The following is a 57671-nucleotide window of genomic DNA, read 5'->3' on the forward strand; positions in this document are numbered from 1 at the left end:
AATTATTACGAACTACTATCAGTAATCTGATAGCCAATCGGGAAAGACTGCGCGGCAAACTGGTAGGTGAACAACAAGTAGAAGAAAAAATAACAAAGATAGAAATGAAGTCCAATGATGAGATCTTGATGAGTAAAGTAATGAAAACCATCAATGACCATCTTGCCGACCCTACCCTTAATGTAGAGATGCTGGCAGCCAACGTTGGAATGAGCCGCGTACATATGCACCGCAAATTAAAGGAGTTGACTAATCAGTCAGCACGAGATTTCATTCGTTCTATCAGACTGAAACAAGCTGCCAATCTGCTACGTGAGAAGAATCTAAGCGTTTCGGAAGTTGCATACGCTACAGGCTTCTCCAACCTCTCTCATTTTTCCAATACATTCAGAGACTTTTACGGAATTTCACCGAGTGAATATAAAGAACAACAGATGTAACAAACAGAATTAGACTTGTTACAAACAAGAATCTAAATTAGAAAGAAAGCCGTTATTGATATGACAAATAATGACTAAAGCTACTTATACATAATCAATGCAGACTGTCCGGGAATAATTACTTCCGGTCCGATCTGCGTACCTAATCCACGCACATCTATCACACCATCTTTGCATACCACTGTATATTTACCAACAGGCACTTCCAAACGCGCAGGAGTCATACGGGAATTAAAAGCCACGATAATATCTTCCCAACTATCTCCGTTCGCATGATCCTTCAGGCGGAATGCAATCAGGTTTTGTCCTTCCACCGGAAGAAACTCCAGATGCTTCCGAACCTTTTCCGCATCTCCCATACGGAAAGCGGGATGGGACTTACGCAGATCTATGAGTCGCTTATAATACATGAAAACATCTCCGTTCGTCGTTTTACGTCGCCAATCGATAGCATTGACTGCATCCGGACTCTTATAACTATTATCCACCCCTTGTTTATCGCGCATCACTTCTTCTCCCGCATAGATAAAAGGAATACCTTGCGAAGTGAAGACTACCGTCTGCGCAAGCTTATCAAGCCGGACCAGTTGCTCGGGAGTAACGCCCGGCATACTTGCTTTCAAGCGATCAACAAGGCACAAACCGTCATGGCAGGAAACGTAGCTAATCATCTGGGTAGGCTGCTCCGCCCACGGTTTCTGACTATAATTAACAGAATCACACCGTACTTGCGGATGCTCAATAGCACCCACAATTCCGAATTTAACACTCATTTCTGCTCCCGGAACTCCGGCGAGGAAAGCCCCTTTCTCCTTTTTCCACACAGGTCCGCAAAGCCCATCACGCAATTCATCCGAGAATACGGCAATTCCCGGCATGTGGGAAACATTCCCTTTCATTGCCAACGAATCTGCCGGATATTGGGGAGTGTCGGCTGCCCAACCTTCTCCATAAATACAAATGGTAGGATCAACCTTGTTCACCGCTTTCCGGATCTCATTCATGGTTTCAATATCATGCACTCCCATCAAGTCAAAACGGAAACCGTCAATATGATATTCTTTTATCCAATAAAGAACGGACTCTATCATAAACTTGCGCATCATAGGGCGTTCACTTGCCGTCTCATTACCGCATCCGGAACCATTTGCCAATGTCCCGTCTTCTTTCTGACGATAAAAATAACCGGGAACAGTACGTTCAAAATTACTTTCAACGGTATTAAAAGTATGATTATAAACCATATCCATTATCACACGGATACCAGCTCTATGCAGTGCTTGTACCATTTGTTTGAACTCTTTCACACGAGTGGCAGGTTGATAAGGGTCAGTTGAATAAGAGCCATCCGGCACATTATAATTCGCCGGATCATATCCCCAGTTATAGTGGTTTTCTTCCAGTTTTGTTTCGTCGATAGAAGCATAATCAGAAGAAGGAAGAAGATGTACATGTGTCACTCCCAGTTCTATCAAGTGATCGATACCGGTCAATAACTTATCTGAATTCATGGTCCCGTGTTCAGTCAATGCGAGGTATTTACCTTTATTCTTAATTCCCGAAGTAGAATCAACCGAGAAGTCACGATGATGCATTTCATAGATAATCATATCAGCAGGAGATTTCAGAGAAGGACGTCTGTCACTCTCCCATCCCTCGGGATTTGTAGTCTTCCAGTCAATAATGGCAGCACGTTTCCCATTCACTCCGACAGCATGGGCATTGATTCCCGGCGTGTCTCCCTGCCATTTATCATTGATTTTTACATTGAAGGCATAGAATTTGCCAAGCAGGTTCTCATCTACTGAAGTTGTCCAGGTTCCATCTTCTGTGGGCTCCATCTTTACTGTTTCATAAGCATGTCCGCCTTCACCGGCATCATATAGCATCAGGCGTACTTCTTCTGCAGTTGGTGACCAAAGATAAAATTTGGTTGCCAACGGCGTATATTCCATTTCCGTAAGACTTCCCGTACGAACCGGATACAGCTCAAAAGAAGCATATTCCTTTTTCGCAGGGGAGCAGCTCATTACTGTTGTCACTGTAGTCACCCCTAATATTGCTAAATAATTACTTCCCATCTTCATTTAAACCTCCCCTAGATATTTCCTTTATATCTATCCCTATAATCAGTCGCTTTACTTCACCTTATCCGGATTCTTCGCTATAAAATCCTTCCAGCTATTATAACCTTTTTCCATGGTCGGCCGCCCCATTTGCAGGAAATGACAATAGGCTGCTGCCAATCCGTCTGTTGCATCCATAAAAGTAGGCATATCCTCTTTGGGAAAGCGCAACATCCGCTGCAACATATCCGCTACCTGTTCTTTGGATGCCTGCCCGTTTCCGGTGATAGCCATCTTTATCTTCAAAGGAGCATATTCCGTAATCGGAATGTCCCGGCTCAACGCCACTGCCATCGCTACCCCCTGTGCACGGCCCAACTTCAACATCGATTGTACATTTTTACCGAAGAAAGGCGCTTCAATAGCCAGCTCATCAGGCAGATAACTTTCAATAATACTCAATACCCGTTCATGGATATGGCGAAGTTTCAGATAGTGGTTGGCAAATTTACGCAAGTCGATAATCCCCATCGCAATCATTTCGGGCTTGGTTCCTTTCACTCTTAGAACACCGTATCCCATGATTGTCGTACCGGGGTCAATCCCCAGGATTATCTTTTCTTTTACCGGTTGAATCACTCTATCACCTCCATCAGGGTCGGAAACCCGATCACTTTATCTTTAAATATTTTTGCCAGTTCGTCATTTAGCCGCACTCCCTGTTCCAGATGCCAGCGATGTAGTAATCCACTGCTTTCCACCTCCCATTGCAAAGAATACGCACTTCCTTCTTCCCGATGACTTAATATCCGGCAAATGCGGGGTGCCTTCAACGCACCGTGTTTCTGTACTTCAGGAATATAACTCTCTTTTATCCAAATCATGAAATTGTCGTGAACGTCATCGTCCACTTGAAAAGTTGTATTATAAATCAGCATATCTTAATTTCATACTATTATTTACCGCAAACATAGCAATTATTTCAGAATAATGCATTATATTTGCGGCAACAAAAAAGATTCGTTTACAAACGTTATCATATAAGATAGAAAAGGGGCGTTAGCTCATCTGGCTAGAGCGCGACACTGGCAGTGTCGAGGTGATCGGTTCGAGTCCGATACGCTCCACTTTTTAAAAGAGCAATTTCCAAAAGAGTTGCTCTTTTTTGATAGCCTTCTTGAAGTAATTATATTGTACGAATCAGAACCAAGTTATTTGATAATTATGGAGCGCAAACTTATCATTCGTAATTTTGGAGCTATCGCTTCAGCAGATATTGCATTGAAAGACTTCAATATCTTCATAGGTGAACAAGGAGCCGGAAAGAGCACAGTGGCCAAACTAATTACTATCTTCGAGAATAGTAGGGATAAAGTTTTGAAGGTTGATTCCGACTATTTAATGACTAAGTTCTCCGAGTACAATATTATTTCGTATTTTAATCCGGACAGCTATATTAGTTATTCTTCAGAACAAGGAGATATCACCTACGAAGATGGTTCCTTCAATTTCACTTTTTCGTACCATTCGACAAGCCATAATTTATACATTCCGGCAGAACGCTTCTTCATTAGTACATTCTCCCGCTCCATAGCTACTTTGGTGTTGTCCAAAGCACCTATACCAGTCACATTGTTGGAATTTGCCTCTTTCTATGAAAAAGCAAAGAACCTATTCGTAAATTATCAAGTTCCTATTTTCAATATAATATTCCAAGTCCGTGAGGCTAGTGAGAATCTAGTTTTAAGCAATTATGATAAAATCATTCCATTCAAAGACGCATCGTCGGGTATTCAATCCGTCGTACCCTTACTCATGGTTATTGATTACATCACCAAGGAGCAATCGGACACTCACTTCGTAATAGAAGAACCGGAACTTAATCTCTTTCCTGAAACTCAAATTGCTTTGCTCCAACACATAGTAAAAGAATGTCATCAGCTGACAATAACAACTCATAGCCCATATCTACTGTCGGCTTTAAACAATATGCTAGAAGCCGGTAACGTATCTAAGTTACACCCGGAAAAAGAAGAAGAGATTGCAGCACTCATGCCTAAAAGCAGTTGGGTTGACTTTAATAAAATTACTGCCTATAAGATAGAAAAAGGACATATCATTTCTATCTTAGATAAAGAATATAACATCATTGTCGCCGACCAAATAGACTCTACTTCAGATGAACAGGGAAGGATTTTTTCTTCATTATTAGATTTAGAATAATATGGCAATATTCAAACAAGCCTGCACATGGGAAGTAACAGATAAGTTGCTGGTAGTAAAAGAAAATAAATGCAAATGCGTTTTCTCAAATCCCAATCAGCATCTACTCACAAAAATAAAGGTTGATGGTTGCCAAATTACTGATGGCATCAGATGTGACTACCTGATACTCGACCATTGTCACAACGAATATTTTGTTGAATTAAAGGGGAAAGATCTGCCTCATGCTGTTGAACAACTGGAAGCCAGTATCCAGCAATTATCAGCCCCCAACCATACAATTAAAAAAAAGGCTATTATTGTATCAAGCCGTAATCCCTCCAATGACACTTCGGTACAAAGAGCTAAAGCTATGTTCAAGAAAAAATATGGAGTAGAGCTTATACCCAAGAATATACAAATAGAAATTACAATCAAATAATATCCCGACAAATCAGACTTCCTTTTTTTTGCATAAATAGCAAAAAAAGGACCTTTATTCAAGGTCCTTTTTAATCACTTCGTCCATTTCTTTTATACGTTTCTCACGATCTTTAATGGGACCGTCTTTCTTGTCATTCTTAAATGCGTCATCGGCACGGTCGGCAACCTCGCCGCTCCATTCCTCAAACTGGTCCTTAGCCGGACGACCATTCGGCTCGATATTTTCCTCGGCTATCGAATCATGCCTGTTAATCATATCATCCATAAGTTTTCGTTTTAAAAGTTTATGGCTATAAGACAATACAAACGAAGAAAAGTTTTCTATTTTAATGATTTTTGAAGAAATCAGCCATGTTATTATACTATCAAAGAAACACTCCAGCCCAATCTGTGTCATTCATCCAGATACCTATATAAATTGCAGTTGCCGGCAACGTCCAGTACATTCAGCTCTTTCAAGCGTTTTTCCACTTTCTTTTGTGAAACCAGCCCGAAATTCCGTAACATATCACGCAACTTCCTAAACCCATATTGAGAAGTGATTTGTAGCAGTTCCCGAAGTGTTTTTATATCAGCTTCAGAAATGATCCGCTGCGACCGAATATCGAATTTCAATTCTGTGATAGGAGTATCGAGCAAAGCCTTTACCGCTTTTATATCTTCGGGAATAAAAATTTCCGGATTCTTTTCTTCTGCCTCTCTCATGAGCATATCATTATCAAAGCCATTTTGGCGAGATTTCATTTCATACGCCCGTACTGTTGCTCTAAGGCGGATATTTTCTTCCTTATAAGTCCTAAGGAATCCCGCTTGAGATTTTATTTCCTGTACAAGTCCCTCAAATGCCTTCTGCGCTTGACGATATTTCATGCGTTTCCGAACACTAAAATCCTTAATATTTCCTTGTAAAACGGTATAAAGAAATAGTTGCCGTCTTTCATCATTCCTTATCATTCCGGCAAGCTCCTTTATTATTAACCGGATCAATGGGGTCAACTCTTTCAGTGATTGAAGTAGAAAAAATTCCTCTTCATTTTCCTTCATCTTCTCATCCATCCGGCGTTTGTGTTCTTCTTCGGAAAGACTGAACCGGATATTTCGTTCAAGACAATCCGTCAGACTGTTTTCATCAAGCATTAGATAATCGCCGACTTCTGAATAAATAATCTCTTGCCTTTTACACCAAGTAATAATACGTCTGGTAGATACCTGATACTTGGTTGCCGCTTCTTCAATACCAATCCATTGTTTTGTTGCCATAACTCGTTTGTTTTTAGATGTATACGTCGCAACCGGATATAAAAAAGGTGCGAACGATACATATATTTCCCAACAGCGGTACTAGCAAAACCGACAGATGAAAATACAGTATGCCCGCACCAGAACTTATATATCGATAGGGATATAAGCTTGGCACGGACATTTGATTTATCATCTGTTTGAAAATTGCTAGTTTCCTGTTAGATAAATTAAATGTCCTATAAATACAAGTCCGGCTGTCAAAGGTCCGGTCCTTGATTGCAAATATACTTCTTTTTTCTGAAAAGAAAGATAATAAATGACAAGCTTTTTAGTTACAATAGAAATTTTATATAAGACAAATAAGTAAACAACTACACGGGAGAATAGTTTCATCGGTGAGAAACTAAAGTTCCATCAGTGTGAAACTATAGTTTCATCAGTAAGAAACTAATAGTTCCAAGCAAGAGAAACTAAAGTTTCAAGGCGATGAAACTGTAGTTTCGAACCACAAAACCAATAGTTTCAAGGCTTGAAACTATCGGTTACAAGGCAGGTCCCGCCCCGTAAGTACAGGGGTAATAAATAAAATAGCTTATCTGCCTGTGGTTAATACTATTCAGGCAATGAAACTTCATCTGTGATTTTTACTTGATTTGGGTATGCATCTCTACCATACCGTCTTTGCAGTGCGTTTATCTCTTCTTAGCTTTGCAGTGACAGCATTATTGCCGTCACAGTGCTGTCACCATACTGCTGTCACGCCATTAACTTTTCATAATCAAACAGTTAAGTTACAATCTGTGACAGATGACAGCAAATTTATTTTTTTTATTTATTGGAGAGAGTATAAGTTCAACTTATAAATGCAATATTTCTTTTTTATTAATCGGACTTTAGATGCAAAGTTGCTTATTTATTCCGATAGAGTTGCGGACGGAAAGGAACATAAAGAGTGTAATTACTATCCGCCGGCTTTCCTCCCACCAATGCAGGTGACCATTTCGGCATTCCTTTGACAATGCGGAGAGCCTCCTCTGCAAATTCCGGATGAGTGGAACGTAGAATATGAGGACGAAGGATAACCCCTTCTTTATCAATAGTAAACTCACATAAAGCATAACCCGAAACATTCTTCTCCAAAAGCCCTGACGGATAAACCATTTCACTGGCAATATATTCTTCCGGAGTCATCGCAGAGAAATGAGCAGGTTCCTCCACCTGTCTTCCGGAAAGTGTCTTTGAACGGGGACCCACCGGATAAATTCCGATATACATCGGCCGCTTATAAGCATCCGGCTCTTCCTTGGTGCGCTGTTGCAATGCTTTTAATAAAGCAGCAGCCTCCACTGCCAACGTCTGTTCAGAAATATTTTCCCCTCGGGATAACATATAAGCCGACTGACAAACCAACACGAGACGTTCCATCAACGTTCCCTTTTCCGGCGACCATTTACGTCCCATCTGCTCTTTACCTTTAGCATCCGTAGAAGAGAAAAAATAAACAATTCCATCCAAACCAGCCGTAGAACCGTCCAAATCCTGTACCTGCTCTGTCACCAAACGAAAGATAGCCCCTAAAGACTGATATAGGGAAGCACTAATGACAACCGATTTAGTATCCACCGTCACCGTCCCCTTCTCTGCCTGCCAATAAGTACGCGATAATGTGTTCGAAACCAGGGTATAACGTCCATTCCTCTTCTCTACCGACATTGCATACTCCGGCGAAAAGGAAGGGATAGCTGCAAAACGCGCATAAGGCTGTTTCTGGAAGCCCGTATTAAGTAAAGAAAACACACTACGATAATATTCGCCTAACTCGCCTGTATAAGTGGAAAAAGGTTTCACCGGCTCCAAATAGTCAATCTGGGCCGCAAGGCGAAAAGAAAAGGTTAAAAGCAGAAGACAGAAAACAATCTTTTTCATAAGTTGCCGGATTTTCGGTACATATCGGCAACAAAGATACAAATTATTTCGATGGTTCGTGATAAAATTATATCTTTGCACGGTTTTTACTAAGAAACTGAATAACAATACATCAAAAATATGATAGCTAAGATTGAACAACTTCTGAAAGAGGTGGAAGCCTTACACGCCTCCAATGCCGAAGAACTCGAAGCTCTCCGCATCAAATACCTAAGTAAGAAGGGAGCCATTAACGACTTAATGGCAGATTTCCGTAATGTAGCTGCCGAACAGAAAAAAGAAGTCGGCATGAGACTGAATGAACTGAAAACAAAAGCGCAGGACAAAATCAACGCGCTGAAAGAAATGTTTGAAAGTCAGGACAACGATTGTGACGGACTGGATTTGACGCGTTCGGCTTATCCTGTGGAACTCGGTACACGCCACCCGCTCACCATTGTAAAGAACGAAATCATTGATATCTTTGCCCGTCTGGGATTCAGCATTGCCGAAGGTCCGGAAATTGAAGATGACTGGCACGTGTTCTCGGCACTGAACTTTGCCGAAGACCATCCGGCACGCGATATGCAGGATACTTTCTTTATCGAAGCTCACCCGGACGTAGTATTGCGTACACATACTTCTTCTGTACAGACTCGTGTGATGGAAACTTCACAGCCTCCTATCCGCATCATCTGTCCGGGACGTGTATATCGTAACGAAGCTATCAGCTATCGCGCACACTGTTTCTTCCATCAGGTAGAAGCGCTGTATGTAGATAAAAACGTATCATTCACCGACTTGAAGCAGGTATTGCTGCTCTTCGCCAAAGAAATGTTCGGTGCTGATACAAAGATCCGTCTGCGTCCGTCTTACTTCCCGTTTACCGAACCAAGTGCGGAAATGGATATCAGCTGTAATATCTGCGGCGGTAAAGGATGTCCGTTCTGTAAACACACCGGCTGGGTAGAAATCCTCGGTTGCGGTATGGTAGACCCGAACGTACTTGAATCAAATGGTATAGACAGCAAAATATACAGCGGTTATGCCCTCGGTATGGGTATCGAGCGTATCACAAACCTGAAATATCAGGTGAAAGACCTCCGTATGTTCTCTGAAAACGATACACGCTTCCTAAAAGAATTCGAAGCGGCATATTAATAATGTGCTAAATTTACCAGTATGCCAATGTTCCCAATGAAACCGTCGGACGGTGATCGGGACATTGGCATATTCATCAACAGACCAATCAGGCCAACGGCGTTGGTTTCCAATCAACGCGAATCGGTCGATTGAACGATCATTCATTATGGCAAAGGATAGACTCATTACTCCCAGTTATTGTTTCATCTTGGCAGCCAACTTCCTGCTATACTTCGGTTTCTGGTTGCTGATTCCTGTTTTGCCGTTCTATTTATCCGAATTCTTCCAGGCTGGAAATTCCACTATCGGCATTGTCCTCTCCTGCTACACGGTGGCAGCTCTCTGTATCCGTCCATTTTCCGGTTATCTGCTCGACACGTTTGCCCGAAAACCTCTTTATCTGTTTGCTTACTTCATCTTTATGATGATGTTCGGCGGATATTTAATTGCCGGTTCCCTTACCTTATTTATTATATTCCGAATCATTCATGGCGTCTCTTTCGGAATGGTCACAGTAGGCGGAAACACGGTAGTAATAGACATTATGCCCTCTTCCCGGCGAGGGGAAGGCTTAGGTTATTACGGGCTTACCAACAACACAGCCATGTCCATCGGACCGATGTTCGGACTGTTTCTGCATGATGCGGGAGTTTCTTTTGCTACGATATTCTGCTATGCATTCGGTTCCTGTATTTTAGGTTTTCTATGCGCAAGTCTGGTTAAAACGCCCTACAAGCCTCCTGTGAAACGGGAACCGATCTCGCTCGACCGCTTTATCCTGATGAAAGGACTGCCTGCCGGACTTAGTCTGCTGTTACTTTCCATCCCTTACGGAATGACTACCAACTATGTCGCCATGTACGCCCGCCAAATAGGATTGAACACACAAACCGGATTCTTCTTCACCTTTATGGCAATCGGTATGGCCATCTCGCGTATCTTTTCAGGAAAACTGGTGGATCGCGGAAAAATAACGCAAGTAATAGCTGCCGGATTATACCTGGTTGTTTTCAGCTTCTTCCTGCTTTCAACTTGTGTATATGTGATTCAATGGAATGATACAGCCTGTACCTTGCTATTTTTTGGCATCGCATTATTAATGGGTGTCGGGTTTGGAATTATGTTTCCGGCATTTAACACGCTGTTTGTCAACCTCGCCCCCAACAGTCAGCGGGGAACAGCGACTTCCACCTACCTCACTTCCTGGGATGTAGGAATCGGTATCGGTATGCTGACGGGAGGATATATCGCAGAAATAAGTACATTTGATAAGGCCTATCTTTTCGGAGCCTGCCTGACGGTAGTTTCCGCCCTCTATTTCAAACTAAAAGTGACGCCTCATTACCATAAAAACAAGCTACGATGAGAAAGAAAGAACGTTATGAGAAAGTAATCGCCTGGTTTCAGGACAACATACCTGTGGCCGAAACCGAACTGCATTACAACAATCCGTATGAGTTGCTGATCGCTGTTATTCTTTCTGCACAATGTACGGACAAACGGGTGAATATCATCACTCCTCCTTTGTATAAAGATTTTCCGACTCCGGAAGCATTGGCTGCCACTACGCCGGAAGTGATTTTCGAATATATACGAAGCGTGTCTTATCCCAACAACAAAGCCAAACATCTGGTCGGTATGGCAAAGATGCTGGTGAATGACTTCAATAGCGAGGTGCCGGATAATCTGGAAGATCTGATAAAGTTGCCCGGTGTAGGAAGAAAGACTGCCAATGTGATCCAGTCGGTTGTATTCAAAAAAGCGGCAATGGCGGTAGATACACACGTGTTCCGTGTCAGCCACCGTATCGGACTGGTGCCCGACAGTTGCACCACCCCGTTCAGCGTGGAAAAAGAACTGGTGAAGAATATTCCGGAAAAGCTCATACCGATTGCCCATCACTGGCTCATCCTTCACGGCCGTTACGTTTGTCAGGCACGTACTCCCAAATGTGACACCTGTGGTTTGCAAATGATGTGCAAATATTTCTGTAACACCTATAAAGTTACAAAAGAGGAACCAAAAGCCAAGAATAAATAACGATTTAATAGCAAGGAACCGAAATAAATAGTAACTTTGCGGTCGTTCTAAAAGAAGAATTTTAAAAACACTTTTAAATAAAAATAGAGTATTATGCAGACAATTGACAAATTCAATTTTGCCGGTAAAAAGGCATTTGTTCGCGTGGACTTCAATGTACCCCTGGACGAAAACTTCAACATTACAGATGACACTCGTATGCGTGCAGCTCTTCCTACTTTGAAGAAGATTCTGGCAGACGACGGAAGCATCATCATTGGCTCTCACCTGGGCCGTCCGAAAGGCGTTGCCGATAAATTCTCTTTGAAACATATCATCAAGCATCTGTCTGAATTGCTGGGCGTTGAGGTTCAGTTCGCTAACGACTGCATGGGCGAAGAAGCTGCTGTAAAAGCTGCTGCTCTGCAACCGGGAGAAGTGCTGTTGCTCGAAAACCTTCGTTTCTACGCTGAAGAAGAAGGCAAACCAAGAGGTTTGGCAGAAGATGCAACTGACGAAGAAAAAGCTGCTGCTAAGAAAGCAGTAAAAGAAAGCCAGAAAGAATTTACCAAGAAATTGGCTTCTTACGCTGACTGCTACGTAAACGACGCATTCGGTACTGCTCACCGTGCACACGCTTCTACAGCATTGATCGCTAAATATTTCGATGTAAACAACAAGATGTTCGGTTACTTGATGGAAAAAGAAGTGAAAGCTGTTGATAAAGTATTGAACGATATCAAACGTCCGTTCACTGCTATCATGGGTGGTTCTAAAGTTTCTTCTAAAATCGAAATCATCGAAAACCTGTTGAGCAAGGTGGACAACCTGATCATCGCCGGTGGTATGACTTATACATTTACTAAAGCAATGGGTGGTAAAATCGGTATCTCTATCTGTGAGGACGACAAACTTGACCTGGCTTTGGATTTGATGAAAAAAGCAAAAGAAAAAGGTGTAAACCTGGTATTGGCTGTTGACGCTAAGATTGCTGACGCATTCTCTAACGATGCAAATACTAAATTCTGTGCTGTTGACGAAATTCCTGACGGATGGGAAGGTCTTGATATCGGTCCTAAGACTGAAGAAATCTTCGCTAACGTTATCAAAGAATCTAAGACTATTCTTTGGAACGGTCCTACAGGCGTATTCGAATTTGACAACTTCACTCACGGCTCACGTGCAGTAGGTGAAGCAATCGTTGAAGCAACTAAGAACGGCGCATTCTCACTTGTTGGTGGTGGCGACTCTGTAGCTTGTGTTAACAAGTTTGGTTTGGCTAGCGGTGTATCTTATGTTTCAACTGGTGGTGGCGCATTGCTCGAAGCAATCGAAGGAAAAGTTCTTCCGGGTATCGCTGCTATTCAAGAATAAGATAATTGTTAAAATCACATAGTTAATTATTAGAAGGGCAGTTCTTTGTGAAAAGAGTTGCCCTTATTTATAAAAACAGAATTCCTCTTATTTATAAAAACGAGGTATGAAAAGACCGATACTATTCTTTTGGTTCATCCTTTTCTTCCTTTACTCTTGTCAGAGTAAGAAAGGAGACAGCTCTTTTTTACCTCTAACCGAACTGCAACCACTTACCCTGGGCATGATGCCTACACTGGACGGACTTCCTTTTCATATAGCCAAAACGCAAGGCATTTACGACTCATTAGGACTGGATTTGACCATTCTTTCATTCAACTCTGCCAACGACCGGGACGCTGCTTTCCAAACCCGGAAAATAGATGGCATGATTACTGACTATCCCAGTGCGGTAGCATTACAAGCTATTCATCATACTGATTTAGGATTCATCCTGAAGAATGATGGTTATTTCTGCTTCATTGTCTCCAAAGAAAGTAACATCAACCAACTGGAACAGCTCAAGGAAAAGAATATCGCCGTGTCGCGCAACACAGTTATCGAATATGCCACCGACCAGCTATTAAGCAAAGCCGGAATCAAGCATGCGGAAATAAACATGCCGGAAATCGGCCAGCTTCCTCTCCGTCTGCAAATGTTGCAGTACAATCAAATTGATGCCTCTTTCCTACCCGACCCTGCCGCATCCATCGCCATGAACAGTAAACATCGTTCATTGGTAAGTACGCAAGAGTTGGGTATCGATTTCACCGCTACCGCTTTTTCACGAAAAGCGCTCAACGAGAAGAGAGAAGAAATCGAGCTACTCATCACAGGATATAACCTGGGAGTAGATTACATAAAAATGCACCCGCAGAAAGAATGGGAGCAAGTATTGATAGAAATAGGTGTGCCCGAAAATCTGACAGGACTCGTCGCCCTCCCCAATTATCAAAAAGCAAAACGCCCCTCCGCTGAAGCGATAGACAAGGCTATACACTGGTTGAAAGAAAATCACCGAATACCCCAAACCTACTCTGAAAAGAATCTGATTGACACTACATTTATTCCCACAGTATCAACCATAATACAGTATCAACCATAATCAAAATCAAATAACAACTAACTCATGCGAAAAACACTACTCCAACTCTTAACCTTTGTATTATGCATTACAAGTATGCAAAATCCTCTCCTGGCACAGGAGCAGACACCATTAAATCAAGTTGTCAACACACTGAAAGAACGGATTAGTCTCTCCGGATATGCCCAACTGGGATACACTTATGACGATGCAGCGAATCCGGATAACACATTCGACATCAAACGAATCATTTTCATGGCACACGGAAAGATCACCAAACGGTGGACTTGTGATTTTATGTACGACTTCTACAACGGGGGCATGTTACTCGAAGTGTATACCGATTATCAGTTTCTCCCCGGACTTACGGCACGTATCGGTGAATTCAAGGTTCCTTATACCATAGAAAACGAATTGTCTCCTACTACAGTAGAACTTATCAATTGCTATTCACAATCTGTCTGCTATCTGGCAGGAGTAAGCGGCAGCGATAAATGTTACGGAATGACTTCCGGACGGGATATAGGTATGATGCTTCACGGGAAATTATTTCGTGACTTCCTACAATATAAAGTAGCTGTAATGAACGGACAGGGACTGAACACCAAAGACAAAAACAGTCAAAAAGATGTGGTCGGTAATCTGATGGTTAATCCGCTGAAATGGTTGTCCGTAGGTGGTTCGTTTATCCGCGGAACAGGACACGCCATAGCTGACTCTGAATATACCGGAATCAAAGTAGGAGAAAATTACGCTAAGAGACGCTGGAGTGCAGGAGGGGTTGTCACCACTTCCACTTTTAATCTGCGTACGGAATATCTTGCCGGAAAAGACAGGAATGTGAAAAGTGAAGGTTTCTATGCAACAGGAAGCGTGCGTTTTGCCCGGAATTTCGATTTCATCGCTTCGTTCGATTATTTCAACCCGAACAAAGCTGCAGATTTCAAACAAAATAACTATATTGCAGGCGTACAATACTGGTTTTATCCCAGATGCCGGTTACAGGCACAATACACTTTTTGTAATAAGAAAGGAGACGGACAAAAAGATTCCAACCTGATACAGGCACAGGTACAAGTGAGGTTTTAAATTCAAGGACTAAATTTAAGTATTAGGTATCAAGTATTAGAGCCGAAGCATCAGGGTTAAGTTCCAAGAGTAAAGTATCAAGGCTATAGTAAGTAGTACCTTAACAATAGGATTAAAGCAGTAGAGTTGAAGCAAGCCGAATCAAATAATTATAAAATATAAACCTTATTAATAACAGAACAAAAATCATGGAACACAAAATCGCCGAAACCAACGCCCGAATAGACGTGGCCGACGTATTAAGAGGATTGGCAGTAATGGGGATCATCCTCTTGCACAGCATCGAACACTTTAATTTCTATTCTTTCCCGGAAGAAGTCCCTTTTGAATGGATGAAATTTACCGATCAGGCTATCTGGAGAGGATTATTCTTCACATTCAGTAATAAAGCATACGCTGTATTTGCTTTGCTCTTCGGTTTCAGTTTCTATATTCAGGACAATAACCAACAACGGAGAGGGAAAGATTTCCGCCTGCGTTTTTTATGGAGATTATTCATCCTATTCATTATAGGACAATTCAATGCCGCTTTCTTTACCGGCGAAATATTAACCATGTATGCGATTTTAGGAATTATCCTGCCGATATTCTGCCGGATGAGTGACCGTACAGTTGCCATCTTTGCTACTTTATTAATCCTTCAACCTATCGACTGGGCAAAACTGATCTATGCCTTGTGCAATCCTGACTATGTGGCAGGTAAAAGTTTGGCAGGTTATTATTTCAGCATCGCTTTCGACGTACAAAAACATGGCAACTTCCTTGAAACAGTCCGCATGAATATGTGGGAAGGACAAATGGCTAACATGACCTGGGCTTTGGAACATGGACGTATCTTACAAACACCGGGATTATTCCTATTCGGAATGCTGGTTGGCCGCCGCAAATATTTCCTGTATAGCGAACAGAACGAACGCTTGTGGTTAAAAGCATTAGCAATTTCGCTTCTCTGCTTCTTCCCCATCTACGGATTGAACAATATGTTGCCGGAATTCATCGAACGGAGTGCCGTCCTTGTTCCTCTACAGTTGATATTAAGTTCATTCAGCAGCCTTAGTTTCATGGTATTACTGGTGACAGGATTACTGTTGACTTTCTACCGTGTGAAAGACCGTAGTTTCTTTATGCGTTTCACATCTTATGGTAAAATGAGTTTAACGAACTATCTCGGGCAATCCATTTTCGGTTCTCTTTTGTTCTATCATTGGGGATTCGAATTGGGACGATATTTAGGAATCACCTATAGCTTCCTTTTTGGCATCCTTTTTGTTCTATTACAAATGGTATTCTGTTCGTGGTGGCTCCGACACCATAAACATGGTCCTTTTGAGGGTCTCTGGAAACGTTTGACCTGGATTGGAAAAAATAAATAATTAAATAATGATGAACGAAAAAACGATTAATGAACAATACGCATATATACGTACCTTACTTGAAGAGAAAAGGCTCAAGGAAGCTCTGATGCAGTTGGAATCTCTGCTGTGGCAGTGTCCTGACTGGGATCTACGCACTCGCCTGGAACAATTGCAGACTTCCTACAAATATATGCTGGAATACATGAAACAGGGAGCAAATGACCCTGAACGATGGAATCTGTATCAGAAAATGGTATCAGACACGTGGGGAATTGCCGACCAATCACGTTTGCTCATATTGGATAACGCTTCATCAAGATACTATCATGAAGTACGACGTACTCCCAAATCGCCAGATTTGTCAAACTATGGTCTTAAAACTATATTACACATACTGGAGTCTTTTAATGACGACTTGGCAGTCAGTGGATTACTGTCTGACGAAAAGATGGATGAAGTATTAAAGCGGCATGAGGACACGCTCAAGTTTATGTTTATCAGAACATGGACGAACAGTGCCTGGACTCCCGAAGACGAGGAAGATGCAAAAGCCATGCTTGCCTCGGAATTACTTCCGGGAGACGACTTATGCTTATTTGTCAGTGCCCTCACATTGAGCTTGATGGAATGTTTCGACTTACGAAAAATAATGTGGTTGCTTGATGCTTACGAGCATCCCAACGTCAACGTCAGCCAACGGGCATTGGTTGGTGCGATGATTATTTTCCACATTTACAGAAGCCGACTTACTTTCTATCCGGAACTGATAAAAAGAGTGGATCTCATGGAAGAAATTCCTTCATTCAGAGAAGATGTCGCTCGCATTTACCGCCAAATGCTATTATGTCAGGAAACGGAAAAGATTGACAAAAAGATGAGGGAGGAGATTATTCCCGAAATGCTGAAGAATGTTTCCTCCATGAAAAATATGCGGTTCGGCTTTGAAGAAAGCGATGAAGAGAACAACGACATGAATCCGGATTGGGAAGATGCATTCGAGAAATCCGGACTGGGGGATAAATTGCGTGAAATGAACGAATTGCAGTTGGAGGGTGCAGATGTATATATGAGTACTTTTGCGGCTTTGAAAAACTATCCGTTCTTCCGCGAGGTGCATAACTGGTTTTATCCATTCAGCAAGCAACAGTCTAATGTGCTCAAGGCAATGAAGCAGGCAGGAAATCAGGGAGGCAGTCTACTGGATTTAATTCTTCAATCGGGATTTTTCAGTAACAGTGATAAGTACTCTCTCTTTTTCACGATCCATCAATTGCCACAGTCACAACAGGATATGATGTTGAGCCAACTGAATGAACAACAGGTTGCAGAATTGGCGGAGAAATCGAATGTTGAGACGATGAAGAAATTCAATGAACGTCCGGGAACGGTCAGCAACCAGTACCTGCACGATTTGTATCGTTTCTTCAAACTTAGTGTGCGCAAGAGTGAATTCAGAGATATTTTTAAAGAGAAGCTCGATCTTCATCATGTCCCTGCACTCGACAATATATTGCACTGGGAAGATGTATTATTCCCCATTGCCGATTTCTACCTGTCAAAGGAACGTTGGGACGAGGCTATTGAAATTTATGAAGAGTTGGAAACGATTGGCGGATTCGAAGGAGAGAGTGCTGAATATTACCAGAAGTTTGGCTATGCATTGCAGAAAAGAAAGAAATATGCAGAAGCTATCCAGGCTTACCTGAAAGCAGACACGTTGAAACCGGATAATATCTGGAACAATCGCCATCTGGCTATTTGTTATCGGTTGAACAGAAATTACCAGGTAGCAATCACCTATTATAAGAAGGTAGAAGAAGCTGCTCCGGAAGATACCAATGTGACTTTCCATATCGGTAGCTGTCTGGCCGAATTGGGGCAATATGAAGAAGCACTGAATTATTTCTTCAAACTGGATTTCATCGAGAACAACTGTATTAAGGCATGGCGTGGTATCGGATGGTGTTCATTTATCAGCCAGAAACATGAACAGGCGATGAAGTATTATGAAAAAATAATAGAACAAAAGCCTCTGGCTATTGACTATATGAATGCAGGACATGTTGCCTGGGTGATGGGAGATATTCAGAAAGCGTCCGTTTTCTATGGAAAAGCCATTACGGCTAGTGGAAACCGGGAACGATTCCTGGAAATGTTCCATAAAGATGAAGAAGCTCTTCTCACACAAGGAATTCGGGAAGAAGATATTCCTCTGATGTTGGATTTATTATAGTCTTCCACATCTTTCAGTTTGGGATATTCAGTAAATGTTCCTGCTTAAAAATACAGAAAAAGGCTGCCTCATTTTCTATTTTGAGGTAGCCTTTGTGCATTATTGGACTAAGTATATCTTATGTATTTCATGTAATCAATAAGTTTATTACACTGATATATTCAGATATATTCAAGATACTTACTACAGCTTTTTCAACTCTCCGTACAGTTTCTGTATGGGAAGCCCCATAATATTATAGAAACTACCGGAAATTGATTTAACCCCGATATACCCGATCCACTCCTGAACGCCATAAGCTCCTGCCTTATCCATTGGCTGATAACGATCTACGTAATACAGGATTTCATCTTCCGACAAGACATCAAACAGCACTTCGGAGGAAGCGGTAAAGCTTTTTTGCCACTCAGTAGTAGTCAGGCAAACCCCTGTGAAAACCTGATGAGATTTTCCCGAGAGAGCGCGAAGCATTTCAATGGCTCCTTCCCTACCCTCCGGTTTCCCAAGTACTTTCCCATCTAACCAGACTATGGTATCTGCCGTAATCAATAATTCTCCCGGCTTCATCATGGTACGGTAGGCATCCGCCTTTTCACGGGCAATATATTCAGGTATTTCAGCACCTACCAATGTATCCGGGTATGACTCGTCTACATCCGGCAATGTTCTGACTACATAGTCTACTCCTAGTCCCGACATCAGTTCTTTCCGACGGGGAGAATTGGAAGCTAATATAATCTGATATTTATTTAAGTTATCAAGCATGGTTTTATTCGTTATTAAACAACGATTATTTATGATTAAGTTACCAACCGAAGGCGTCTTCCACCATCCATAGACCGTGAGCTTTCAGCACCTGCTCCACTACATCACGTCCGCATCCACGACCACCGTCTGCATAAGAAATATACTTTGCAACGGATTTCACTTCCGGCACGGCATCTTTCGGGCAGCATGGCAGTCCGCACTCACACATCACTTCAATATCCGGTACGTCATCACCCATATATAGAATTTCATCATCGGTCAATCCGTACTTATCACGAAAAGCACGATAATCATGTATCTTCACAGCAGAACCCATGTATAAATCCTTCACTCCCAGTCCCTCAAAACGGATACGTACCGCTTCTGTCCGGCCACCGGTGATGATAGCTATGTGAAGTCCTTTTTTCACAGCCAACTGGATGGCGTACCCATCTTTGATATTCACCGTGCGCATCGGTTCTCCGGAAGGATGCAAAGGTACGGTTGTCGAACTCAATACTCCGTCTACATCAAAAGCTAAAGCCTTGATACGGGATAAATCATAATTGATGGTGCTCATGGATACTTTTGCTCATTAGTTTATATATTTCCTGCAATGCCGGAGAATCTACCAACATGGCAAGATGATTACTCATCACATTCTCATCGTAACGAACAGCGGGTCCGGTCTGTGCATCACGTGGCGCCAATTCGTGGACTTTACGTGCTGTTTCATCTATCAGCGGAAGCATGACATCGAAAGGCAAGTTGTATTTTTCAAGCAAATCAGCTGCTAATGCATACATGTGATTGGTGAAGTTACAGATAAAAACAGCAGCCAAATGAAGGCTCTTACGTTGCTCGGAAGAAGCCTCGTAGACCTTTTCCGAAAGTGTGGCGGCAACAGCCTTCAACAATTCCACGTCTTCCGGCCTTTTCGCTTCAACAAAGAAAGGCACTTCCTGAAATTTAACTTCACGTTGTTTGCTGAATGTCTGCATCGGATAAAATACTCCGTAACGTTCTGCATGCCCTTCCCAAACGCTCATCGGAATGCTTCCTGCCGTATGCACCAACAAAGACGCTTGCTTTCCTTCTGTTATCTGCGGTAACAAATCTACTAAAGCATCATCTTTCAACGATACGATATACAATTTTGCATCTTTGGAGACTGCCTGTAAATCTGTTGTATATTCAGCTTCTACTTTCTCGGCTAAGGTACGGGCAGATTCCATAGTCCGGCTATATACCTGTACAATGCGGAAACCTTTACGATAAAGAGCTTTCGCCAGATTAGTAGCCAAGTTACCTGCACCGATAAACACGATCGGTGTATCTTCTATACTTCTTTTCATTATTCTCTTATCGTTTTGCAAACCAGAATAAAACGATTCCGATGATGAGCAGTGTCAATGGCAACAGATATCCGGATAACGAACCCAATAAGGACATGACCAAACCGATATTCATCACTAGCCAAAGCCCAAGCAACACAAAACCAATTGATTTATCGCGTTTGAAAATAAGGAAACAGATCGAGGCGTACAATAGCATATTGTCCTTATTCATCACCCAAGGCAGTCCAATGGAAGAGAAATGAATCAGTTTATCAATCAGATAAAGTGCTCCGATAACGATAAAGGTAACAGCAGTAGCCAGATAGGTATCTTTACTATTATTCGCTTTAGCAGCTCCCATACTTATTTTCCTCCGAACTTGTTAATATGAATTTTCTCCCATTGAAGATGTTCTTCATTGAAAGGTTTACGTTCCATCCCTTTATGTCCGATAGCAATGACAGAAAGAATCTGAAGTTGCAAGGGAATATCCAAAATTCCATGGACAAATTCATCGGAAGGCATTCCGGTGGCAGTGAAACGTTCGCGAACCTGCACCCAACAACTTCCCAAGCCAAGATCTTCAGCCTGCAACTGTATCATGATGGAAGCAATGGAAGCGTCTTCAATCCAAACATCGCTGGCCAACGGATCGGCCATTACAACAATCGCCAAAGCTGCATCGGCAATGAACGAAGAAGCCTGTTCCTTGCAATGAGACAATTCTTTCAATACCTCTTTATCATCAACCACTACAAACTGCCAACTATTACTACGTTTGGAAGAAGGGGACATCAAAGCTGCTTTCATCAACGCAACTACCTGATCTTGTGTCAATTCTTCATCGGTGAACTTCCGCATACTACGACGGTTCTTTATTAATTCACTGAAATTTTCCATATTATTTCCGGTTTCATTTGATTAATGTATGCAAAGATAATGCAAACCGAGCGTAATAGGAAATAAAAGTTTATACTAAATGAAGAATATATTGTATCTTTGCACAGAGAAATAATTTCATTATGAAAAAGCGAATTACACAAGACGATTACATTAAAGCGAATCGTAAAGCTAGCCGTGAGGCAGAAATAGAGATGTACGGGCACCCTATTTGTCACCAACGAGTGCACCAGTCAAAGAAAGTATATAACCGCAGAAAGATAAAGGCAGCCGATAAAAAGCTGCCTTATTTTTTTGTCATCAAGATAGCGTCACTATATTTAGAGGAATTAAAAAGATAGTTTATTATACAATCCGTGTTAATTCTCCAGTTGTAGAATCGATAATAAATCCGTAAACTGTCACATCTGAAGGAATCAAAGGATGACGCACGATAAAATCGACTGTTCCCCTCACGGACTTTTCCGTATCTTCGAAGCCATTCAGCCAGACATGAAAATCAACTCCGCAGAAGCGCATCATGTCAATATAATCCGGATTTATCCCCCGCGCCGTCATCTTTTCAAGCATCGTTTCACTATGCATGTGACAAGCTCCACAATCAGAATGAGCAATCACCATTATCTCCTCCACACCCAGTTCAAAGATAGCTACGAGTAAACTCCGGATCACGCTACCAAAAGGATGGGAAATAACGCCACCTGCATTCTTTATCATTTTTACATCGCCATTCTTAATTCCTAATGCGGCTGGAAGCAAAGCTGTCAGTCGGGTGTCCATACAGGAAAGAATAGCTATTTTCTTATCGGGATATTTATTGGTAATATACGATTCGTATCCCTTGTTCTCAACAAATTGCTTGTTGTAAGCTAAAATTTCTTCTATCATAGTTCCGCTTAAATTATAAAGCTCTGTTTGATGATACAAAGATATAGAAAAAAGGGACATATCATCACGACATATCCCCTCTTTAATCTAAATTTAATCTGTAAGAGTACTAATACCCATTGTTTCCATATTCTTCTGCATTATCAATCTGACTCAAGAAGTTAAAAGAAATCGGACGCAAATAATGCTTGTTTTCATCAAAATTTTCAGCTGCACGAGGATTACCAACAGCAAGACGTTGTTTAAAAGAATCTTTGTGACGCTTCATCAATACCCAACGTTGATATTCTCCACATAATTCACGAGCATATTCGTCCATAACATCATTCTGTGTAGCATTACTCAATTTCATAGCATTGTAAGATGCATCATTGCGAGCGGCACGCTTTTTCAGTACATTTAAATATTCAGCAGCTTTTCCGCCATTTCCTAATTGTTGGTTAGCTTCAGCTGCAATCAGATATACTTCAGCCATACGCATAATGAACACATCACCTGTCTTACGTTGCAAATTGCTACTATATGAATCTTCCGACAACCAATTGTATTTGTTGAAACCAGGGTACATATTTTTGTCATTAGTAACTTTTATATCTGTTTTACGATATTGTCCGTTATCAAACAAATCATCAATATTGATTACATAATATCTACGTTTCGCTTTCTCCGCATCCGAAAGTCTTTCCTTTGATAAGTAGAAACAGATTCTATCATCATCTTCAGCTACAGGGTAAGGTATCACATAGGGGTTCTTCACTTCCTGCAATTTGGAAGGATCACCGCTATTTTCACCTTTCGGCCAAACCTTGGCTATCATTTTGGGCGCCCAAGTTCCATCATAATATGTATAATTCAAATCACCATAAGGATAAATATACTCATTATGGAATTTTGCATCCAATCCATAAGTATCGATTATATTTTGAGTAAGAATTGTAAATGAACTAATATTATCATTTACGCCATGTTTTGTTCCAATTTTTGGTTTTGTACCATCATCCAATGTCTGCTTCTTATTAGTAAATAAATAACTACCTCCTGACTGTACGGCAGAAAACTGTACAAAAGCCGTAGTAAAGGTTACTTCCCACCGCTTATCATAATCAGCATCAAAACAATCCAGCAAATATTTGGAAGGTGCCAACGTATTATTATTAGTACGTCCATACCAATAATTTTGATTATCCGGAGTAGGATAAATAGTGAGAGTATTTGGCTTTGGATACATATAAGTAAAGTTGTTATTACATTGTGTTCCAGCATTCCAGTTCTCCAAATTCGTAGCATCCGGACCGGCAGCAATAAATAAAGCTTCTTTATTATTTCGATTATTTGCCGGAGCCCAAACATCTTCCACATCATCATACAGACAGTCACCATACGCTAAAATCATGTCCTCTGCCACTTCTTTAGCACGTTGCCAATAAGATACTCCCTCTTCTGTCAGCCCATATTCGCCACCACCTTGAGCATAAACGCGAGCCAAAAGTCCTAACGCGGTTTTCTTAGTCACACGCGCACGATTATTATCATAAGGAGTATCTTCAAGATTATTGGCCGCAAATTTCAAATCATCAATTATCTGCGTATATAGTTCTTCAATAGAGTTACGCTGCGGAGTCAAAATAGGATCTTGAGACGATTCTTCCAATGTTAACGTTACATTTCCATACGTATTCACCAATATGGAATAATAAAACGCACGAAGACAGCGGGCTTCAGCCACTAACGTCGTTATATCTTTTTCATTGCCATCCGTTAGTAATTCAGCCCTGTTTACTACTGCATTACAATTACCGATCATAGAATAAGCCTGACCGAATAATTTATTTGTAGCATTCGTATTCGTAGCTAAACCATCATAATAAATCACCTGCTTGGCATAATCCGGATTACCGGCAGGAGTTATCCAGCAGTCCGTACCACCTTCAGCCACAGACAAGAAATCATAGACACTGAATAACTGCCCGTAAAGTGATGAATAACAATAAGACTGTAATCCTTTAAGCCCATCGAACGTTGCAAGAATTTCATCTCCTGTTTTTTGGCTTGGATTATACTCATCAAGCGAGCAGGCAGACATTGAAGCCACAGCGAATGTAAGCGCTGCTATTTTATAGATTGTACTTTTCATTTCAATACTTTTTTTAGTGAAAAACTAGAATGTAACATTTACACCAAATACAAATTGTTTGGTCAATGGGTACTTCAGAGAACCATTCATTTCGGGATCATAGTCTTTCAGCAAATGGCTTTTCGCAAATACAAACGGATTTGTAATGGTAGCATAGAAACGACACTTCTCTATACCGGCTGATTTTAAGATAGATTTCGGCAGACTATATCCCAATGTAATGTTCTTAATCTTTATAAACGAACCGTCTACATAGCGTAATGCGTAATATCCCGTATATTGTTCGAGACCTTTATTAGCATTGGCGGCAGGAAAATCATTTGAAGGGTTGTTTTCAGTCCAATAATTAAAATAGGTCGGGAAGTTACGTATACCCTTCGGGTCATAAGACGTCAACATATCATAAGCAAACATCTGTCCGTAACGTGCATAAACAAACACACTTAAATCAAAATCCTTCCAGGTAAAATTATTCTGGAATCCTAAAGACCAATCCGGAGAGTTGTGACCCAGAATTTGATAATCTGCATCACTTGGAGTATATTTATTATCAGAAGTGTAATAAATAACATTACCATTTTCATCTACAGCAGCACTACCCGTTTCTTCATCTATTTTATAGAATCTACCATCAGATTCTTTTACTAAATTAGGTATATTGATTTTCAAATCACCAGGTGCAGCACCAAATACCGCCGCATCAGTTTCCTCACCTTTTTGCCATACACCATCCAACTTATAATGATAATAAGAGTTAATAGCTTCTCCCAATGCCAATGCATAACCGGTGTCACCATTATTAAGCACATCTGAATCTCCACCGGACAATTTGGTTATTTTCTCTTTATTATGATTGAAAGTTACACTTGAACTCCAGGTAAAGTTCTTTGTTATAATATTACGTGTATTAAGAGCCAACTCAAAACCTTTATTGCTAGTCTCACACATATTTAAATTAGTAGTATAATTCGCTTTAGGTCCGCCATCCGGGGAGAATGCTCCATTAATAACAGGAAGTGCCTTGTTCCATATAACATCTTTTGTTTTTGTATTATAATATTCCATACTGACATCAATGCGATTATTTAAGAATGCAGCGTCAATACCAATATTCGTGTTATACGACTTTTCCCATGTAAGCAAATAGTTCGGAATATTCTGTGAGAATTTATAAATCGGCGTCAGAACACCTCCTAATATCATATTTACAGCAGTAGCATCCAATGATGCAGCAGACGAATACGGATCAATACCCGCTGTACTACCCGTAACACCATATCCGAAGCGAATTTTCAGATTACTCAACCAGTTAGTCGTACTCTCCATAAATTTTTCATCAGAGATTCTCCATCCCAAAGAAAAAGCCGGGAAAGTATCCCATTTATTACCTTCTGCCAGTCTGGAAGAGCCGTCATGGCGGACAGATGCAGCGAATAAATACCTACCCATATATGAATAGTTTAAACGGCCGACATATCCCATCCCCTTAGACATACTATAAGAAGTACTTCCCGAAGTTGAGGAATTACCATCAAGAATATTATGCCATAAGAATTTATTATCAGAAACACCTTTTTGATACAAAGTAGTGACATCACTACGATTGTGGTTCCAAGATGTAACTGCAGTAAGAGTTATATCATGCACTTTCTTAATCTGGAAATTGTAAGTAAGTATATTTTCCCACTTATAATTATACGAACGGTTGTCCTTAACTTGCGCCTTAATGCCATCTGCCGTTTGATTTGCCTTATACCATTGAACAGACCCCTCTCCTGTGAAAGTGTTACTACGTGAATATCCCAAACTAGCACCAGCACGAGTAATAAAAGTCAGCCCTTTAAGAGGAGTGATTTCCAAGTAAGGATTAAAATAGACCTTAAGGTTTTGAGCCTGATTGCGGTACAAACTTTTATCCTCATTTAAAAGATAATTATATACTGTAGATGAAGGATCGGCAACAGGTTGCGGATTGATGCTTCCATCTTCATTATACAAGGATCCAAGAGGATTTGACGCCATCAAAGTCTGTAAATCAGAATCAGCTTTATTTTGATGTACATAAGACAGTTGAGCATCAATGCCCACCTTCATCCACTTTTTAATCTTATGATCTACCCGGATTTTAGATGAATAAAGTTTATAGCTATCTTGTGCAAACTGCCCATCCTCATTAGAGAAGTTCAGAGAAAAATATGCCTTTGTCTTTTCCGTTCCACCAGCCACAGAAACAGAATAATTCTGTGTTACACTGGTTTTCAACAAAGCATCCACCCAATCTATATATTGGCCATTTTGATGTGCATTCCATTCAGCATCAGTAGTAAACAGATTTTTATCATCAGCAACCGAGCTCCAACGTCCATCGCCAGCACCAACAGATGCATCTCTCAAGGTTTGTATATAACTTTCTCCACTACGCATCTCCGGAGTCCTTGACCAGCCGTTTACACCTACGTATGCATTAAAATTAACAATTGCTTTGCCTTCCTTACCACCTTTAGTAGTAATTAAAATAACACCGTTCGCACCACTTGAACCATAAATAGCTGTCGAAGAAGCATCTTTTAAAACTTCAATGCTTTCAATATCATTCGGATTCAATGTAGAATAATCCCCCGGCATACCATCAATTATAAATAAAGGATTTCCGGAATCCTTCTGGAATGACCGGTTACCACGCAACTGCATCTTTACTCCCGAACCGGCCTGTCCCGATTCACGCGTAATATCCAATCCTGCCACCTTACCTTGTAAAGCCTGCATCGGATTTGAACTTGGATTCATCACTACATCTTCACTTTTTACAGAAGTGATAGCTCCTGTCAAATCGCGTTTTTTCATCGTACCGTAACCCACAACAACTACTTCATCCAATGCCTGTGTGTCCGAAACCATTTTCACATTGACCGGTCCGTTGCCCGTCACAGTCACCGTTTGTTCTTTGTAACCGATATAAGAAATGACCAGTTCTTTTCTTCCCGCCGGAAGATCGATAGAGAAGTTACCGTTAAAATCGGTAATCGTACCTGTACTTGTTCCTTTCACAACGATAGAAACTCCAATCAGCGGCTCCCCGCTTTCATCGATGATAGTTCCTTTCACAGTTTTCGTTTGTGTGACAACTTGCACCATAGTATTAGAAACTCCATCTTCTGCATAAACAGCGTATGACAGAGGGGCAGCCAATAAAGACAACCCTAAAATCATGGAAGCGCGTCTATGATGATTCTTCCATGCTTCAACAAATGCATTACATCTCATTCGTTCTAATTTAAAGTTAATATTAATTCTCGTTGTTTTGCAAAAACTATTCGATTATAATCTTAATTAAAGACGAATCTAATTTTAATACGTACTCACTTTTCATACCATATTTCTTCTATAAAATATATTTTCTCCATTAAATACGCAACTATATATTATACTTTACTTCAAGCAGCTCCAACAAATTCTTTGTTTTGTTGTTGAATAAAGAATAAAAAGTGTAAATTTGTACCTAGATGCCACTGAAACTAACAACATATTATCATGGGAAGGATATTCCTGAATTGCCGGGAAAAAATACCTTCCATTCCAAAGAGTTATTTCTGATTTATGAAGCAACTCCTGGGTATACTCCTTTATTAATAGTGGCAACAGAAGACGGCAGACCGGTGGCACGCCTGCTTGCTGCCATCCGCAAAGCAAAGAAGTGGCTCCCTTCTTCTTTAGTGAAACATTGTGTAGTATATAGTGAAGGCGAATTTCTGGACGAGTCTCTTTCGACCAACAAAGAAAAGGCAGAAGAAGTCTTCGGCGATATGCTCGAACATCTCACACAAGAAGCATCGCGCAGCTGTGTCCTGATCGAATTCCGGAACCTGAACAATTCGATGTTCGGTTACCGGGTTTTCCGTGCCAATGATTATTTCCCTGTCAACTGGCTGCGGGTACGCAATTCGCTGCACAGTATGAAAAAGACGGAAGACCGGTTCAGCCCGTCGCGCATCCGTCAGATAAAAAAAGGACTCAAGAATGGAGCCAAAGTAGAGGAGGCACATACCGTGGAAGAAATACACGATTTCTCACGGATGCTGCACAAGGTTTATTCCTCCCGCATACGCAGATATTTCCCTGCCAACGACTTTTTCCGCCACATGAACAATATGTTAATCAAAGGACAACAGGCAAAAATATTCGTTGTGAAATACAAAGAGAAAATCATTGGCGGTTCTGTCTGTATCTATTCGGGAGACGACGCATACCTTTGGTTTTCCGGAGGAATGAGAAAGACATACGCACTTCAATATCCGGGTGTGCTAGCCGTTTGGAAAGCATTGGAAGACGCACACCAACGGGGATTCCGCCACATGGAATTTATGGATGTAGGACTTCCGTTCCGTAAACACGGTTATCGTGATTTCGTTCTTCGCTTCGGAGGAAAACAAAGCAGTACCCGCCGTTGGTTCCGCATCAATTGGAGTTGGCTGAACAAACTCTTAGTCAAGTTTTATGTCTAAATGTAATCTCAAGATTACAAAACAATGTTTTATGCTCCTTTCCCACCATTTTTTCTGTTTAATAATCCAATAATTAAATGCAGAAATATTTCTTTATTAGATAAGAAATGTCTTTCTTTGTGCTGTTTTATGCCTTATAAGCACAGATTTAAAACCAAATAAAAAAAGTATAGTTATGAAGATTTCACACATTGAACATCTGGGCATTGCTGTAAAAAGCATCGAAGAAGCCCTTCCTTACTACGAAAATGTATTAGGTCTGAAGTGTTACAACATTGAAACAGTGGAAGATCAGAAAGTAAGAACTGCTTTTTTAAAAGTGGGCGAAACAAAAATTGAACTGTTGGAGCCTACTTGCCCGGAGAGTACTATTGCCAAATTCATTGAAAACAAAGGTGCAGGCGTTCACCACGTCGCATTTGCTGTAGAAGATGGCGTAGCCAATGCGCTGGCAGAGGCAGAAGGCAAAGAAATCCGCCTTATCGACAAAGCTCCCCGCAAAGGTGCTGAAGGTTTGAATATCGCTTTCCTTCACCCGAAATCAACTTTGGGTGTGTTAACAGAACTCTGCGAACATTAATCATAAACTCTAAAACCAACAAGAACTCATGAGTAATCAACTTGAAAAAATTAAAGAGCTTATTGAACGCCGTGCCGTAGCACGTATCGGAGGCGGTGAAAAAGCAATTGCGAAGCAACACGAAAAAGGGAAATACACAGCACGCGAGCGTCTGGCTATGCTGCTTGACGAGGGTAGCTTCGAAGAAATGGACATGTTCGTTGAGCACAGATGCACGAACTTCGGCATGGAGAAAAAACATTACCCGGGAGACGGTGTAGTAACCGGCTGCGGTACGATCGAAGGACGTCTGGTATATGTGTTCGCACAAGACTTCACTGTTTCTGCCGGTTCACTGTCAGAAACGATGTCATTGAAAATTTGTAAAATCATGGATCAAGCCATGAAGATGGGCGCTCCCTGTATCGGTATCAACGACTCGGGTGGTGCACGTATTCAGGAAGGTATCAACGCTTTGGCAGGTTATGCAGAAATCTTCCAACGCAATATCCTTGCTTCCGGTGTTATCCCACAGATTTCAGGTATCTTCGGTCCTTGTGCCGGCGGTGCTGTTTATTCTCCGGCTCTGACCGACTTCACGCTAATGATGGAAGGTACTTCTTATATGTTCCTTACCGGACCAAAAGTTGTGAAGACCGTAACAGGTGAAGACGTTAGCCAGGAAAACCTCGGTGGCGCAAGCGTTCACTCCACTAAATCAGGTGTGACTCATTTCACCGCTAAAACAGAAGAAGAAGGTTTCGAGCTGATTCGTAAACTGTTGAGTTATATTCCTCAAAACAACCTCGAAGAAGCTCCTTATGTAGATTGCACAGACCCAATCGACCGTCTGGAAGATTCTTTGAACGATATTATCCCCGACAGCCCTACTAAACCGTATGACATGTACGAAGTGATCGGCGCTATTGTGGACAACGGTGAATTCCTTGAAATCCAGAAAGATTATGCAAAGAATATCATCATCGGTTTCGCCCGTTTCAACGGACAATCGGTAGGTATCGTTGCTAATCAGCCTAAGTATCTGGCTGGTGTGCTCGATAGCAACGCATCTCGTAAGGGTGCACGTTTCGTTCGTTTCTGCGATGCATTCAATATTCCTATCGTATCGTTGGTAGACGTACCGGGATTCCTTCCGGGAACAGGTCAGGAATACAATGGCGTTATCCTTCATGGTGCTAAACTGTTGTATGCTTACGGTGAAGCTACTGTGCCTAAGGTTACGATTACATTGCGTAAATCCTACGGTGGTTCTCACATCGTAATGAGCTGTAAGCAACTTCGCGGTGACATGAACTACGCATGGCCGACTGCTGAAATCGCAGTAATGGGTGGAGCAGGAGCAGTAGAAGTATTGTACGCACGCGAAGCCAAAGATCAGGAAAACCCTGCTCAATTCCTTGCAGAGAAAGAAGCAGAATACACGAAATTGTTCGCCAATCCTTACAATGCAGCTAAATATGGCTACATCGACGATGTGATTGAACCGCGCAACACACGTTTCCGTGTGATCCGTGCTTTGCAGCAGTTGCAGACTAAGAAATTGAGCAATCCGGCTAAGAAGCATGGTAATATTCCGTTGTAATCCTACTTTTCACATTAAAACAAGAACGATTATGAACAAAACCAAAATCGGAATATTCCTTTCTTTGCTGTTGCTGATTGGTCTGACTTCTTGTGGAGAGCAAAAGTCGAACAATAAGCTGGTGCTAAACGAAATCCTGATAGACAATCAGAGTAATTTTCAGGACGATTACGGATTGCACAGCGCATGGATTGAAATATTCAATAAATCATTCGGTAGCGCCGACCTGGCAGCTTGCTTGCTGAAAGTAAGCAGCCAACCGGGCGATACAGTTACTTATTTTATCCCGAAAGGTGATATACTTACCTTAGTGAAACCCCGCCAACATGCACTATTCTGGGCAGATGGCGAACCTAACCGTGGTACTTTCCATACCAGCTTCAAGCTGAATCCGGAAACAGCTAATTGGGTTGGTCTGTTCGACTCCGGCAAGAAGTTGCTCGACCAGATTGTAGTGCCCGCAGGCACTCTCGGTCCCAATCAATCATACGCTCGTGTAAGCGACGGGGCAGCTGAATGGGAAGTAAAAAGTGGAAGCGGTGACAAATACGTGACTCCGAGCACCAACAACAAGACTCTTGACAGCAATTCCAAGATGGAAAAGTTTGAAGAACACGATGCTGATGGCGTTGGAATGTCCATTTCTGCCATGAGCGTAGTATTCTGCGGATTGATTCTTCTCTTTATTGCTTTTAAGATTGTAGGAAAAGTAGCTGTTAATTTGAGCAAGCGCAACGCTATGAAATCTAAAGGCATTGACAAGCATGAAGCTAAGGAACTGTCACAGGCTCCGGGCGAAGTATACGCTGCTATTTCTATGGCATTGCACGAAATGCAGGATGAAGTGCACGACGTAGAAGAAACGGTACTGACCATCACTCGCGTAAAACGCAGTTACTCACCATGGAGTTCGAAGATTTACACTTTGCGTGAAACTCCTCCCAGAAAGTAAGTCACCTTTTAAAAAGTTAAAACGATGAAAGAATATAAATATAAAATCAACGGTAACTCATATAAAGTAACCATCGGAGATATTGAAGATAATATCGCTCATGTAGAAGTGAACGGTACACACTATAAAGTAGAAATGGAGAAACAGCCGAAGCCTGTTGCGAAACCCGTGACAGTACGCCCGATGCCTAATGCTCCTGCTGCTCCTACTCAAGTAGTGAAACCGACCGCTCCGTCTACCGGAAAATCAGGAGTAAAATCTCCGCTGCCGGGTGTGATCCTCGACATCAAAGTGAATGTAGGCGATACTGTAAAGAAAGGACAGACCATTATCATATTGGAAGCCATGAAGATGGAAAACAATATCAATGCGGATAAGGACGGTAAGATTACTGCCATCAACGTCAACAAGGGAGACTCTGTTCTTGAAGGTAATGACCTCGTAATTATTGAATAATATGGGAGACTTTATAAACTTTTTAGGAAATAACCTGGCCGACTTCTGGACATACACAGGCTTTGCCAATGCTACGGTAGGGCATGTAGTCATGATTCTCGTTGGCTTGGTATTCATCTATTTGGCAATAGCCAAAGAGTTCGAACCAATGCTGCTGATTCCTATCGGTTTTGGTATATTGATTGGTAATATACCTTTTAATATGGATGCCGGGCTGAAAGTCGGTATTTATGAAGAAGGTTCTGTATTGAATATATTGTATCAAGGAGTGACCTCCGGCTGGTATCCGCCACTCATCTTTTTGGGTATCGGTGCCATGACGGACTTCTCGGCACTTATCTCTAATCCAAAATTGATGCTGATTGGTGCAGCTGCACAGTTCGGTATCTTCGGTGCATATATGATCGCATTGGAAATGGGTTTCGACCCAATGCAAGCCGGTGCTATCGGTATCATTGGTGGAGCAGACGGCCCGACGGCCATCTTCCTTTCTTCCAAGCTAGCACCTAACCTGATGGGAGCCATTGCGGTGTCCGCCTACTCCTATATGGCGTTGGTTCCGGTGATACAGCCGCCTATCATGCGTCTGCTCACCACCAAGAACGAACGTGTCATCCGCATGAAACCGCCGCGTGCCGTTTCTCACACGGAGAAGGTGATTTTCCCGATCATCGGTTTGTTGCTGACTTGTTTCCTGGTTCCTTCCGGTCTGCCTTTGCTGGGTATGCTGTTCTTCGGTAACCTGTTGAAAGAAAGTGGTGTAACCCGCCGTTTGGCTAATACTGCCAGTGGTCCGTTGATTGATACAATCACTATCCTGTTGGGTCTGACAGTAGGTGCTTCTACACAAGCATCCGAATTCCTGACGCTTGACTCTATCAAGATCTTTGCCCTCGGTGCATTGTCATTTGTTATTGCAACGGCATCTGGTGTCATCTTCGTTAAGATCTTCAATATCTTCCTGAAGAAGGGTAATAAGATCAATCCGTTGATCGGTAATGCAGGTGTTTCTGCTGTTCCCGACTCTGCACGTATCTCACAAGTGATTGGTTTGGAATATGATTCGACCAACTATTTGCTGATGCACGCTATGGGTCCGAACGTTGCCGGAGTGATCGGTTCAGCTGTTGCTGCCGGTATTCTGCTTGGATTCTTGATGTAAGAAACATTATATAATAGATAAGAACACCCGTGTTACATTCAGTTGTGACACGGGTGTTCTTTATTACAGCCATAGTGTTATCTTCTCTCCGTTCTGAAACGATTAAACGTCATAAAAAAGGCTGCTACCAGTGTTCAAACCGGAGCAGCCTCTTTCTTTTATTTATGGAATAATCCGGAGATTATTACTGTGCCAATTTGTTGTCAGAACCGAGCACGTTGATGATTTTGTGCTTGTACAGTTTTTCCATGTTGTCACGAGCCGGGCCAAGATACTTACGTGGGTCGAATTCAGCCGGTTTTTCAGCGAAAGTCTTACGGATAGCAGCAGTCATAGCCAGACGTGAGTCAGAGTCGATGTTGATTTTGCAAACAGCAGACTTAGCAGCTTTACGCAATTCTTCTTCCGGAATGCCGATAGCAGCTTTCAGTGCACCACCATATTTGTTGATAGTTTCCACTTCTTCTTCCGGAACTGAAGATGATCCGTGAAGAACGATAGGGAATCCCGGAAGTTTTTCCATTACAGCGTCCAATACTTCGAAAGCCAATGGAGGAGGAACCATACGGCCAGTCTTCGGGTCGATGTGGCATTGTTCCGGAGTAAATTTGTAAGCACCGTGAGAAGTACCGATTGAGATAGCCAAAGAGTCGCAACCAGTGCGAGTAGCGAAGTCGATTACTTCTTCAGGGTCAGTATATGTGTGATGGTCGGAAGAAACTTCATCTTCTACACCAGCCAATACGCCAAGTTCACCTTCTACAGTTACGTCAAACTGGTGAGCGTATTCAACAACTTTCTTAGTCAATGCTACGTTTTCTTCGTAAGGAAGATGAGAACCGTCAATCATCACTGAAGAGAAACCTGAATCGATACAAGATTTGCAAGTTTCGAATGTATCTCCGTGGTCAAGATGAAGAACGATTTCCGGATGTGCGCAGCCTAATTCTTTAGCATATTCTACAGCACCCTGTGCCATGTAACGCAACAAAGTAGCGTTAGCATACTGACGAGCACCTTTAGAAACCTGAAGAATCACAGGAGATTTAGTTTCAACAGCAGCCTTGATGATAGCCTGCATTTGTTCCATATTGTTGAAGTTGAATGCTGGGATAGCATATCCACCTTTGATAGCCTTAGCAAACATTTCTCTTGTGTTTACCAATCCTAAATCTTTGTAATTTACCATTTTGTTTAAAGTTTATTGTTAGTGAATAAAAATTCTACGCAAAAGTAAGCATTATCCATCGAATAACGAACATCGGAAAGAAAAATATAGTAGAAAAAGGTTTAAATCAGACACCATTTTTCTGCAGGAATATGAGTGTGACATTAGATTGTAATGTCTACCTTGCAAACTTTGGGATTTATGATTTCTGAATTCTGATTGATGCCTTCGGATTTATATCTCCTTATTTATACCTTATTTATACCTCATTTTTCATTCATTTAATCACCAAAATCTGCATAGCCAATCAGAAATCATAAATTAGAAATCAGAAATTTTAGAAAACCTTTTTCTATTTCACAGAAAAGCATTATCTTTGCGCTCTGAAAATGACCATTACACTATTTCTTACCAAAATAGTAACAGAATATAAATTAAAAAAACAGATACTGAAATGAAAAAAGGCCTTCATCCAGAATCATACCGTCCGGTAGTATTTAAAGATATGTCAAATGGTGACATGTTTTTGTCTAGATCAACTGTAGCAACTAAAGAAACCATCGAATTCGAAGGTGAAACTTATCCGTTGCTGAAGATTGAAATCTCAAACACTTCTCACCCGTTCTATACAGGTAAATCTACATTGGTAGATACTGCAGGTCGTGTTGACAAGTTCATGAGCCGTTACGGTGACCGTAAGAAGAAATAATTCGATCTTTCGTGAAAGATGAAAAAAGAGGAGATTCTCGCAGAGAATTTCCTCTTTTTCGTTTTCTATATTCCTTAACGTCAAGCATCATCCAACAAGAAATCGGCTATATGACGATGCCTGACACCCTCCACATTATCCTGCCACAAGCTGTCCATGCTAACTACATATTTAGGATAATGGTCGTTAATGGCGAGCAAAGGAGCAAACTCCCTCTCAACAGTGGCCTGTGAAGCTAACTGATACGTTACTTGCACATAAATCTTTTCTTCCCGACGGATGGCTACAAAATCCACTTCTTTATCATCCTGTTTGCCTACATACACTTCATAACCCCTTCTTTTCAACTCCAGACAGACCAGATTCTCCAACATACCTGCAATCAACCGGTCACGATAGCCCATCACGGAATAAATCAAAGAAAGGTCACTTACAAAATACTTTTCATTCGTCTGCAGAATTTCCTTTCCTTTAATATCATACCGGGGAATACGTTGAATGATAAAAGCACTTTCCAATGCATTCAGATAATTATAGATGGTATTCATATCCACCTTCCGTTGCTGACTTTTGAAGTAATCAGCTATATTTTTAGCGTTCAGCTTATTGCCTATATTATCAAAAACAAACTTCACTACCCGTTCGAGCAATTCCACATTCCGGATATTGTGACGCTGCACCGTGTCACGAAGAATGACAGAAGAATAGATGTCGTAGACAATTTTATAGATAGCCTCATATCCATAATCGGCAGTATGTATGGCCGGAAATCCTCCCATACGGAGATATTTCTGAAATTCCTCCTTCCGGTTGAGTGTCGGATCATTGGCCTGCAAGTCATGGAAAGTCAGATATTCTCTAAAAGACAAGGTCATGACATGGAAAGCGACATACCGTCCCGTTAAATAAGTTGCCAGTTCGGACGATAACATACGTGAGTTGGAGCCGGTCACATAAATATCCGTATCCAAATCTACCAGAAGTGAGTTGACCACTTTTTCCCAACCGTCCACTTCCTGAATTTCATCCAAGAGAATATAATATTTACCCGCATCTCCCGCCTGTCCCCGAATATAAGCATACAAAGCCTTCGCCTCTTTCAGATCTATCCACTGAAAACTTTCAAAATTCAGATAGATGATACGTTCTTCACGAACTCCTCTCCTCAACAGTTCGTCACGAATCAGACGCAGCACTACCGACTTTCCACTGCGACGAATACCCGTTATCACTTTTACAAACGGCTTATCTATAAAAGGAACGATTTGTTCCATATACTGTTCACGATTAATCATATTCAAAAGTTTTTAGGGTTATAAGCACAAAGATATACTATTTTCGGAAAGTTTTTAGGGTTATAACCCTAAATAAATCCATAAATTCAGATTCTTTTAGGGTTACAAGCCGAAAAATAAATAAAAGAAATATGACTAAATCCGATTTATTACCAAATAAAGAAAGTACCTTTACCCGACTAATTAATAAAAAAATGGAAATAACCGATTTAAAACAAATGACAAAGGAAGAAGTTTTTAATTTCATCAGACAACGCCTTTCTTTCAGTAAAGAGCTGCAAGAACAATTCAGACATGTGAATAAAGACGATCTCGCAAAAGAACATCGCAGATTCGAAATGTCCGGAAATGAATCAAAGACAGGCCAATGCACGATTTTCAACACAGCGATTCTGAACGAGTTTGCCGATCTTGGCATCTATGATTATACTTCTTATCTTTTTCTCGACTTCCACAATGGCACTCCAACCGTTTATCTCAAATACTTCTCCGAAAATGAAAATTTAGAATATTCATTTACCGGATATACCACAACGGAAATCATCTTTGCAATTCTTGAACTGACTATCTTCTCCGGAAAGCCCAAAAGAAATCGCAGCTAAAAAAAGAATTGCACGGAAAGACAATACGAGGTCAAAAGACTTTTATGGCTTTCATTTAGGCACGGATTACACGGGTTTCACGGTTCCATTAGACTAAAACCGCGAAATCCGTGTAATCCGTACCTAAATAATATCAATCTAATAGATGGTTTTACTTTTGGCTCCCTCCTTTTTATCATCACATTATATTTGCCACCCGTATAGCATATTTACCATCTTTATACCATACTCTCTATTCTCATACCATATTTCCTGCATTTATTTCCTCTTTTCCATCCTATTCCGAAAAAAACATATATCTTTGTCACACGCTTTCTGCCCATCAGCGTGATGAAACAGGCAAAAGCGTTTTTTTATTCCTTAATGGAGTAAATAACGTATTGTCTCTCAAACTTAAAAATTAGCAGTTTTTTCACACCGAGAGATGATACAACAGATACTCCACGTAGATAGTCGTATATCAACATATCGATTAGAGATTTGTTATATATAAACGTTTGGCGTGGGTGTCTGTTGTTTATCATTATCTGGTGAAGGGTGTTGCTAAGCCTTAAGTTTAGATAATGGTACAACAGCACTCACGCTTTTATTGTATCCGGTCGGTTTCAACAATCCTTATACCCCAACCAATTCCCCAGCCGACCGAAATCATAAAAATCGTGGGTGTTCGTTGCACCTCTCCGGACAATACGTTATTTACTCTTTTTTTTATAACACATTAAAACAAAAGCAATATGCCAAAATGGATTAGTGTAGAAAAAGCAGTGATTAAGTATCACATCGAAAAAGAAGCAATCCTGCTTTGGGTGGAAATGGGACAATTCCCTATGTTATACATAGACAATGTTCCGAACGTTGACGAAGAATGTATTCTGGAACTCTTTCGCCGAAGTAAAGCCGGCATTACAGCAGAATATATTGATACGCTGGAACAACTGTGCATAGACAAAACAATGGTCTGCGAGAAATACGCCCACATTATTCAATTGAAAGAAAAGGAAATTCAGCTGCAGAAGGAAATAAAGACGTTGATAAACGAAATACAGGCAGCAATGAAGAGACAAAATGAACGGATCCGGGATTTGAAAAAAGCGATTGGAGAGAATAACAACGTTATACGTAGTGACAGTTGGATAAAAAGGCTGCGCAAAAGGTTTCAATGGTGAATAATTATCAGTGTACCAATTACCATGTGGGACATTATTGCACGGTTTTCACCACAGAGGATAAGGAGCGCCGTCCTTTGCCCTTTGCAGCCTATTCCCATTCCCTCCACAGCTTTCTTTAAACTCCTCCATAAGCTCTTTAAAGCCTATATTCAGACAATGAAAAATGCAAAATATTTTATTACATTTATTTAACTAATCATCCTTTATATAAGCAATCTTATCCTTTGTAAAGTCAAGTAAATTCACTACATTTACATCACTAACAAGAACTGAAATGTGAGCATTTCAGCACAAAGAAATCTGTATGAAAAAAACGATGAAGAATGACAGTTGCCTGACGGTTTCCCGTCGGGCAGCTATTATCCGCCAAGATGCGGAAGAGAATTACGGCACACTGTTGACACTGGGAGAATCTATGCGCCGTGCATACCAAGTAGAAGAACTGATAGACCGGATGAGATGGGACAACGCCGATTTCTGCCTGCAACGAACAGACGGAACCTGCCTTTCCATTACAGGGACACTGACAGAATATGAACACTATTTCGGCCGCCCCTACTACGAAAACCCCTCCAACAGGTTTCTCCCATACTATGACGTGCATTGTAGAAAATGGCTTACGTGTCGAGTGGCAGGGATTGTATTCGGCTCTTCTGTGAAAAAAAATTAATTTTATGGATTAAATAAGGAAAGTTGTAGGACATATACGAAATAAAGTAGTTACTTTGCAACCGCAAGTAAGAGAAAAAATCATGTCAATGCTGCTTCCTTGTTTTTTGACAGAAGCAGTTATCTGTTTTTCCAGCATTGCTTTTTCAGAACTTCGGAATTAAATCTCCCCTGCTCCGAAAATTCCCTATATTACAGATTACATACACGAAGAGAATACTCCGAATCCATCATGAAGAATGAGTACGATATTTGCTGCTTTCCAAAGAAGTGGCCGGATTCTTCGTATCTGTATTTTCAGAAAAATAGAATTTAAAACAGAAACTAATATATTTTATTATGACAACATCTAATTCAGCAAATACCAAACAATCGAACAACGCATCACAAAAGAGAAAACCGATTCATAACGGTTACTTCAATCATCCCACTTCTTCTTCCAGCAATATACCCATGAGTATTTTGATACGGGAACAAGGACTGGAAATATACGGACTATACTGGGTGATGCTCGAAGAAGCTCATGCACAGCTTAAATGCTGCGTCAATATCCAGACAATGGAAATCATCGCCAATATATTCCATGCCCAACCCGAACATCTTGAGCTCCTCTACCACCATTATTTCCGGCGTCCCGGCAAAGGATACAACTCGCATATACTCTATGCCGACTTTTGCGAAGAATCTGCCATCAGAAGTTATTTCCCGCACCCCCTACTGGCATACACCGACAACGAACTGCTGCGGATGATTATGCAAGACGGACTGAAAGCCTACGGACTATATTGGCTTGTGATGGAAAAGCTCTATCAACAGCCACAACATTTTCTGGCACCGCAAACTGCTTCCTTCATCCAGAACCTTTATGATGTGAGCGACGAACTGATGGAAAGCGTATTATACAATTACGGACTCTTTTATCTGGATGAGAAAATGAACCTCCATTCTAAAGCAATAGACGACTATAGGGAAGCACTTGACAACATGGAAGATGAAAAAAAGCGCAACACGAAACCGCACGTCAATAACTCTCTGAAAGCCAACGGAAATGAAGAGGATTTTAACACTCGGGAAATAAAAAAAACGTCAAATATACAGAAAAATCCATCCCCCATTATAAATAAAGAAATAAACAAAAAAAATTCTTCTTCTGAAGAAAACGGAAAAGAAAAAGAAGAAGAAAAAGGTTTGAAGGTGACGGACTTGAACGCTGTGACACCCGATATGCGCCCCAACGCATGGGAAGAAAATCTACAGGAGGCAATGAACGACACGTCCTGGTATGAAGTCGTAGCCATTCAGTCGGGCATCCCCCGGCTGATGATGGAAGAAAAAGAATGGTTCTTCAACTATTTACGGGAGCAAATCATCTTACGGGGAAATGAAAGCTCGATGAACAGCCTGCACGAAGTAAAAAACTATTTCGCCAATCTCACCCGGCAGGGAAGCCATGTGTCATCCACAACGCAGGTGGCACTGAAGAGGTTTCTCAAAAACCGGCAAGAGCAACAGCAATGTTCGCCCTACGAAACCATCACCAACGGAATACGTACCTACGACGGGCATCCCATCCCCGCTTATGCCAAGCCGCGACCTTCGGCGGCACATATCTGGAATCCGGTGACGAACGAATGGACACGATAGCATATTATCTCTCAATCATTTACTAAATATGGATAGATTCAAAGAACTGGGTATTGATACCCACGGTCGCACAAGCGGCAAAATGAAAACAAAATGTCCCTGGTGTCATGCCCAACGGACGGATAAGCGTGATAAATCACTAAGTGTCAACCTCGATACCAAACTGTATTTGTGCCACTACTGCGGCGCACACGGTTCGGCAGCCATATATGCCGGAAAAGGCAGAAAGCTGGGTGATCCGTTGGTCAAATTTCCAACGGCAACAGGTAGCAACTCCAGTTGTCCGCCCACTGAAAAGCCGCACGGCGACCCAGAGCAAGGGGCACTCACACAGAAGCAAATTGAATGGTGTCGTGACGTCCGCCACATTCCGCCGGAAGTATTGGTGGAAGCTGGCGTGGCTTTCGCCTCCATCTCGATGCCTATATCCGGAAAGGAGAAAGGTTGGGAAAAGAGGGACTGTCTCTGCTTCAACTTTTTCGAAAACGGGGAATTGGTGAACACAAAGTTCCGCGACTCACAAAAGCACTTCAAATTGCTGCAAGGAGCGCGCACCATCCCTTACAACATCGACGCCATCCGCGACACGCCGGAGTGCATCCTCGTGGAAGGGGAATTTGATGCCCTCTCCTACATGGCTGTCGGCCGGACGGATGTCATTTCCGTACCGAACGGTGCCAACAGTCAACTGGACTGGCTGGACGAATTGTCGGAATCTCATTTCGAGCAGAAACAAGTGATTTATCTGTCGGTGGACACCGACCGCAAGGGACGGGAACTGTGCCGGGAACTCTCCCGACGGCTGGGGGTAGACCGCTGCCGTATTGTCACCTACGGCGAAGCATACAAGGACGCCAACGAACTGCTCGTGGCGGAAGGCCCGGACGCACTACTGAAGGCACTGGAAGACGCACCCATCCCCCGCCTGGAAGGTACGTTCACGGCAGAAGACTTACGGGAGGGGTTACACCAACTGTTTGAAGAGGGGTATACTTCGGGCGTGGAATTGGGAATACCGAATCTGGACGAAATCATGAGGCTGGAAACGGGGCGGGTGCTCACCGTCACCGGTATTCCCGGACATGGCAAATCGGACTTTGTAGATGAGATAGTGCTCCGGCTCTGCACCCGCCAAGATTGGCGAGCGGGATATTTCAGTCCGGAGAACACGCCAATCGAGTATCATCATGCCAAACTGGCGGAGAAACTGCTGGGACACCGTTTCCGCAAAGATTTCTCTACGGAGGAGGAATTCGCCCGCGTAGTGGATTATCTTTCGCAACGCGTCTGGCACATTCTTCCGGACGGGGATTTCACACTGGGCAACGTCTTGTCGAAGGCACGCGAACTGGTACACCGTCACGGCATCCGTGTGTTTGTTATCGACCCGTACAATTACATCAACCATCAGATCCCGGCAGGCATGACGGAGACGGGGTATATCGGTTCATTCATGAATAGTCTGGCACGTTTTGCCCGGCTCAACTCCTGCCTCGTCATTCTGGTGGCGCATCCGAGAAAGATGAACAAGCAATACGGCACGCAGAAAACGGAAGTTCCCACCATGTATGACATCAACGGCTCGGCCAACTTTTTCAACATGACGGACTACGGAATAGTGGTAGACCGTCAGGATGAAATGGGGATCGTGTATATACATGTCGAGAAAACCCGTTTCCGTAATTTCGGAACAAAGGGAAACGCAGCGTTCTGCTACGATGTGACCAACGGAAGATATTCCCCTTGTACGCCGCCACCCGAACCGGGTATGCAGGTGCAACCGTGGAAGGGAGCCAAAGACTTATTCTCGTCAGAGGGATGGATTTAGGGATTAAGGCTCTCCCAAATACTTCTCAATCAGCTCCACCTGCAACGGTGTGAGCCAATGTATCCAAAACGCCCAGCCGGTAGCTTCGAGAGCCTCCAGCAACTCCCGGTTTCGGCGGATGCATTTATTTAAATGTCTTCTTGCCACATCGGCACTTGCATACGGCATATAGAGTAATGCCAATTCCGTTTTCTTCATAGATTTTCTTCTTTTAATTTATTATTTACGTCATGTAAAGATACTGTTTTTTGCGTAGAAATGCAAGCAAATACACAGATATTCAAGCGTTTGCCTTCACTTACCGGCAGATACCGTTTCATGTTTCCTCCCCTGCCGGTTGGGGTATCTTTGCTACTGTAAAAGAGACAGAAAACGTTCGTTTACTGACTCAATAAAATCTTATTTATTCACTTAAAAAGGAGGAAATCAGTATGTTGATTTACAAAGCGGTTCAGTCCAATATCGCATCGAAGGACAAAAAGAAGAAATGGCATCCCTGTCTGATTAAAATGGGAAACGTAGTGGATACGCAAATGATTGGCGAAACGATTGCCGAACGGTCATCACTGACGGCCGGTGACGTGCACAACGTGATCCGAAACCTGATGGCAGTGATGCGCGAGCAGTTGCTCAACAGCAGGACAGTGAAGCTCGAAGGATTGGGAACATTTACCATGGTGTGCCAGTCACGCTGCAAGGGGGTGGATGCGGAAGCCGATGTTAGTCCGGCACAAATCACGGGATTGCGTTGCCAGTTTACCCCGGAATATACGCGGGATGCCGGTGGAAATATCACCCGTGCGCTGATTCAGGGAGCGTCATATATCCACGTCAACCAGTTGACGAAAGCACTGGGAGCGGGAGGCGGTGGCAACACCGGAGGTTCGGGTGATGACAAACCGGGTGGCGGTGGTCAGGAAGCGCCCGATCCGGCAGCGTGATAGAATAGGTGATAGAGGATAGTGTGGTATGGAAAGGAGGTGTTGAATTATGAAGAAATCCATTTGGAATACGATTTTAAAAGTCGTCATTGCGGTTGCTACTGCTATTGCAGGCGTCATTGGAGGTCAGAACCTGATGATGTAAAATGACACAAAAGAGTTGGACGGGAATTTTACCTTAGAAACGGTAAAGTTCCCGTTTTTTTGTGTTCCATATAAAGGTTAAGAGGCAGGATATGAAAAGACAGGAATGTTGAACATAAATAAACAGGAGTTGTTTTAGTATATTATTCGCTATTTATCAACGCAAAACCTCTAAACATCAACGTGGTATATGAAAAAGGAATTTGGATTCGTCCTGGCGGCTGCAATCTTGCTGGCTGGCTGCGGACAGAAAAAAGAAACGACAACGACAACTGCACGTCCTGTAAAGACTACGATTGTCGAGTCAAGATCGATTATCAGAAAAGATTTCTCGGGAATCGTGGAAGCGGTGGAATATGTGAAGCTGGCTTTCCGGGTCAACGGACAAATCATCCAGCTTCCTGTCATCGAAGGACAGAAAGTGAAAAAAGGACAGCTCATCGCGGCTATCGACCCCAGAGACATCGCGTTGCAATATGCCGCCACGAAATCGGCATACGAAACGGCTTCGGCACAAGTGGAACGTAACAAACGGCTCCTCTCCCGGCAAGCGATCTCCGTGCAGGAATATGAAATCAGCCTCGCCAACTTCCAGAAGGCGAAGTCTGAATACGAACTGTCTGCCAACAATATGCGCGACACCAAGCTGACAGCTCCTTTCGACGGTTCTATCGAAAAACGACTGGTGGAAAACTATCAGCGTGTCAACTCCGGTGAGGGTATCGTGCAGCTTGTCAATACACACAATCTGCGTATCAAATTCACCATTCCGGATGCGTATCTTTATTTGTTGCGCGCCAAAGACCCGCGTTTCCTTGTAGAGTTCGACACATTTAAAGGACACGTGTTTCAAGCGAAACTGGAAGAATATCTTGATATTTCTACGGATGGCACAGGAATTCCGGTCAGCATCACGATTGACGATCCGTCATTCGACCGCGATCTGTATGCTGTTAAACCCGGTTTCACGTGCAGCATCCGTTTCACGGCAGATGTAGGGCCGTTGGTGCAGGATAGCTGGACGATCGTACCGCTTAGTGCCGTATTCGGCGAAAGCGAAGGGAATAAAATGTATGTCTGGGTGGTAGAAGACAACAAAGTCCACAAACGGGAAGTGACCGTCAACGCCCCGACCGGAGAAGCACAGGCGCTCATCTCGGAAGGTTTGAAACCCGGTGAAAAAATCGTCATAGCAGGCGTATACCAACTAGTAGAAGGAGAATCTATCACAACTGTTGACAGGTGATAGTTGATAAATGATTATGTATCATTTATCCGCTGTCATTCATCAATTATCAACGATCATTTATTATGAGTTTAGCCAAATATTCATTAGATAATACGAAAATCATCTATTTCTTTCTTGCTGTATTGCTGATTGGGGGAATCACTTCCTTCGGCAAGCTGGGTAAGAAAGAGGATGCTCCTTTCGTCATAAAGTCGGCGGTTATTATGACCCGCTATCCGGGTGCCGAACCGGCAGAAGTGGAGCGGTTGATTACCGAGCCTATCTCTCGTGAAATTCAAAGTATGAGCGGTGTGTACAAGATAAAATCAGAATCGATGTACGGGCTCTCAAAAATCACATTCGAGTTGCAACCTTCCTTGTCGGCAAGCTCCATTCCGCAGAAGTGGGATGAGTTGCGACGGAAGGTGCTTAATATACAGCCACAATTGCCGAGCGGTGCTTCCGCACCGACGGTTTCCGATGATTTCGGCGACGTGTTCGGTATCTATTACGGTCTGACGGCAGACGACGGTTACACATACGAAGAGATGCGCAACTGGGCGGAACGGATCAAGACGCAGGTAGTGACGGCGGACGGGGTGATGAAAGTCGCCCTATTCGGGACGCAGACGGAGGTAGTCAATATTTTTATTTCCACCAATAAGCTCGTAGGTATGGGCATCGACCCGAAACAGCTTGCCAGTCTGTTGCAATCGCAGAACCAGATTATTAATACCGGAGAAATCCGTACCGGCGAACAACAGCTCCGGGTGACTGCCAACGGTATGTATACCACCGTAGACGATATCCGTAACCAGGTGATTACCACCCAAGCCGGACAGGTGAAACTGGGCGATATCGCCGTCATCGAAAAAGGGTACATGGACCCTCCATCCAACATCATGCACGTGAACGGCAAACGTGCCATCGGCATCGGCGTCTCCACCGACCCGCAACGGGACGTGGTGCAGACGGGCAAGAACGTGAAAGCCAAACTGGACGAATTGTTGCCACTGATGCCTGTGGGACTGGAACTGCAAAGCCTGTATCTAGAGAACGAAATTGCCAACGAAGCCAACAACGGATTTATCATCAATCTGATCGAATCGATTCTGATTGTTATTGTGATTATCATGTTGGTGATGGGTTTGCGCGCAGGTATGCTGATCGGCTCGTCACTGATTTTCTCTATTGGCGGCACATTGCTTATCATGTCTTTCTTCGGTGTCGGGCTGAACCGTACTTCGTTGGCGGGATTTATCATCGCCATGGGGATGCTGGTGGATAACGCCATCGTGGTGACAGACAATGCACAGATTGCCATCGCCCGCGGAGTAGACCGGCGGAAAGCGCTGATAGACGGAGCAACCGGTCCGCAATGGGGATTGCTTGGAGCTACGTTCATCGCTATCTGTTCGTTCCTCCCGCTCTACCTTGCTCCTTCTGCCGTGGCGGAAATCGTGAAACCGCTTTTTGTGGTGCTTGCCATCTCGCTGGGATTGAGCTGGGTGCTCGCGCTGACGCAGACCACCGTTTTCGGTAATTTCATTCTGAAAGCGAAGGCAAAGGACGGCACGAAAGACCCGTATGACAAACCGTTCTATCACAAATTCGCCTCCATCCTCCGCACGCTGATTCGCAGAAAAACATTGACACTGGGTTCGATGGTAGTGCTCTTTGTTGCTTCGCTGGTTATCATGGGAATGATGCCGCAAAACTTCTTCCCTTCTCTCGATAAGCCTTATTTCCGGGCGGACGTGTTTTATCCCGACGGGTATAGCATCAATGATGTAGTGAAAGAGATGAAATCCGTGGAAGAGCATCTGGCAAAGCAGCCGGAAGTGAAGAAAGTATCGATCACCTTCGGCAGCACGCCGTTAAGGTATTATCTGGCTTCTACTTCGGTGGGGCCGAAACCGAATTTTGCCAATGTATTGGTTGAATTGACGGACAGTAAATATACAAAAGAGTATGAAGAAGATTTCGACGCGTACATGAAGGCGAATTATCCGAATGCGATTACCCGCACCAGTCTGTTTAAACTGTCGCCTGCGGTGGATGCCGCTATCGAAATCGGGTTTATCGGTCCGAATGTGGACACGCTTGTGGCGCTCACCAACCAGGCTTTAGAGATTATGCACCGGAATCCGGATTTAATCAATGTGCGCAATTCGTGGGGAAATAAAGTTCCTGTATGGAAGCCTGTATATAGTCCCGAACGGGCGCAACCGTTAGGGGTATCGCGTCAGGGAATGGCACAAAGTATCCAGATCGGAACCACAGGTATGACGCTTGGAGAGTACCGGCAGGGCGATCAGGTGCTTCCTATCTTATTGAAGGATAACACGGTGGATTCGTTCCGCATCAATGACCTGCGCACGTTGCCCGTGTTCGGCACGGGGAATGAAACGACCAGTCTGGAACAGGTGGTATCGGAATTTGATTTCCAATATCGTTTCTCGAATGTGAAGGATTACAACCGGCAAATGGTGATGATGGCGCAATGCGATCCGCGTCGCGGAGTGAATGCGATTGCTGCTTTCAATGAGGTTTGGCCGCTGGTGCAGAAAGAGATTAAAGTGCCGGAGGGGTATACGATGAAGTATTTCGGGGAACAGGAAAGTCAGGTGGAGTCTAACGAGGCGTTGGCCAAGAATTTACCGTTGACGTTCTTCCTGATGTTCGTCACGCTGTTGTTCCTGTTCAGGACGTATCGTAAGCCGACAGTGATCTTGTTGATGTTACCGCTTATTTTTATCGGTATCGTTTTGGGATTGGTGTTGCTAGGCAAGTCGTTCGACTTCTTCTCCATCCTTGGTTTGCTCGGACTAATTGGGATGAATATCAAAAATGCGATTGTACTGGTGGAACAGATTGATCTAGAGGCTAAAACGGGCAAAAAGCCGTTGGATGCTGTTGTCAGTGCTACAACGAGTCGTATTGTCCCCGTAGCAATGGCGTCCGGCACTACCATTCTGGGTATGTTGCCATTGTTGTTCGACGCGATGTTCGGCGGTATGGCGGCTACGATTATGGGAGGTCTGTTGGTGGCTTCGGCTCTGACATTGTTTGTTCTTCCGGTAGCTTATTGTGCCATTCAGAGAATCAAAGGCTAATTGCCTTCTCTTATATGAAACTTGAATTTATTGTATAGATTGAATAAAATGAAAACTCAACTTATAACTCTGTCTCTGCTGTTCCTCGGTCTCACTGCCGGGGCACAGCAGCCCTATCTTAGCCGGGAAGCTTACCGGGATAAAGTGGAAGCTTACAGTCAAATTCTGAAGCAACAGAAACTAAAGACGATGGCAAGTACGGAAGCACGGAAGATTGCTCACACGGGATTCTTGCCCAAAATTGATATCAATGCGGACGGGACCCTCAACATGAGCGACCTTAGCGCATGGAACGAACCGGTAGGCGAATACCGCAACCATACCTATCAAGGTGTATTTATCGTCTCGCAACCGTTGTACACGGGCGGAGCACTCAACGCCCAACACAAGATTGCCAAAGCGGATGAAAGGCTGAATCAACTAAATGAGGAGCTTACCATCGACCAGATTCATTATCAGAGCGATGCGGTTTACTGGAATGCTTCTGCTTCACAGGCTATGTTGCAGGCGGCGGACAAGTATCAAAGTATTGTGAAGCAACAGTATGACATCATTCAGGATCGTTTTAACGACGGTATGATTAGTCGCACGGACTTATTAATGATTTCCACCCGGTTGAAAGAAGCGGAATTGCAATATATCAAGGCGCGTCAGAACTATACGCTGGCGCTGCAAAAGCTGAATATCCTGATGGGAGAAGATCCGAACAATCCCGTAGACAGTCTGTACACGATTGACACGGCTTCCGCTCCGGTGCAGATCCTTTCTCTGGAGAATGTACTGCAACGTCGCGCGGATTATGAAAGTACGGAGGTGAATATCATGAAAAGTCAGGCGCAACGCAAAGCGGCTCTTAGCCAGTTCAACCCGCAATTGAATATGTATTTCAGCGGCGGATGGGCTACAGCAACACCTAACCTCGGTTATGATGTTTCTTTCAATCCCATCGTCGGCATTAACCTGAATATACCGATCTTCCGTTGGGGAGCCCGGTTCAAAACAAACCGTCAGCAGAAAGCGTATATCGGCATACAGAAACTGCAACAAAGTTATGTGACGGATAATATCAACGAGGAACTTTCTGCCGCCCTGACCAAACTGACGGAAACGGAATATCAAGTGAAAACCGCCAAAGAGACTATGAGTCTGGCTAATGAAAATCTTGATTTGGTTTCTTTCTCGTATAATGAGGGAAAGGCAAATATGGTGGATGTGCTCTCCGCGCAATTGTCATGGACACAGGCGCACACTAATCTGATTAATGCGTATCTGTCGGAAAAGATGGCGGTAGCGGAATACAGAAAGGTTATCAGTGAATAAATTTAGAAACAAAAGAAACTTGTTCACAAAGTCTTAGTCTTATAAAAGAAATCGTCCTGTTATCACGTAACCGTGAAACAGGACGATTTCTTTTTATATCATAAGGACTACAAAATACCGTTTTGCTTCAGGATATCTTCTATTTCCTTATCTGTGATATTTGCACGTTCTGACTTATCATAAATAGTGAGCAATTTTATCTCTGTATCTATTTCTGTCCAGATTATCGTATAGGTTATCACCCGTGCACCTCCACTTTTACCTTTATTTTTCGAAGTTATCGCTATACGTATTTTACGAAGATTATTGCCCAAACTGACTCCTTGTTCAGGATTTAATAACAAATCATTTCCAAAATTCCTAAGATCTTCTTTCAACGATTTATACCGTTTTGACAAATGCTTCATTTCCCTTAAAAATTCGAGGGTAACGCTTATTCTATATTTCATTAAGGGCATCATCTAATGACTTAAACTCCAACTTACCCTCCAGATTCAGTTTCAGTTCCTTACACGCCTGATCTAAGCTTGCCAGAATCTCCGCCTTTGTCTGGTAGGGAGCTGCTTCCTCTGCGACAACATTCGTTTGCTCTTCTTCACAACTCAACATCGATTTCACTCTCCGCAGAATAGCGACATCATCCACATCCAGAATCCGCCGAATCAGTTCGTTCTTTTCGGCTTCCAATGACATTGCACTCATACGCTTGCTATTTTTACTGTTATACATTCACACAAAGATAACGCTATCAAACGAATCTTCCAAGTGTGAATGTATAAAAAGTCTTTTTCAGGCAGGAATTATCTTACGCAAGGAAGGAGATCAACACACCCGCAGCTACGGCAGAACCGATTACTCCAGAGATGTTGCTTGCCATGCAATACTGCAATACGTGATTCTTCGGATCGTATTTCAAAGCAATCTCATTGGCTACACGGCTCGCCATCGGAACGGCACTCAAACCAGTGGCGCCGATAAGCGGATTGATTTTTTTCTTCGAGAAGAGATTTACCAGCTTCACAAAGAAAATACCACCGGTTATAGAAAGTGCAAATGCAAGGAATCCACCGATCACAATACCGATTGTTGTCCAGTTGAGGAATGCTTCGGCTGTCATCGTTGCTCCTACGGACAGTCCGAGGAAGATGGTGGCAGCATTCATGATACTATTGGAAGCGGCATCGAACAAGCGGAATGTGTTGGTTCCGATTTCTTTCACCAGATTACCAAACATCAACATACCCACCAAAGGCACTGCACTTGGCACGAAGAGGGCAACAATAGTAGTTACCACGATCGGGAAGATAATCTTCAACACACGCAGGTTCTTGATTTCAGTCTTCGAAGGGTACTTCTTTTCCTGTTCTTTCATGTTGATGCTCAACTCTTTCTTCGTACAGAACAGTTTCACTACCAGCGGAATAATCACCGGAACGAGCGCCATATACGAATAAGCGGCAATGGCAATCGGGCCCAGCAAATGCGGCGCCAGTTTGATGGTGGTAAAGATAGCTGTCGGACCATCCGCGCCACCGATAATGCCCAGAGAAGCGGCTTCCTGTGGGGTGAATCCCATCAGGATGGCTACCAGCAATACGGTAAAGATACCCAACTGTGCAGCTGCACCGAATATAGAAAGATGCAGGTTACGCAACATCGGCCCGAAGTCCGTCAGCGCACCGACACCCATAAAGATGATCGGAGGCAGGAAACCAGTTTTAATCAACATATAGTAGATGAAGTTCATGATTCCCAGTTCGTGGGCAATGTCATGCAAAGGCATTTCCCAGATGTTCTTCAACACTCCGTTTACCATCACCATACCATTTTCGTCGGCCTGAATCACGCCCATATCTCCTCCGGGGAAGTTGGCTAGCAACACACCGAAAGCGATGGGGACAAGCAGCAACGGCTCGTACTGTTTCTTAATACCCAAATAGAGCAGAACGAACGCGATGGCATACATTATCAGGAACTGCGGTTCGGCAATGATATTGCTGAACGCAGTCATGTCATATAAGTTCTCAAATATTTCGTTCATTATCCTATCTTCATTAATACGTCATCTTCTGAAACAGCATCTCCCGGGTTGACACAGATAGCAGTCACTGTACCGCCAAACTCTGCACGGATGGCATTGTAGGTCTTCATCGCTTCTACATAGCAGATTACATCACCTTCTTTCACAGTGTCACCTACTTGCAAAGGAGTTTCCTGCGCACCTTTCACTAAGAAGAACTTGCCTTCCAACGGAGAAAGTACTTCTTTACCCTCTCCTGCCGGAGCAGCGGCAGCACCCGCAGGAGCAGCAGGTAGTTCGGTATCACCGTATGCTACCGTCACACGATAGGCCTGTCCGTCCACTTGTACGGTCAGTGTCTTCGGTTTGGCATCTTCTTCCGGAGATTTATCTTTTTCGGCACGACGTTTGACCACGTCTTCCAGGAAGTCTTCTTTTGCTTTGCCACTCTTGTAAGCCTCATATTGAGCCGGGTGCATAGCATATTCGAAGAGTTCTTCGTCGTCCTGTCCCACTTCCCATTTGTTCTCTTTCATCAGTTTGCGATATTTGTCGAGAGCATCAGGATAGTTATTCTGTGGATCACCTTCAAAGAACTTACGGCCTTCACGCTCTGCCTTTTCAATGATTTCGGGAGCAAGTTTGCCCGGCAGACGTCCGGCTTTACCCAGAATCATATCCCAGATATCATCGGCAATCATTCCCCAACGTTCTTTTCCTTTTTCCATAGCCATCACATTCATCATGGCGAGGTTCTTCACGTATTGGCTGAACGGAGTCACCAATGGAGGATAACCGACACGAGGCCATACGTATGCCACTTCATCAAACAGCTTGATAAGAAGCTGGTCTTGCGTCATAAACGGCAGATTGTGTTTTGCCTTATATTTATTGATTGATTCCAGATTGGATTCGAGATCGGCCATCAAACTACCCATCATACCGCCGGGAAGTCCGGGAGCAATCAGCAAAGAGTTCATCAGACGGTTTTTCGGGCTGATATACAAGCCGAGGAAGTCGTCCATAAATTCCTGAATCATGCCGCGCACTTTCATGTAGGCTTCCATATTGATTTCGGGCACTTGATATCCGGCGTCTTTCAGCATTGCCTGCACGCTAAGCAAGTCAGCGTGGCCTGTTCCCCAGGATAGCGGTTCCATGCCTACGTCGATGTAGTCACAACCGGCTTCACATACTTCGAGGATGCTTGCCATATTGAATCCGGGACCTGCATGACTGTGATACTGAACGGGGATTTCGGGATGTGCCGCCTTGATATTTGCTACAATCTTACCTAACGATACGGGACGACCGATACCTGCCATGTCTTTGATACAGATTTCGTCTGCTCCCAGTTTGATGAGTTCCAGCGCCATATTGGTGTAATACTCTACGGTATGGATAGGCGAATGAGTGATGCAAAGCGAGCATTGCGAAATCATGCCTGCTTCCTTTGCGTATGTGATGGAAGGAGCGATGTTACGCACGTCGTTCAATCCGCAGAACGTACGGGTAATGTCTGTTCCTTGTGCTTTCTTTACTTTGTAGAATAATTTGCGGACGTCTGCCGGAACGGGGCTCATACGGAGTCCGTTCAGTGCGCGGTCGAGCATGTGGGTTTGAATACCGGCTTCGTGGAACGGTTTTGTCCATTCGCGTACCGCTTTATTCGGGTTTTCACCAAACAATAAATTTACCTGTTCAAAACCTCCGCCGTTTGTTTCTACGCGGGCAAAACAGCCCATTTCAATGATGGCAGGAGCTACCTTTACGAGTTGGTCTACACGAGGTACGTATTTTCCGGCAGATTGCCACATATCTCGGAAAACCAAACTAAACTTTACTTCTCTTTTCATGTCTTTCAGTGATATTCTTTATAGATTTATAATTTTTCTACTTTTGTGATTTTTCCTTTACCTTGTGTCACCACATTTACAGCAGCTGTAATGGCGGCTAAGATGTTTCCCGGAACAGGGGCAGGACCTTGCGATGCTTCCCGCTTCACAGGAACCACTTCTTCAGGAGCATACTTGTTGACTAATGTAATCAACAACTTACCTAAATAAATCACAATCAGCAGAATAACAAATACGGTAGCCATTCCGACCACCATCAGCAGGATCGCTGTTTCGATATTTTCCATATAATAAACTATTAGTATTTTAAGTTGTTCGTCTAAAAAGCGTCCGAAAATACCAATTTTTTATTATAAAATAAATTAAGAAAGGAATATAATGTATAAAAACGTCATTTCTCTGATTGGAAAACTGGGGAAGTTTAATGATTTATGATTTATGATTTATAATTTATGATTTATGATTTAGCGTGCCATCCACATCTAAACTAAATTCCCATTTATCTTATTTACTATCTGCTTCTATTGCACAACCCAAATAGTAAATGGTAAATAGTCCAATAGTAAATCGTCCTATCTATCGTTCCTACAAAAAAAATGTGAGAGAAAGCCCCTCAACTTTCTCTCACACTCTGATAAAACAATTATTAAATAAAAATACTCAATGATAGACCGGTTCAGCCCTTTTCTGGTTTCATACTCTCTTAACCTACTATTAAACTACCAGATAAAACCGGCCTTGTTAAACCTCTCATGCGCCATCACGGCTTTCATTCTTTTAATTAGCGTAGCAGTCTAGTTGAAAAAACCTTTTTTAAGCCAACTAAGTCTGTTTAATCGGAAAAAACAAGCCTCTAAAGCTCATATCACGTCCGATGAGGGAATCTTTCCGGCTTACGTTTGTGGCAGGAATAATTCATCTGCCGCTGTCTATTGTTTGCTTTGAGCCCTAGTTTGCATTTCTTTTAAAACATTGTTTGTTTTGGGTTAAATTTAAATTTTATAAAAAGCATCTATTGTTTGTTTTGAGTTTAGCTTGTAATTCTCTATAAAACATCTATTGTTTGTTCTGAATCCCGGCCTTATTTCTGCCGGATAATTTCTAATTTCTTCTACAACATTTAATCTTCTAATCAATTCTACCGTTTTCTTCAAATATCATTAAATAGCTCATCTATTAGAAAGAGAAGCATCCGTTGTTTTTTTACCAAGAAAAAATGAAGAAAATTTGAAGAAAATTTGAAGAAAAACAAAAAAGCCTCTTCTGGATAGTCAGAAGAGGCTTTTTTTATTGCAAAATAATTTCTTTCCCTCGAATTTGATAACTGATTCCACACGATCCGAAGACTTTTTCCAGTGTGGCGTTCAGGTCTTTCGTTAAGACCGTCCCGTCGTAGGTCAGCCCCTCGCATTTCTCATGCCCGACGACTGTTACCTCAAATATATGCTCAATATCTGCCACTACATTTATTAGCGGATCGTCTTCATACCCCAACACCTCGGGGAACTCCGATTCTTCTGCCTTTTTCTCTACCGGCACAATCTTGTTCTCATCGCAATGAACGCTTTCCCCGGCAAGCAATGTACGCTTACCTACAGCAGTCTCGACTTGCACACTTCCTTCCTCACAGTTGACGGTCATCTTCTTTCCTTGCTGATCGATGAGGAATTTCGTTCCCAGTACGGTTACGTCGCCGGCTTCTGTACGGACCGTGAATGTCTTGCCTTTGGTTACGTTAAAAGAGGCTTTACCCAATAGTTGCAATTTGCGCTCCCAAAGCCATGTGATATGATTGTAAGTCAGGCGGGAATTTTCCATCACCTGCACAGTACTGCCATCCGGCAATTCATAGTTCATAGCAGTGTTATCAGTCACCACCTTTTCTTCTGCCAGGAAGTAACCGCCTATCCCCAAAAGAAGGACAACTGCCGCTGCCACTCCCCATGAGAAAGAGAAACTTCTCCCCGCACCTTGCTTTCTTCTCCGGCTTAAGGCGATCTTATGGCTCTCCTCACGTTGCAACTTCAGCTTATCACCTATTTCTTTTTTACGAGAAAAGATTTCGCCAACCAGAGGAAGTTTTCCTTCTTCTAAGTATTTATCTAAAGATTCTGTCCACTTTTCCATATCTCACACCTCAATTAAAAATCCACAAATTAGCTGCTACCAACAACAAGAAAGATTTGCTCATACGCTCCCGCAAACTGGAGATAGCCATATGAGTAGTATTGTAAACCGTACGTGAAGTGAGTCCCATCACCTGGGCTATTTCTTCCGGACTCATCTTCTTATAATACTTAAGATACAATACCTCCCGCTGTTGCTTTGTCAAATTGTTCAGCTCTTTCTGCAAAACTTCCAGCTGTTCTTTTTCTAACTCTGAACGGATAATAGCAGTTTCAATATCAATCTCCAGATCAAACTGATATTCATTTGTGCCTACTTCATCCAGTGATTTTAATGAGCCACTATTCTCCTTTTTCAGTTCGTTCACTATCATGTGTCTCAACGAAACACATAAGTAAGCGGGTATGGATTGAGGAGCCGTGCAAGTTTCTCTTTTCTCAAAGATGTAAACAAACAACGACTGTATCGCCTCGGTTACCAGAGTCTCATCACCGGCTATCTTCATGCCATATCCATACAGTAAATCTGCATATTGCTCATAAAGCTGCCGGAATGCCTCTTCATCCCCTTGCTGAATTTTATCCCAGGATAGTGTCTTCATTTCTATTCACTCATTTATATGAGATATGTTTTTCCTTTTTTTACCTGATTTTTTAGTTAAAATCAACGGAATATGTTTTAAAACTCACTTGTAAAGTGGAATTTGATGTGTTTAAAGTCCATCTGCGCCATCTGAAGTACATAACCGGAGTCTGCCAGGAACACATCGCGCCCTTCTCTATCCTTTGCCATATACTGGTATTTACGTTTCTTGAAGGCTTCCAGTTCTGCGGGATCATCGCTTTCTACCCAACAGGCTTTATAAAGACTTACCGGTTCCCAGCGACAGGACGCATTGTATTCATTCAACAAACGGTACTGAATGACCTCAAACTGCAACTGTCCCACCGTACCGATAATCTTACGGCCATTGAACTGATTGACAAACAACTGTGCCACACCTTCATCCATCAACTGATCGATACCTTTCGCCAACTGTTTCTGCTTCATCGGATCGGCATTTTCAATATACTTGAACATCTCCGGCGAGAAGCTCGGCAATCCGCGGAAATGAAGCATTTCACCTTCTGTCAGCGTATCGCCAATCTTAAAGGTACCATTATCCGGCAGACCGATAATATCTCCTGCATAGGCTTCGTCAATCGTTGTTTTACGCTGTGCCATAAATTGAGTGGGCGATGAAAAACGCATGGTCTTTCCATGACGAACGTGCACATAGGGAGCATTGCGGACAAACTTGCCGGAGCAAATCTTACAGAATGCCACACAAGAACGGTGATTGGGATCAATATTGGCTGTGATCTTAAAGATGAATCCGGTGAATTTCGGTTCGTCGGGATTCACTTCACGCTCTTCTGCCTGTACGGGACGAGGACTGGGAGCTATCTCCACGAAACAGTTCAGCAGCTCTTGCACACCGAAGTTGTTCAACGCTGATCCGAAGAATACAGGTGCACAGTCTCCTGCGAGATAGGATTCCGAATCAAATTCGGGATAAACACCTTCGATCAGTTCCAGATCACCACGCAGCTTGTCTGCCAATGGCTTGCCAATCTGCTGATCCAGTTCTTCCGTATGAATATCGACTGCCACTTTTTCCGTTACCATCTGTTTGGATGGCTGGTACAAGTCCAGTTTCTGTTCGTAGATGTTGTATACTCCTTTGAAACGTGCTCCCTGCTCTATCGGCCAGGACAAGGGACGAACCTGAATCATCAGTTCTTCTTCGAGTTCATCGAGCAAGTCGAACGGATCTTTTCCTTCACGGTCCATTTTGTTGACGAAGATTATTACCGGAGTCTTTCTCATGCGGCATACCTCCATCAGTTTACGCGTCTGCGTTTCCACCCCCTTCGCACCGTCTACAACGATGATAACACTGTCTACAGCAGTCAGTGTGCGGTATGTATCTTCAGCAAAGTCCTGGTGACCCGGAGTATCGAGAATGTTGATTTTATAA

The 57671-nt window shown here is 42.7% G+C and carries 54 protein-coding genes and 1 tRNA gene (2 of these 55 cut by a window edge); 30 read left to right on the forward strand and 25 right to left on the reverse strand.

Features of this window, described 5'->3' with window-relative positions; translation table 11 throughout:
• A protein-coding gene (locus tag KQP79_RS07580) for a two-component regulator propeller domain-containing protein (protein ID WP_061447808.1) crosses the window boundary here: on the forward strand, nucleotides 1–440 show its end. The gene continues 3694 nt to the left of window position 1, outside the view; 440 of the gene's 4134 nt are visible here — the last part of the coding sequence; its start codon lies off the left edge, out of view; the stop codon is at nucleotides 438–440.
• 80 nt (nucleotides 441–520) lie between these two features.
• On the opposite strand, the gene pulA is transcribed toward KQP79_RS07580, so the two are convergent.
• From pulA to KQP79_RS07595, 3 genes are read right to left on the reverse strand one after another with little or no spacing between them, the layout of a single operon-like run.
• Entirely contained in the window at nucleotides 521–2527 is a 2007-nt protein-coding gene (pulA, locus tag KQP79_RS07585; protein ID WP_061447807.1) for a type I pullulanase, read from the reverse strand.
• A 51-nt stretch (nucleotides 2528–2578) separates the two neighbouring features.
• Nucleotides 2579–3145 (reverse strand): crossover junction endodeoxyribonuclease RuvC, encoded by a 567-nt coding sequence (gene ruvC, locus KQP79_RS07590; protein WP_004300848.1) that lies wholly within the window; start codon nucleotides 3143–3145, stop codon nucleotides 2579–2581.
• Nucleotides 3142–3444 (reverse strand): DUF4286 family protein, encoded by a 303-nt coding sequence (locus tag KQP79_RS07595; protein ID WP_004304386.1) that lies wholly within the window; start codon nucleotides 3442–3444, stop codon nucleotides 3142–3144. Before KQP79_RS07595 ends, ruvC begins: the two co-directional genes overlap by 4 nt.
• Nucleotides 3445–3559: 115 nt before the next feature.
• On the opposite strand from KQP79_RS07595, the gene KQP79_RS07600 reads away from it, so the two are divergent.
• The 3 genes from KQP79_RS07600 (at nucleotide 3560) to KQP79_RS07610 (ending at nucleotide 5150) form a co-directional block, all read left to right on the forward strand.
• A tRNA-Ala gene (locus tag KQP79_RS07600) sits at nucleotides 3560–3633 on the forward strand.
• Nucleotides 3634–3730: 97 nt separating this feature from the next.
• A complete protein-coding gene (locus KQP79_RS07605; protein WP_004311410.1) occupies nucleotides 3731–4729 on the forward strand; it encodes an AAA family ATPase in 999 nt (332 codons plus the stop codon).
• 1 nt (nucleotide 4730) lies between these two features.
• On the forward strand, nucleotides 4731–5150 hold the full coding sequence (locus KQP79_RS07610; protein ID WP_004304388.1) for a hypothetical protein: 420 nt from the start codon (nucleotides 4731–4733) through the stop codon (nucleotides 5148–5150).
• A gap of 54 nt (nucleotides 5151–5204) precedes the next feature.
• Here KQP79_RS07610 and KQP79_RS07615 read toward each other — a convergent pair whose 3' ends face one another.
• The 3 genes from KQP79_RS07615 to KQP79_RS07625 all read right to left on the reverse strand — a co-directional run bounded on the left by KQP79_RS07615 (nucleotide 5205) and on the right by KQP79_RS07625 (nucleotide 8320).
• Nucleotides 5205–5417: a hypothetical protein gene (locus KQP79_RS07615; protein ID WP_004304389.1), complete on the reverse strand. Its 213-nt coding sequence runs from the start codon at nucleotides 5415–5417 to the stop codon at nucleotides 5205–5207.
• A gap of 128 nt (nucleotides 5418–5545) precedes the next feature.
• Nucleotides 5546–6412 carry a hypothetical protein gene (locus KQP79_RS07620; protein WP_138343136.1) on the reverse strand — a complete coding sequence of 289 codons (867 nt, stop codon included), beginning with the start codon at nucleotides 6410–6412 and terminating at the stop codon, nucleotides 5546–5548.
• Nucleotides 6413–7303: 891 nt separating this feature from the next.
• The gene (locus tag KQP79_RS07625; protein ID WP_004300861.1) at nucleotides 7304–8320 is read right to left on the reverse strand and encodes an energy transducer TonB; all 1017 of its coding nucleotides are present in this window, start codon (nucleotides 8318–8320) and stop codon (nucleotides 7304–7306) included.
• 120 nt (nucleotides 8321–8440) lie between these two features.
• On the opposite strand from KQP79_RS07625, the gene pheS reads away from it, so the two are divergent.
• The 8 genes from pheS (at nucleotide 8441) to KQP79_RS07665 (ending at nucleotide 18575) form a co-directional block, all read left to right on the forward strand.
• Entirely contained in the window at nucleotides 8441–9460 is a 1020-nt protein-coding gene (pheS, locus tag KQP79_RS07630) for a phenylalanine--tRNA ligase subunit alpha (RefSeq protein WP_004300862.1), read from the forward strand.
• Nucleotides 9461–9608: 148 nt separating this feature from the next.
• On the forward strand, nucleotides 9609–10808 hold the full coding sequence (locus tag KQP79_RS07635; RefSeq protein ID WP_022200071.1) for an MFS transporter: 1200 nt from the start codon (nucleotides 9609–9611) through the stop codon (nucleotides 10806–10808).
• On the forward strand, nucleotides 10805–11482 hold the full coding sequence (gene nth / locus KQP79_RS07640; RefSeq protein ID WP_004300865.1) for an endonuclease III: 678 nt from the start codon (nucleotides 10805–10807) through the stop codon (nucleotides 11480–11482). Before KQP79_RS07635 ends, nth begins: the two co-directional genes overlap by 4 nt.
• Before the next feature lie 93 nt (nucleotides 11483–11575).
• Nucleotides 11576–12835 (forward strand): phosphoglycerate kinase, encoded by a 1260-nt coding sequence (locus tag KQP79_RS07645; RefSeq protein ID WP_138343135.1) that lies wholly within the window; start codon nucleotides 11576–11578, stop codon nucleotides 12833–12835.
• Nucleotides 12836–12941: 106 nt separating this feature from the next.
• Nucleotides 12942–13919 carry an ABC transporter substrate-binding protein gene (locus KQP79_RS07650; protein ID WP_008644886.1) on the forward strand — a complete coding sequence of 326 codons (978 nt, stop codon included), beginning with the start codon at nucleotides 12942–12944 and terminating at the stop codon, nucleotides 13917–13919.
• Between the two features lie 24 nt (nucleotides 13920–13943).
• A complete protein-coding gene (locus KQP79_RS07655; RefSeq protein ID WP_032852552.1) occupies nucleotides 13944–14987 on the forward strand; it encodes a porin in 1044 nt (347 codons plus the stop codon).
• Between the two features lie 188 nt (nucleotides 14988–15175).
• A complete protein-coding gene (locus KQP79_RS07660) occupies nucleotides 15176–16360 on the forward strand; it encodes a DUF418 domain-containing protein (RefSeq protein WP_004304398.1) in 1185 nt (394 codons plus the stop codon).
• Nucleotides 16361–16367: 7 nt separating this feature from the next.
• Nucleotides 16368–18575, forward strand: a complete 2208-nt coding sequence (locus KQP79_RS07665; protein WP_004300870.1) for a tetratricopeptide repeat protein — start codon at nucleotides 16368–16370, stop codon at nucleotides 18573–18575.
• 183 nt (nucleotides 18576–18758) lie between these two features.
• On the opposite strand, the gene KQP79_RS07670 is transcribed toward KQP79_RS07665, so the two are convergent.
• The 5 genes from KQP79_RS07670 to KQP79_RS07690 are packed head-to-tail and all read right to left on the reverse strand — an operon-like array spanning nucleotide 18759 to nucleotide 21559.
• On the reverse strand, nucleotides 18759–19340 hold the full coding sequence (locus KQP79_RS07670; RefSeq protein WP_004300871.1) for a Maf-like protein: 582 nt from the start codon (nucleotides 19338–19340) through the stop codon (nucleotides 18759–18761).
• Nucleotides 19341–19380: 40 nt separating this feature from the next.
• Entirely contained in the window at nucleotides 19381–19902 is a 522-nt protein-coding gene (locus KQP79_RS07675; RefSeq protein WP_004300872.1) for a KdsC family phosphatase, read from the reverse strand.
• The gene (locus tag KQP79_RS07680; protein WP_004311403.1) at nucleotides 19883–20677 is read right to left on the reverse strand and encodes a Rossmann-like and DUF2520 domain-containing protein; all 795 of its coding nucleotides are present in this window, start codon (nucleotides 20675–20677) and stop codon (nucleotides 19883–19885) included. The genes KQP79_RS07675 and KQP79_RS07680 overlap by 20 nt, the downstream gene beginning before the upstream one ends.
• Before the next feature lie 7 nt (nucleotides 20678–20684).
• Nucleotides 20685–21020 (reverse strand): hypothetical protein, encoded by a 336-nt coding sequence (locus tag KQP79_RS07685; RefSeq protein ID WP_004311402.1) that lies wholly within the window; start codon nucleotides 21018–21020, stop codon nucleotides 20685–20687.
• 2 nt (nucleotides 21021–21022) lie between these two features.
• Entirely contained in the window at nucleotides 21023–21559 is a 537-nt protein-coding gene (locus KQP79_RS07690; protein ID WP_004327009.1) for a nitroreductase family protein, read from the reverse strand.
• A 122-nt stretch (nucleotides 21560–21681) separates the two neighbouring features.
• On the opposite strand from KQP79_RS07690, the gene KQP79_RS07695 reads away from it, so the two are divergent.
• Nucleotides 21682–21900: a hypothetical protein gene (locus KQP79_RS07695; RefSeq protein ID WP_008644882.1), complete on the forward strand. Its 219-nt coding sequence runs from the start codon at nucleotides 21682–21684 to the stop codon at nucleotides 21898–21900.
• A gap of 4 nt (nucleotides 21901–21904) precedes the next feature.
• On the opposite strand, the gene KQP79_RS07700 is transcribed toward KQP79_RS07695, so the two are convergent.
• The 3 genes from KQP79_RS07700 to KQP79_RS07710 all read right to left on the reverse strand — a co-directional run bounded on the left by KQP79_RS07700 (nucleotide 21905) and on the right by KQP79_RS07710 (nucleotide 27845).
• A complete protein-coding gene (locus tag KQP79_RS07700) occupies nucleotides 21905–22447 on the reverse strand; it encodes a beta-class carbonic anhydrase (protein WP_008644880.1) in 543 nt (180 codons plus the stop codon).
• Between the two features lie 109 nt (nucleotides 22448–22556).
• On the reverse strand, nucleotides 22557–24581 hold the full coding sequence (locus KQP79_RS07705; RefSeq protein WP_004300878.1) for a RagB/SusD family nutrient uptake outer membrane protein: 2025 nt from the start codon (nucleotides 24579–24581) through the stop codon (nucleotides 22557–22559).
• A gap of 24 nt (nucleotides 24582–24605) precedes the next feature.
• Nucleotides 24606–27845, reverse strand: a complete 3240-nt coding sequence (locus KQP79_RS07710) for a SusC/RagA family TonB-linked outer membrane protein (protein ID WP_061448641.1) — start codon at nucleotides 27843–27845, stop codon at nucleotides 24606–24608.
• A gap of 239 nt (nucleotides 27846–28084) precedes the next feature.
• On the opposite strand from KQP79_RS07710, the gene KQP79_RS07715 reads away from it, so the two are divergent.
• The 6 genes from KQP79_RS07715 (at nucleotide 28085) to KQP79_RS07740 (ending at nucleotide 33815) form a co-directional block, all read left to right on the forward strand.
• Nucleotides 28085–29083: a GNAT family N-acetyltransferase gene (locus KQP79_RS07715; protein ID WP_117683584.1), complete on the forward strand. Its 999-nt coding sequence runs from the start codon at nucleotides 28085–28087 to the stop codon at nucleotides 29081–29083.
• 175 nt (nucleotides 29084–29258) lie between these two features.
• Complete coding sequence (gene mce / locus KQP79_RS07720) at nucleotides 29259–29663, forward strand: methylmalonyl-CoA epimerase (protein WP_004311398.1); 405 nt, start codon at nucleotides 29259–29261, stop codon at nucleotides 29661–29663.
• A gap of 28 nt (nucleotides 29664–29691) precedes the next feature.
• Nucleotides 29692–31245, forward strand: coding sequence for an acyl-CoA carboxylase subunit beta (locus KQP79_RS07725; RefSeq protein WP_004327014.1), 1554 nt, complete (start codon nucleotides 29692–29694; stop codon nucleotides 31243–31245).
• A gap of 31 nt (nucleotides 31246–31276) precedes the next feature.
• The gene (locus KQP79_RS07730) at nucleotides 31277–32197 is read left to right on the forward strand and encodes an OadG family transporter subunit (RefSeq protein WP_032851526.1); all 921 of its coding nucleotides are present in this window, start codon (nucleotides 31277–31279) and stop codon (nucleotides 32195–32197) included.
• 24 nt (nucleotides 32198–32221) lie between these two features.
• Complete coding sequence (locus tag KQP79_RS07735; protein ID WP_004300895.1) at nucleotides 32222–32653, forward strand: acetyl-CoA carboxylase biotin carboxyl carrier protein; 432 nt, start codon at nucleotides 32222–32224, stop codon at nucleotides 32651–32653.
• Between the two features lies 1 nt (nucleotide 32654).
• Complete coding sequence (locus tag KQP79_RS07740; RefSeq protein WP_004300899.1) at nucleotides 32655–33815, forward strand: sodium ion-translocating decarboxylase subunit beta; 1161 nt, start codon at nucleotides 32655–32657, stop codon at nucleotides 33813–33815.
• Between the two features lie 184 nt (nucleotides 33816–33999).
• On the opposite strand, the gene KQP79_RS07745 is transcribed toward KQP79_RS07740, so the two are convergent.
• Complete coding sequence (locus KQP79_RS07745; RefSeq protein WP_009040531.1) at nucleotides 34000–35004, reverse strand: class II fructose-bisphosphate aldolase; 1005 nt, start codon at nucleotides 35002–35004, stop codon at nucleotides 34000–34002.
• Nucleotides 35005–35437: 433 nt separating this feature from the next.
• Between KQP79_RS07745 and KQP79_RS07750 the strand changes: the two genes are divergently transcribed.
• On the forward strand, nucleotides 35438–35692 hold the full coding sequence (locus KQP79_RS07750) for a type B 50S ribosomal protein L31 (RefSeq protein ID WP_004300906.1): 255 nt from the start codon (nucleotides 35438–35440) through the stop codon (nucleotides 35690–35692).
• An 80-nt stretch (nucleotides 35693–35772) separates the two neighbouring features.
• On the opposite strand, the gene KQP79_RS07755 is transcribed toward KQP79_RS07750, so the two are convergent.
• Entirely contained in the window at nucleotides 35773–36987 is a 1215-nt protein-coding gene (locus KQP79_RS07755; protein ID WP_004300908.1) for an ATP-binding protein, read from the reverse strand.
• Nucleotides 36988–37181: 194 nt separating this feature from the next.
• Between KQP79_RS07755 and KQP79_RS07760 the strand changes: the two genes are divergently transcribed.
• The 5 genes from KQP79_RS07760 to KQP79_RS07780 all read left to right on the forward strand — a co-directional run bounded on the left by KQP79_RS07760 (nucleotide 37182) and on the right by KQP79_RS07780 (nucleotide 42899).
• Nucleotides 37182–37589 (forward strand): hypothetical protein, encoded by a 408-nt coding sequence (locus KQP79_RS07760; RefSeq protein WP_004300910.1) that lies wholly within the window; start codon nucleotides 37182–37184, stop codon nucleotides 37587–37589.
• Nucleotides 37590–38323: 734 nt separating this feature from the next.
• Nucleotides 38324–38755, forward strand: coding sequence for a hypothetical protein (locus tag KQP79_RS07765; protein ID WP_004311393.1), 432 nt, complete (start codon nucleotides 38324–38326; stop codon nucleotides 38753–38755).
• Between the two features lie 307 nt (nucleotides 38756–39062).
• Nucleotides 39063–39428, forward strand: coding sequence for an SH3 beta-barrel fold-containing protein (locus KQP79_RS07770; protein WP_004311392.1), 366 nt, complete (start codon nucleotides 39063–39065; stop codon nucleotides 39426–39428).
• A 338-nt stretch (nucleotides 39429–39766) separates the two neighbouring features.
• Nucleotides 39767–41071: a Lin1244/Lin1753 domain-containing protein gene (locus KQP79_RS07775; protein WP_234120663.1), complete on the forward strand. Its 1305-nt coding sequence runs from the start codon at nucleotides 39767–39769 to the stop codon at nucleotides 41069–41071.
• Nucleotides 41072–41099: 28 nt separating this feature from the next.
• Nucleotides 41100–42899, forward strand: a complete 1800-nt coding sequence (locus KQP79_RS07780) for a toprim domain-containing protein (RefSeq protein ID WP_004314206.1) — start codon at nucleotides 41100–41102, stop codon at nucleotides 42897–42899.
• 3 nt (nucleotides 42900–42902) lie between these two features.
• On the opposite strand, the gene KQP79_RS07785 is transcribed toward KQP79_RS07780, so the two are convergent.
• The gene (locus KQP79_RS07785) at nucleotides 42903–43097 is read right to left on the reverse strand and encodes a DUF4248 domain-containing protein (RefSeq protein ID WP_004304415.1); all 195 of its coding nucleotides are present in this window, start codon (nucleotides 43095–43097) and stop codon (nucleotides 42903–42905) included.
• A 233-nt stretch (nucleotides 43098–43330) separates the two neighbouring features.
• Between KQP79_RS07785 and KQP79_RS07790 the strand changes: the two genes are divergently transcribed.
• The 5 genes from KQP79_RS07790 to KQP79_RS07810 all read left to right on the forward strand — a co-directional run bounded on the left by KQP79_RS07790 (nucleotide 43331) and on the right by KQP79_RS07810 (nucleotide 49648).
• Complete coding sequence (locus tag KQP79_RS07790) at nucleotides 43331–43840, forward strand: HU family DNA-binding protein (protein ID WP_004327018.1); 510 nt, start codon at nucleotides 43331–43333, stop codon at nucleotides 43838–43840.
• Nucleotides 43841–43889: 49 nt separating this feature from the next.
• Nucleotides 43890–43985, forward strand: coding sequence for a smalltalk protein (locus KQP79_RS07795; RefSeq protein ID WP_149939068.1), 96 nt, complete (start codon nucleotides 43890–43892; stop codon nucleotides 43983–43985).
• Nucleotides 43986–44174: 189 nt separating this feature from the next.
• The gene (locus tag KQP79_RS07800) at nucleotides 44175–45230 is read left to right on the forward strand and encodes an efflux RND transporter periplasmic adaptor subunit (RefSeq protein ID WP_004300926.1); all 1056 of its coding nucleotides are present in this window, start codon (nucleotides 44175–44177) and stop codon (nucleotides 45228–45230) included.
• Nucleotides 45231–45295: 65 nt separating this feature from the next.
• On the forward strand, nucleotides 45296–48328 hold the full coding sequence (locus tag KQP79_RS07805; protein WP_004300928.1) for an efflux RND transporter permease subunit: 3033 nt from the start codon (nucleotides 45296–45298) through the stop codon (nucleotides 48326–48328).
• A 48-nt stretch (nucleotides 48329–48376) separates the two neighbouring features.
• Nucleotides 48377–49648, forward strand: a complete 1272-nt coding sequence (locus KQP79_RS07810) for a TolC family protein (protein ID WP_165863208.1) — start codon at nucleotides 48377–48379, stop codon at nucleotides 49646–49648.
• A gap of 107 nt (nucleotides 49649–49755) precedes the next feature.
• Here KQP79_RS07810 and KQP79_RS07815 read toward each other — a convergent pair whose 3' ends face one another.
• The 8 genes from KQP79_RS07815 to KQP79_RS07850 form a co-directional block, all read right to left on the reverse strand.
• Nucleotides 49756–50097, reverse strand: a complete 342-nt coding sequence (locus KQP79_RS07815) for a type II toxin-antitoxin system RelE/ParE family toxin (protein WP_004300933.1) — start codon at nucleotides 50095–50097, stop codon at nucleotides 49756–49758.
• Complete coding sequence (locus KQP79_RS07820; RefSeq protein ID WP_004304421.1) at nucleotides 50087–50350, reverse strand: hypothetical protein; 264 nt, start codon at nucleotides 50348–50350, stop codon at nucleotides 50087–50089. Before KQP79_RS07820 ends, KQP79_RS07815 begins: the two co-directional genes overlap by 11 nt.
• A 103-nt stretch (nucleotides 50351–50453) precedes the next feature.
• Nucleotides 50454–51689, reverse strand: a complete 1236-nt coding sequence (locus KQP79_RS07825; protein ID WP_004300937.1) for a sodium ion-translocating decarboxylase subunit beta — start codon at nucleotides 51687–51689, stop codon at nucleotides 50454–50456.
• Nucleotides 51689–53524, reverse strand: coding sequence for a biotin/lipoyl-containing protein (locus KQP79_RS07830; protein ID WP_004300939.1), 1836 nt, complete (start codon nucleotides 53522–53524; stop codon nucleotides 51689–51691). The genes KQP79_RS07825 and KQP79_RS07830 overlap by 1 nt, the downstream gene beginning before the upstream one ends.
• 26 nt (nucleotides 53525–53550) lie before the next feature.
• Complete coding sequence (locus KQP79_RS07835) at nucleotides 53551–53811, reverse strand: OadG family protein (RefSeq protein WP_004300941.1); 261 nt, start codon at nucleotides 53809–53811, stop codon at nucleotides 53551–53553.
• A 1000-nt stretch (nucleotides 53812–54811) separates the two neighbouring features.
• A complete protein-coding gene (locus KQP79_RS07840) occupies nucleotides 54812–55651 on the reverse strand; it encodes a FecR family protein (RefSeq protein WP_234120661.1) in 840 nt (279 codons plus the stop codon).
• Nucleotides 55652–55661: 10 nt separating this feature from the next.
• Nucleotides 55662–56252: an RNA polymerase sigma factor gene (locus KQP79_RS07845; RefSeq protein ID WP_008025991.1), complete on the reverse strand. Its 591-nt coding sequence runs from the start codon at nucleotides 56250–56252 to the stop codon at nucleotides 55662–55664.
• Nucleotides 56253–56329: 77 nt separating this feature from the next.
• A protein-coding gene (locus tag KQP79_RS07850) for a peptide chain release factor 3 (RefSeq protein ID WP_008025990.1) crosses the window boundary here: on the reverse strand, nucleotides 56330–57671 show its 3' portion. Its footprint extends 233 nt past the window's final position; only the last 1342 of its 1575 coding nucleotides appear in the window; the start codon falls outside the window, past its right edge; it ends in the stop codon at nucleotides 56330–56332.

It is taken from the genome of Bacteroides sp. DH3716P, from assembly GCF_025914115.1.
GTDB lineage: Bacteria > Bacteroidota > Bacteroidia > Bacteroidales > Bacteroidaceae > Bacteroides > Bacteroides ovatus.

Coding starts and splice junctions, on each gene's coding strand:
- KQP79_RS07675 (WP_004300872.1), bottom strand. CDS start 19,902: ATGAGCACCATCAATTATGATTTATCCCGTATCAAGGCTTTAGCTTTT.
- KQP79_RS07740 (WP_004300899.1), top strand. CDS start 32,655: ATGGGAGACTTTATAAACTTTTTAGGAAATAACCTGGCCGACTTCTGG.
- KQP79_RS07670 (WP_004300871.1), bottom strand. CDS start 19,340: ATGCTTGATAACTTAAATAAATATCAGATTATATTAGCTTCCAATTCT.
- KQP79_RS07825 (WP_004300937.1), bottom strand. CDS start 51,689: ATGAACGAAATATTTGAGAACTTATATGACATGACTGCGTTCAGCAAT.
- KQP79_RS07765 (WP_004311393.1), top strand. CDS start 38,324: ATGCCAAAATGGATTAGTGTAGAAAAAGCAGTGATTAAGTATCACATC.
- KQP79_RS07635 (WP_022200071.1), top strand. CDS start 9,609: ATGGCAAAGGATAGACTCATTACTCCCAGTTATTGTTTCATCTTGGCA.
- KQP79_RS07660 (WP_004304398.1), top strand. CDS start 15,176: ATGGAACACAAAATCGCCGAAACCAACGCCCGAATAGACGTGGCCGAC.
- KQP79_RS07750 (WP_004300906.1), top strand. CDS start 35,438: ATGAAAAAAGGCCTTCATCCAGAATCATACCGTCCGGTAGTATTTAAA.
- KQP79_RS07620 (WP_138343136.1), bottom strand. CDS start 6,412: ATGGCAACAAAACAATGGATTGGTATTGAAGAAGCGGCAACCAAGTAT.
- KQP79_RS07795 (WP_149939068.1), top strand. CDS start 43,890: ATGAAGAAATCCATTTGGAATACGATTTTAAAAGTCGTCATTGCGGTT.
- KQP79_RS07665 (WP_004300870.1), top strand. CDS start 16,368: ATGATGAACGAAAAAACGATTAATGAACAATACGCATATATACGTACC.
- KQP79_RS07835 (WP_004300941.1), bottom strand. CDS start 53,811: ATGGAAAATATCGAAACAGCGATCCTGCTGATGGTGGTCGGAATGGCT.
- nth (WP_004300865.1), top strand. CDS start 10,805: ATGAGAAAGAAAGAACGTTATGAGAAAGTAATCGCCTGGTTTCAGGAC.
- KQP79_RS07815 (WP_004300933.1), bottom strand. CDS start 50,097: ATGAAATATAGAATAAGCGTTACCCTCGAATTTTTAAGGGAAATGAAG.
- KQP79_RS07655 (WP_032852552.1), top strand. CDS start 13,944: ATGCGAAAAACACTACTCCAACTCTTAACCTTTGTATTATGCATTACA.
- pulA (WP_061447807.1), bottom strand. CDS start 2,527: ATGAAGATGGGAAGTAATTATTTAGCAATATTAGGGGTGACTACAGTG.
- KQP79_RS07810 (WP_165863208.1), top strand. CDS start 48,377: ATGAAAACTCAACTTATAACTCTGTCTCTGCTGTTCCTCGGTCTCACT.
- KQP79_RS07800 (WP_004300926.1), top strand. CDS start 44,175: ATGAAAAAGGAATTTGGATTCGTCCTGGCGGCTGCAATCTTGCTGGCT.
- KQP79_RS07760 (WP_004300910.1), top strand. CDS start 37,182: ATGGAAATAACCGATTTAAAACAAATGACAAAGGAAGAAGTTTTTAAT.
- KQP79_RS07700 (WP_008644880.1), bottom strand. CDS start 22,447: ATGATAGAAGAAATTTTAGCTTACAACAAGCAATTTGTTGAGAACAAG.
- KQP79_RS07840 (WP_234120661.1), bottom strand. CDS start 55,651: ATGGAAAAGTGGACAGAATCTTTAGATAAATACTTAGAAGAAGGAAAA.
- KQP79_RS07625 (WP_004300861.1), bottom strand. CDS start 8,320: ATGAAAAAGATTGTTTTCTGTCTTCTGCTTTTAACCTTTTCTTTTCGC.
- KQP79_RS07650 (WP_008644886.1), top strand. CDS start 12,942: ATGAAAAGACCGATACTATTCTTTTGGTTCATCCTTTTCTTCCTTTAC.
- KQP79_RS07715 (WP_117683584.1), top strand. CDS start 28,085: ATGCCACTGAAACTAACAACATATTATCATGGGAAGGATATTCCTGAA.
- KQP79_RS07755 (WP_004300908.1), bottom strand. CDS start 36,987: ATGATTAATCGTGAACAGTATATGGAACAAATCGTTCCTTTTATAGAT.
- KQP79_RS07685 (WP_004311402.1), bottom strand. CDS start 21,020: ATGGGAGCTGCTAAAGCGAATAATAGTAAAGATACCTATCTGGCTACT.
- KQP79_RS07730 (WP_032851526.1), top strand. CDS start 31,277: ATGAACAAAACCAAAATCGGAATATTCCTTTCTTTGCTGTTGCTGATT.
- KQP79_RS07785 (WP_004304415.1), bottom strand. CDS start 43,097: ATGAAGAAAACGGAATTGGCATTACTCTATATGCCGTATGCAAGTGCC.
- KQP79_RS07595 (WP_004304386.1), bottom strand. CDS start 3,444: ATGCTGATTTATAATACAACTTTTCAAGTGGACGATGACGTTCACGAC.
- KQP79_RS07605 (WP_004311410.1), top strand. CDS start 3,731: ATGGAGCGCAAACTTATCATTCGTAATTTTGGAGCTATCGCTTCAGCA.
- KQP79_RS07610 (WP_004304388.1), top strand. CDS start 4,731: ATGGCAATATTCAAACAAGCCTGCACATGGGAAGTAACAGATAAGTTG.
- pheS (WP_004300862.1), top strand. CDS start 8,441: ATGATAGCTAAGATTGAACAACTTCTGAAAGAGGTGGAAGCCTTACAC.
- KQP79_RS07690 (WP_004327009.1), bottom strand. CDS start 21,559: ATGGAAAATTTCAGTGAATTAATAAAGAACCGTCGTAGTATGCGGAAG.
- KQP79_RS07645 (WP_138343135.1), top strand. CDS start 11,576: ATGCAGACAATTGACAAATTCAATTTTGCCGGTAAAAAGGCATTTGTT.
- KQP79_RS07830 (WP_004300939.1), bottom strand. CDS start 53,524: ATGAAAAGAGAAGTAAAGTTTAGTTTGGTTTTCCGAGATATGTGGCAA.
- KQP79_RS07725 (WP_004327014.1), top strand. CDS start 29,692: ATGAGTAATCAACTTGAAAAAATTAAAGAGCTTATTGAACGCCGTGCC.
- KQP79_RS07695 (WP_008644882.1), top strand. CDS start 21,682: ATGAAAAAGCGAATTACACAAGACGATTACATTAAAGCGAATCGTAAA.
- KQP79_RS07770 (WP_004311392.1), top strand. CDS start 39,063: ATGAAAAAAACGATGAAGAATGACAGTTGCCTGACGGTTTCCCGTCGG.
- KQP79_RS07710 (WP_061448641.1), bottom strand. CDS start 27,845: ATGAGATGTAATGCATTTGTTGAAGCATGGAAGAATCATCATAGACGC.
- KQP79_RS07775 (WP_234120663.1), top strand. CDS start 39,767: ATGACAACATCTAATTCAGCAAATACCAAACAATCGAACAACGCATCA.
- KQP79_RS07780 (WP_004314206.1), top strand. CDS start 41,100: ATGGATAGATTCAAAGAACTGGGTATTGATACCCACGGTCGCACAAGC.
- KQP79_RS07805 (WP_004300928.1), top strand. CDS start 45,296: ATGAGTTTAGCCAAATATTCATTAGATAATACGAAAATCATCTATTTC.
- mce (WP_004311398.1), top strand. CDS start 29,259: ATGAAGATTTCACACATTGAACATCTGGGCATTGCTGTAAAAAGCATC.
- KQP79_RS07845 (WP_008025991.1), bottom strand. CDS start 56,252: ATGAAGACACTATCCTGGGATAAAATTCAGCAAGGGGATGAAGAGGCA.
- KQP79_RS07680 (WP_004311403.1), bottom strand. CDS start 20,677: ATGAAAAGAAGTATAGAAGATACACCGATCGTGTTTATCGGTGCAGGT.
- KQP79_RS07790 (WP_004327018.1), top strand. CDS start 43,331: ATGTTGATTTACAAAGCGGTTCAGTCCAATATCGCATCGAAGGACAAA.
- KQP79_RS07705 (WP_004300878.1), bottom strand. CDS start 24,581: ATGAAAAGTACAATCTATAAAATAGCAGCGCTTACATTCGCTGTGGCT.
- KQP79_RS07745 (WP_009040531.1), bottom strand. CDS start 35,004: ATGGTAAATTACAAAGATTTAGGATTGGTAAACACAAGAGAAATGTTT.
- KQP79_RS07820 (WP_004304421.1), bottom strand. CDS start 50,350: ATGAGTGCAATGTCATTGGAAGCCGAAAAGAACGAACTGATTCGGCGG.
- KQP79_RS07735 (WP_004300895.1), top strand. CDS start 32,222: ATGAAAGAATATAAATATAAAATCAACGGTAACTCATATAAAGTAACC.
- KQP79_RS07615 (WP_004304389.1), bottom strand. CDS start 5,417: ATGGATGATATGATTAACAGGCATGATTCGATAGCCGAGGAAAATATC.